The sequence below is a fragment of the Companilactobacillus furfuricola genome, assembly GCF_003946325.1.
Taxonomy (GTDB): Bacteria; Bacillota; Bacilli; order Lactobacillales; family Lactobacillaceae; genus Companilactobacillus; species Companilactobacillus furfuricola.
In genome coordinates this window covers 1-57,671 of sequence record NZ_RHNT01000008.1, presented here as the reverse complement: position 1 = coordinate 57,671, position 57,671 = coordinate 1, and the positions used below count along the sequence as shown (strand labels likewise).

The window sequence follows — 57,671 nt, the reverse complement described above, 5'->3', positions numbered from 1 at the left end:
TAAGAATATTATTATGGAGATCCGTGGTGCTGCTGGTGGTGATGAAGCCAGCTTGTTTGCCGGTGATCTATTGAGTATGTACTCCAAGTATGCTGAAAAACAAGGCTGGAGTTTTGAGATCATCGATGAAAATGATACTGAAGTCGGTGGTTACAAGGACGTTGCCGTGATGATCACAGGTAATCGGGTGTATTCAAAGCTTAAATACGAAAATGGAGCTCACCGAGTACAAAGAGTTCCCGCAACTGAGTCCGCAGGTCGGGTCCATACCTCAACAGCCACAGTTGCTATCATGCCTGAATATGATGAAGTTGACGTTGATATCGATCCCAAAGATATCAGAACTGATGTTTATCGTTCTTCTGGTGCTGGTGGACAACATATCAATAAGACGTCATCTGCTGTGCGGATGACCCATTTGCCAACAGGTATCGTTGTTGCTATGCAAGACCAAAGATCACAGCAACAAAACCGTGAAAAGGCGATGCAGATTTTGCGTTCACGTGTTTATGATTATTATGAATCACAAAATCAAAGTGAATATGATGAACAGCGTAAATCAGCCGTTGGTACTGGTGATCGTTCCGAACGGATCAGAACTTACAACTACCCACAAAATCGTGTGACTGATCATCGGATCGGACTTTCATTGAACAAATTAGATAGGATCATGAATGGAGATCTTGACGAAATTATCGATGCATTAGTCGTATTTGATCAAACTAAGAAGTTGGAGCAAATCGAAAGTGGAGAGACTAAGTTATTCTAATGCCCTTAATAGGGCTTTTTTAATGCTGAAAGAAGCCGGAAAGTTTTCTGATGATGCCCTGTATTTGATGGAAGAACTTTCGGGTTTTAACTATACCCAGCTACAATTACATCGCAATGATCTAGTTCCTTCTGATATCGATGAGAAATTTCAAGCAGGGTTACAACGTCTTTTGAATGATGAACCTGTTCAATATATTTTAGGTTCAGCATATTTTATGGGGCGAAAATTTCACGTTGATCAAAACGTATTGATCCCTCGTCAAGAAACTGAAGAAATGGTTGATCAAGTGATCAGTGATAATAATAGGAAGAACTTGCAAATCCTAGACATCGGAACTGGTTCCGGCGTGATCGCCATTTCCTTAGCCCTAGCTTTTTCTGATAGTCAGATCGTCGCTTCAGATATTTCAAATGAAGCATTACGTGTGGCATCAAAAAATGCTAGTATCTACGATTGTGCAAACATTTCTTTTGTACAAAGTGATCTATTTGATAATTTGGCAGATCAAAGTTTTGATATCATTGTGTCCAATCCACCTTACATTGCCGTTTCGGAAAAAGATGTCATGGATGAAAGTGTTAAAAAGTATGAACCAGAAGTGGCCCTGTACGGTCAAAATGAGGGTTTAGAAATTTATCAACGCATTTCCAAAGTCGTCGATAAACATTTATCTGACGGCGGTGATTTGTATATGGAATTTGGGTATCATCAAAAAAATCAAATTGAGCAAATATTTGGTAAAAACATGCCCCAATATGTTGTAAAATTCTATAAGGATATTAGTGGCAATTATCGATATTTAAACGCTCATAGAAAGAAGGTGTAAAACGTTGGAGACTCTTATTTTAAAAGATGACCAAATACAACGAGCAGCTGACTTTTTAGCTGACGGTCAACTTGTAGCATTTCCCACCGAGACTGTGTATGGTTTAGGTGCGGATGCCACGAGATCGGAAGTTGTGAAAAATGTTTATGCTGCTAAAGGACGACCGAGCGATAATCCATTGATCGTTCACGTTGATAGTCCAGAAATGGTGTGGCAATATGCTGACAACTGCTATAAAGAACAAGCTTCCAAATTGATGGATCAGTTTTGGCCAGGCCCATTAACGATCATCATGCCGATCCAAGCTGGGACTCTTTCCAAACAAGTTACTGGTGGACTTTCGACGGCTGCTTTTCGGATGCCTAACAATCAAGCAACGCTCGATTTGATCAAAACTTTTGGCAAACCGATCGTTGGACCATCCGCCAATACGAGTGGAAAACCTAGTCCCACAGAAGCTAAACATGTTTACCATGATTTAAAAGGTAAGATCGCTGCAATCTTAGATGACGGACCAACAGTTATCGGAGTTGAGTCAACAGTTATTGATTTATCGGCTGATACACCAACTATCTTGCGTCCGGGGATGATCACAGAAGAAGAGCTTACAGACGTTTTAGGCGACGTTGCAAGTGATCACCATAAAGTTAGTCAAGAAGAGATCCCAAAGGCCCCAGGGATGAAATATAAGCACTATGCGCCTAATGCACAGGTCATCATCGTTGATGATCCCAATGATTTTGCTGAGGCGATCAAAGAATATGCGCAAGCTTCTGAACCGATCGGGATATTAGCGACGGATCTGATTTTAAATGAATTGTCCGGAAACTATAAGACTTATTCGCTTGGTGAAGATGTTATCTCAGCTTCAAAGCATTTATTTGCCGGTTTAAGAGCATTGGATGATCAAAATGTTCCTTATATCCTCGCTCAAGGTTTTCCTGAATCAGGACATGGAGTTGCCTATGGCAACCGCCTAAATAAATCTGCAGGTCAACAACATTTTAAAAAACAAGGAGAAAAATAATGCCAAAATTTCAAGTACTAAATCACCCTCTAATTCAACATAAACTTACGATCATTCGTAGCAAACATACCGGAACAAAGGTATTTCGTGAAGTTGCTAACGAGATTGCTGAACTAATGGTCTATGAGATCACTCGAGACCTTCCATTGGCCGATGTTGAAGTCGAAACACCAATGGGAAAATCTACTCAAAAGATGATTGCAGGAAAGAAATTAGCAGTTATTCCAATTCTTCGTGCTGGTTTAGGAATGGTCGATGGCGTATTGCAATTGATCCCTGCAGCTAAAGTAGGTCATATTGGAATGTACCGTGATGAAAAGACTTTAAAACCACACGAATACTTTGTTAAATTGCCTAGTGACATTGATCAACGTGAATTGTTTATTGTTGATCCAATGCTGGCAACTGGTGGATCAGCCAACATGGCTATTGAAGCCTTGAAGAAACGTGGAGCTAAACATATGCGCCTGGTAGTTTTAGTAGCTGCACCAGAAGGTGTTGCTGAAGTTCAGAAAGAACATCCAGATGTAGATATTTATGCGGCATCACTTGATGAGAAGTTGACTGATAGTGGTTACATTTTCCCTGGTCTAGGTGACGCTGGAGACAGATTATTTGGTACTAAATAAAAAAATCACTATTTAAATAACCATTTTTAAGTGGTATCATTTTTGAAGTATCAATATGTTTTTCAATAAGCGAAGAAAGGGGGGTTATTATTGGATGATAAATATAAGTTTATTGACTTCTTAGGACTTCGGTTCAATGTTGCCAATTGCTTATCTGCATTGATAGCTGCTTTGTTAGTTTTCATTTTGGTTTATGCGCTTTCACGTAAGATCAAGATGCGACCTGGTAAGGCACAAAATGTCCTGGAATGGATGATTGATTTTACAAACGGTATTGTTAAATCAGCTTTTCAAAGTGATGCCGGAAAGAAATTTAACCTATACGCATTTGTATTATTCTTATTCATCTTTGTATCCAACCAGTTAGGTCTGATCCTAGAGATCAAAGTCGGTGGATTTTCATTTGTAAAATCTGCTACGTCTAACCCAATCGTAACAATGTCACTTGCTTTAATGTCATTGTTACTGGCACATTTCTTTGCCGTTCAAAAATGGGGCTTTGGCGGGTACCTTCGTAATTTTACGAGACCTTATGCATTTTTAACGCCAGTTAACCTTCTAGAGGAGTTTACAAACTTTTTAACGTTGTCACTACGTCTCTACGGTAATATATTTGCTGGTGAAGTACTTCTTGTACTTATTGGATCAGTTGCTAAGAGTTTTGGCTTAGTTTCATTCGTATTGGCAATTCCGATCGAAATGATCTGGCAAGGCTTTTCAGTGTTCATTGGAGCCATCCAAGCGTACGTATTTACAACCTTATCTATGGTTTATATCGCACGTAAAATGACAAAAGAATAATTTTCAATGGAGGAATTTTAATTATGAAAGAAATCGCCGCAGCTCTTGCAGCCGGTTTAGCCGCTCTTGGTGCATCAATCGGTAACGGACTAGTTATTTCTAAAACAATCGAAGGTATGGCCCGTCAACCAGAAGTTTCTGGTTCATTGAGAGGTACTATGTTCATTGGTGTTGGTTTGATTGAAGCTGTTCCTATCATTGCTATCGCCATTGCTTTCGTTATTCTTTTCATATAAAACAATCATTCGGCGATAATGCATCGCCTTTTTATGTTTCATATGAAGGGAAGGAGTTGAGAAAATGGCAGGTATTTTAGTACTTGGAGCAGGTAAATTAGCTTTAGGTGACATGCTTTTTATTCTTATTTCTTTTATCCTGTTAACTTTGGCTGTTAAGCATTATGCATGGGGTCCGATCACTAAAATGATGGACGAACGGTCTAACAAGATCACAAGTGATCTTGATTATGCTGATTCAGAACGTGCAAGTGCTGAGAAGCTTAAAAAGGAACGTGAAGAAGCACTTAAGAATTCACGTGCAGAAGCTATTGAGATCGTAAACAAAGCAAAAGACAACGGTGATGAACAAAAGAAATCAATCGTTGCTTCTGCGCATAGCGAAGCTGAATCAGTAAGACAAAAGGCTAAATCAGATGCTGAAAAAGCCAAGCAAGATGCAATGAATGATGCACAAAATGACATTGCAAACTTGTCATTAGAGATTGCTTCAAAAGTTATCTCTAAAGAGCTTAATGCTGACGATCAAAAGTCACTGATCGACTCTTATATTAAGGAGTTGACTGTAAATAATGGCAATAAGTAAATTCCAGGTTGGTAAACGATATAGTAAAGCCCTTTACGAAGTGGCTCAAGAACAAAATTCGCTAGATGAAATTCTTGAAGATTTAAAGTCTCTTAAAACGATTTATCGTGAAAATCCAAATCTTGTTGTTGCTTTTGCAGGTCGCTCGATCTCAAAAGAAGAAAAGAACAAGATCCTAGATATTTTGAAAAAACCATTTGGTGAACTAATGCAGAACTTTTTATCAATGTTATTTGAACGTGATCGTTTAGATTGCATGGATGAAATTGCAGATGCATATATAAATAAATATGATGCCGATCACGGCATTGTGGAAGTTACAGTAACTTCTACGATTGAGTTGAGTTCAGAACAAGAAGATAAATTAAAATCTGTTATTGAACAAAGATTCTCAGTCAAGCAAGTAAACTTAACAAAAATAGTAGATCCTTCAATCATCGGTGGAGTTATTATCCGTGTTGGTGATCAAGTTATCGATGGCAGTGTCCTCAAACGGTACACAGCTATCAAGAATTTGCTATTAGTTAAAAATAAGTAGAGGTGAAACGAATGAGCATCAAAACTGAAGAGATTAGTTCTCTAATCAAAGAACAATTAAAGAACTATAAGAATGAACTCTCAGTTGATGAAGTAGGTACAGTTACATACGTCGGTGATGGTATTGCTCGTGCTAATGGCCTTGAAAATGCTATGGCGAGTGAATTACTTGAATTCCAAGACGGAACTTATGGTGTGGCTCAAAACCTTGAAAGTGATGATGTTGGTATTATCATTTTAGGTAGCTACGATCAAATTCGTGAAGGCGATACAGTTAAAAGAACTGGTCGTATCATGGAAGTTCCTGTTGGGGAAGAAATGATCGGACGTGTAGTTAACTCTTTGGGTCAACCAGTTGATGGACTTGGTGAAATCAAAACTGATCAGACTCGACCTATTGAATCTCCTGCACCCGGTGTTATGCAACGTAAATCAGTTTTCCAACCATTACAAACAGGTTTGAAAGCTGTTGACTCCTTAGTTCCAATTGGACGTGGACAACGTGAATTGATCATCGGTGATCGTAAAACAGGTAAAACATCCATTGCTATCGATACAATTATCAACCAAAAAGATCAAGATATGATCTGTGTATATGTAGCTATTGGACAAAAGGAATCAACTATTAGAAGTCAAGTACAAACATTAAAAGAACATGGTGCCATGGACTATACTATCGTTGTTGAAGCTGGTCCTTCACAACCATCTCCAATGTTGTACTTTGCCCCATATGCTGGTTGTGCTATGGGTGAATATTTCATGTATAACGGCAAGCATGTCTTGATCATCTATGATGATTTAAGTAAACAAGCTAATGCCTATCGTGAAATTTCGCTATTGCTACGTAGACCACCTGGGCGTGAAGCATATCCTGGTGACGTTTTCTACTTGCACTCACGTTTACTCGAACGTGCTGCTAAGTTGAGTGACGATTTAGGCGGCGGTTCTATGACTGCTATGCCTATCGTTGAAACACAAGCCGGAGATATTTCAGCATATATTCCTACAAACGTTATTTCCATCACTGATGGACAGATCTTCTTGAGTAGTGACTTATTCTATTCAGGTACACGTCCAGCTATCAACGCTGGTGAATCTGTTTCTCGTGTTGGTGGTGACGCACAGATCAAAGCTATGAAGAAAGTTGCTGGTACATTACGTCTAGACTTATCTTCATATCGTGAGTTGGAATCATTTGCTCAGTTCGGTTCTGATCTAGATGAAGCTACTAAAGCTAAGTTGGATCGTGGTGCAAGAACGGTTGAAGTATTAAAACAACCAGTTCATTCACCAATGCCTGTTGAAAAACAAGTCTTGATCCTCTTTGCTCTAACTCGTGGTTTCTTGGATAAAATCAAAATTGACGATATTCTTGACTACGAAGCTTCACTTTCTGAATTCTTTGACGCAAATCACCCAGATCTCTTAAAGACAATCAAAGAAACTGGTGCTCTTCCTGATGAAGATGCTATGAAGTCCGGTGTAGATGAATTTACACAAAACTACTTAGCATCAAAGGGCACAGATGAGCAAGCTAAATAAAATACTGGAGGTTTAAATTATGGCTGAGTCCCTAATGGACATTAAAAGAAGAATTACTTCTACTCAAAAAACCGGTCAAATCACAAGAGCCATGCAAATGGTTTCTGGTGCTAAACTTTCTCGTATTGAAAAACAATCTGTTGCTTATCAACTTTATGCAAATAAAGTGAAAGATATTGTTCGTCACTTAACACTAGGCAATGTTTTTAAAGACGTTGCTTCAGGAAGTGGAGCAGATCCACTGAGTGTCAATAATATCCTTCAAGTTCGTGATGTTAAAAAGTCAGCCTACGTTGTGTTGACTAGTGATCGTGGATTAGTTGGTGGATATAACAGTAATATTTTGAAGGCCATGATGGACATCTTTAAGAAGAAGTACAACAATGACCAAAGTAAATTTACTATTATCTCACTAGGTAATACTGGTACAGAATTTTTTAAAGCTCGTGGCTATGACATTGCTTACGAATATCGTGGGTTGCCTGACGTGCCATCAGTTGAGGATATCACGCCGATCGTGAAGTCGATCTTGCAGTTATATCAAGCTGGTAGTTTTGATGAAATTTTCATCTGTCACAATCATCACGTTAATTCATTAGTATCTAGATTTACGGAAGAAAAACTTCTTCCTCTCACTGCACCAAAAGATGCCACTTTGGAAGAAGAACATATAGCTAGTGATTATATTAAGGATCCAGATCCTGAAACGGTCTTATCAGCTATTGTTCCTCAATACATCGAAAGTTTGATTTTTGGCGCTATGATGGATGCTAAGACTGCTGAGCACGCTGCTTCAGTTACAGCAATGAAGAGTGCTACTGATAATGCTGATGACTTGATTTCTTCATTATCCTTGCACTACAATCGTGCCCGTCAAGCACAAATTACTACTGAGATCACAGAGATTGTTGGCGGTGCTGCGGCACTAGAATAGTTTAGAAAGGAGCCAAATTAATGAGTAGCAAAGGAACAGTTATTCAAGTTATTGGTCCTGTCGTTGATGTGGAATTTCCACTAGATGGAGATTTACCTGAATTAAACGATGCTCTAAAGATTAAAAAGAGTGACGGATCAGTAATCACCGTTGAAGTTGCGTTGGAACTTGGTGATGGCGCCTTGCGTGCTATTTCTATGGGTTCAACTGATGGACTTCAAAGAGGTGCTGAAGTTATCAATACAGGAGGTTCAATTACCGTTCCTGTTGGTAAAGAAACCCTAGGACGTGTGTTCAACGTTTTAGGTGAATCAATTGATGGTGGGGAAGAATTCCCTGCTGATTTTAGAAGAGATAGTATTCACCGTGAAGCACCAAAATACGATGAATTAAATACTTCTACAGAAATCCTAGAAACAGGTATTAAGGTTATTGACTTGCTTGAGCCATACGTTCGTGGTGGTAAAGTTGGTTTGTTCGGTGGTGCCGGTGTTGGTAAGACCGTTCTAATTCAAGAGTTGATCCACAATATCGCCGAAGAGCATGGTGGTATTTCAGTATTTACTGGTGTTGGTGAAAGAACTCGTGAAGGTAATGACCTTTATTATGAAATGAAAGAATCAGGTGTTTTGAAGAAAACAGCCATGGTTTATGGCCAAATGAATGAGTCTCCTGGTGCTCGTATGCGTGTTGCCTTAACTGGACTAACAATTGCCGAGTACTTCCGTGATGTTGAAGGACAAGATGTGCTCTTGTTCATCGATAACATTTTTAGATTTACTCAAGCTGGTTCTGAAGTTTCAGCTTTGCTAGGTCGTATGCCTTCAGCCGTTGGTTACCAACCAACATTGGCTACAGAAATGGGACAATTGCAAGAAAGAATCACTTCAACTCAAAAGGGTTCTATCACTTCAATTCAAGCCGTTTATGTTCCAGCTGATGACTATACTGACCCTGCACCTGCTACAACTTTCGCTCACTTGGATGCTACAACTAACTTGGAGCGTAGTTTAACAGAAATGGGTATTTATCCAGCTGTTGACCCATTAGCATCATCATCATCTGCTCTTGATCCAGCTATTGTTGGTAAGGAACACTATGCTGTTGCTACAGAGGTTCAACAAGTTTTGCAAAGATACCGTGAATTGCAAGATATCATCTCTATCTTAGGTATGGATGAATTATCTGATGAAGAAAAGACCGTCGTTGCTCGTGCAAGACGTATTCAATTCTTCTTGTCACAAAACTTCTCAGTTGCTGAACAATTTACTGGTCTTCCTGGTTCATACGTTCCAGTTGAAGAAACAGTTAAAGACTTCAGAGAAATTCTTGATGGTAAATATGATGATATTCCTGAAGATGCCTTTAATGGTGTTGGTGGAATTCAAGATGTTATCAACAAGGCTAAGAAGATGGGCTGGAAGTCAGAAGATGAACAAGACGATAACTCAAACGAGGCAGTTGCCAACTAATAAGGAGGGAATAATATGGCTGATCAAGAACAACCAATGACGGTCAATATTGTTACTCCCGATGGTGTCGTTTATGACCATCATGCAAAAGTCATCGTTGCTAGTGCTATTGATGGGGATATTGGTATTATGAAGGGCCATGAGCCTATAATCGCCCCACTCAAAATTGCAGAAGTTCGTGTTAAACGGGTGGACAAACCCGATCATGAAGATGCAATCGCCGTCAACGGTGGTTTTCTGGAGTTCAGCAATGATCTAGTTTCTATTGTGGCTAACAGTGCTGAAAGAGCTCGCGATATAGATCTTCGACGTGCTAAGTATCAAAAACAACAGGCTGAAGCAACCATTCAGACTGCTAAAGAGAAAAACAATGTTGAGGATTTGGATCGCGCTCAAGTTTCACTTAAGAAAGCTATTAATAGAATCAACGTTAGTGAACATAAGTAAAAATAAAAATCCAAAACCGGTTTGCGGTTTTGGATTTTTTTGTATGGAATCGAGTTGCAGAAGATAGCGGCCTCCGGTTTAGCAACTGTCAGCGGCACTGCTTCGCAGCACCTTTGAGCTGCCAGTCCCTAAATCCTCAGCAGCTGAACATCTTCTTCCACTCTCTTTATTTTGATGCGTTTTTTGTAATTTTTAGGTTTTGTTTAAGTCTGTTGTGGAATGGATCAATGCTTTTCGCTTTCATGTTAGGGTGATTAAAGAGGTTTTTATTATGAATAGTTTAGGAATTAACGCGATTATTACAATTATTAGTCATTTATTTTTTATTTGGCTTAGTTACAATGCATTGCAAGCTATCGATTGGCGAAAGATTTATGACAAAAATAACACAAGAATGTTACAATTACTTGTAGCGCTAATTTCGATTGCGCTAGGTTATACAGTAAGCTCATTTTTATTGAGTATTCTTAATGTTTCACAAAACCTAACGTTACTTATTTAATCAAATTAACGTTTTGGAGGTAAATATTTTGCAACAGATTATTGTAGATGGACCTTCACGTCTTGAGGGTTCTGTTAAAATTGAAGGCGCTAAAAATGCCGTTTTACCAATTCTGGCGTCGACATTGTTAGCATCCAAAGGAAAAACATATTTAAGTAATATACCTCCTTTATCAGACGTAACCACTATGTGCAAGGTGTTGGGTGCGTTAGATGCTGATATTCAATTTAATGAAAATAATGAATCAATTATGATCGACTCTTCAAATGGAATTTCAACTACGGCTCCAGAGGAACTTGTCGATAAAATGCGTGCTTCCATTGTGGTTTTAGGACCAATTTTAGCTCGTTGTGGCGAAGCACATGTTGCGATGCCTGGTGGCTGTGCAATTGGCTCTCGGCCTATTGACTTACACCTCAAGGGATTAGAAGCTATGGGTGCTGAATTTACCCAAAATGGCGGATATATTGATGCTAAGGCGACTGATCTTCATGGTGCGAATATTTATTTAGATTTTCCTAGTGTTGGTGCTACTCAAAATATTATGATGGCTGCAACTTTGGCTGATGGTGAAACGGTTATCGATAACGTTGCCCGTGAGCCAGAAATTGTTGATCTGGCCAATGTATTGAGTAAGATGGGCGCTAATATTTCTGGTGCTGGTACTAATACGATCCGTATTAAGGGTGTTAAAGAAATGCATGGTTGCGAACATTCAATTATGCAAGATCGAATCGAAGCTGGTACTTTTATGGTTGCTGCTGCTGTAACTAATGGAGATATTTTCATTAAAGATGCTGTAGTCGCTCATAATAAGCCATTGATTTCTAAATTGAAGGAAATGGGCGTTAAGATCATTGAATCAGACGAAGGCATTCGTGTTATTGGTACAGATGATCTAAAAGCAGTTGACGTGAAAACTTTGCCTCATCCAGGTTTTCCAACTGATATGCAAGCCCAAATGACTTTAGCACAGTTACTTAGTAACGGTACTACTGTCATGACTGAAACTGTTTTTGAAAATAGATTTATGCATTTCCCTGAATTAGGTAAGATGCATGCTGATTATAAGATCGAAGGTAATTCTGCAATTATGTTTGGACCTGCAAATTTAACTGGTGCAAATGTTTCCGCTACTGATTTGCGTGCGGCTGCGGCCTTAGTCTTAGCTGGTTTAGTAGCTGAAGGTGAAACGAGAGTTTCAAATCTGCAGTATTTAGATCGCGGTTATTACAATTTTACAGAGAAGTTAAGAAGTCTCGGTGCAAATATTCGACGTGTCTCGATCGACAAAGATGGTCGTGAAAGCTTAGTCTTTAGAACTATTTCTGGCGTTGATAAGTTAGCATAATCTGACTTAACTTCGTCACTTGATGGCAAAATGGCAATATTCGCAAAAGAATATTGTCATTTTTTCGTTTAAAAATAACAGCAATTTATATTATCATATTAAATGTTGACTTTATCATAACCACTTTTTTTGTTTATCGATGTCATGCAATCGTTGGTTATGATATACTTTTTTTGTCTAGATTTTTGGAGGATATAGTATGGCGAAATATCTTGGAATTGATTTGGGAACAGCGAATGTGTTAATTGATGTTAAAGGAGAAGGAATCGTTTTAAACGAGCCTTCGATCGTAGCTATCAATGCAAGAACGAACGATGTTGTTGCAGTTGGTAAAGATGCTTACGAAATGGTTGGTAGAACGCCGGCTAATATTAAAGCAATCAGACCACTTAAAGATGGTGTGATCGCTGACTTTAACATCACAGAAAAGATGCTTCAATATTTTATTGATAAGTTAAACGTCAAGAGCTTTTTCTCAAAGCCGATAATTATGATTTGTGCGCCAACAAACGTTACTCCTGTTGAACAAAAGTCAATTATCGAAGCTGCCGAACAAGCCGGTGGTGGCAAAGTATATCTACAACTTGAACCAAAGGTCGCTGCCGTTGGTGCGGGCTTAGATATCTTTAAGCCACAAGGTAATATGGTCATCGATATTGGTGGTGGTACTAGTGATATCGCCGTTTTGTCCATGGGTGACGTGGTAACAAGTCGCTCGTTGAGATTTGCTGGGGATAAAATGACTACAGCGATCCAGGCTTACGTTAAACAAGCACATAGCTTGATCATTGGTGAAAGGACCTCTGAAGAGATCAAGAAGCAAATTGGTTCCGCTATAGGTGGAGATGAGAGCAATACATTCTCTGCCAGTGGTATCGATATTGTTTCTGGTTTGCCTAAAGAGATCACTCTCAACGAGAAAGAAATCGAAGAGGCACTTCATGATGGCGTAAAGCAAATTATCGAGTCTGCTAAGAGCGTCCTTGAAGAGACACCACCGGAATTATCAGCGGATATCATTGATCGTGGTATCATGTTGACAGGTGGTGGAGCTTTACTTAAAAACTTAGACAAACTACTATCACAAGAATTAGAAGTTCCTGTTTTAATGACAGATCGACCACTAGATTCAGTGGCTTTGGGAACAGGAATACTTCTGGAAAATATTGAAAAACATAAGAAATATTAAGGTGTAATATGAAACGAGACTTTGGAAAAGAATACCGTCACGGTGTATTCAAGAAGATTGGCTGGGTACTTTTATTCATGTTGATCTTTTTCGTTTTAGGAATGTTGATTGGATCAGGGTTAGGTGGCTCTAATCCATTAGCAGTACTTTGGCCGGGAACATGGATCCACATGTTCGACTTTCTGAGATAGCTATGTTTAAGAAGTTATTGATCGGAATAGTAAGAGTCTATCAAAAGTTTATCTCACCTATATTGCCACCAAGTTGTCGGTATTATCCAACTTGTTCAAGTTATTTTATCTCCGCTGTAAAAAAGCACGGAGCAATCTTGGGAATGATTATGGGGACTGCAAGAATTTTGCGCTGTAATCCCTTTGTTCGTGGTGGAGTAGATCCAGTACCTGATCATTTTACGATTTTTCGTAATCCTCATCCTGAGGAGTACGAAGATGAGATCATAGCAAAAAAATTTCATAGCAAAGAATAGGAAAATTTAATGGCAAGAAAGAACAAACCCATTGAAATTAATTTAAAGGACATCAGTGATGATCCTGAAACTTATGAATTATGGGATGGCAAGAAATATATTGGAACAATTCGTAAAGAGGGAAAACGTTACTTATCATTCGTTGAGAGTAACGATACACCCTTTAAATCCGTGAAGTTAGATGATGCAATTAACGAATTGTTAATGCAATATAATCTACATAATCATTAATAGGTGTTAAAATGCAAATGAGGAATAATAATAAAGAAAAGGATCTAGAATCACGCATTGATTATGGTATTATTTTTTCAGTTATGATGCTGGCGATCATTGGTCTGATGTCAATTTATGTGGCAACGATCTATGATTCCCAGAATCCGCTGAAGAATGTAATTACGCAAGTTCTCTGGTATGCCATCGGAGCTACGATTGTAGCGATCATTATGCAATTCGATGCAGAGCAACTTTGGCAGGTCGCCAACTATGCGTATTACGCTGGACTAGCGCTTTTATTATTAGTCCTGGTTTTCTATAGTCGTGAGTATTTAGCACAGACTGGTGCGAAGAGTTGGTTTGCTTTAGGTCCGTTAACGTTCCAACCTTCGGAGGTAATGAAACCTGCCTACATATTAATGATGGGTAAAGTCATTACCATGCATAATAGCGAGTATCATGTCCATACAATAAGAACAGATTTTGTATTATTGGGTAAACTACTACTATGGACATTACCAGTGATCGTCTTGTTGAAATTGCAAAACGACTTTGGTACCTTACTTGTATTTATCGCCATTCTGGGTGGAATGGTTTTAGTATCAGGAATTGATTGGCGTATTATTGGAACTGTCTTCCTGGTAGTTGCTGTAGTCGGTGGACTTGCACTGACATTAGCAACTACTGATTGGGGAAGACCGATTTTAATGAATTTAGGTTTTAAATCGTATCAATTCAACCGTATTGATAGCTGGCTGAATCCTTCGCAGGACACCACCGAAAATGGTTATCAAATATGGCAGAATATGAAAGCAATTGGTTCAGGTCAGTTGTTTGGAAAAGGTTTTAACGTTTCCAATGTTTATGTTCCAGTTCGAGAATCCGATATGATCTTCTCGGTTATTGCAGAGAATTTCGGATTCATCGGTTCATGTGTATTGATCTTGTTGTATTTCTTGTTGATTTACCAAATGATACAAGTAACATTTGATACAAAGAATGAATTTTATGCATATGTTTCAACTGGTGTAATCATGATGATCTTGTTCCATGTTTTCGAAAATATTGGTATGAGTGTTGGGCTCTTACCGCTAACGGGTATTCCGCTGCCGTTCATATCGCAAGGTGGTTCCGCATTGCTTGGTAATATGATCGGTATTGGGTTAGTCATGTCGATGAGATTCCATCACAAGAGTTACATGTTCGAAAATGGATCGTTTAAACAGAGGTAGAGAAAGTAGGTTATAGGATGGCAAAGAAAGAATATTTATGGGTAAAAGACACAGAAGATAAGAAACGTGTCGGTTTAACTAAAGATGGACAAGAAGCTTTAGGTAAAGTTAAATTTGTTGATTTACCAATTGTGGGCAATCAAATCAATAAAGGTGATTCAACTGGCTCAGTTGAAGCTCAAAAGGCTGTAGTTGAGTTGCAATCGCCTGTATCAGGTAAGATCGTTACAGTTAATGACAAATTAAACGACGATCCAGAATTATTGAATGGATCAGAAGAAGATGCTTGGCTATTCGAGGTTAACAAATAGTTTTAATTTATTCTTTTATTGTTGCTTATTTCTTGCAAGGTTTTTTCGAAACTGTTTAAATTATCTTGAAATTAATAAATGAATGGGGATAGTTTTTATGAAAATCTTGGGTGAAAAGATTCGTCACTACAGAAAATTAAGAGGCATTTCTCAGTCTGAATTGGCTGATGGCATTTGTACTCAAGCAACCGTAAGCTTGATTGAAAAGAAAGATAAGATTCCTAGCATGGAAATCTTGGTTCGTATTTGTGAAAGACTGGGTATCACAATGAACCTCGTAATTGTAAACGACGATAGTCAAATTTATTCAATTATTAGTGAGATCAAGAAGTTGTTTTATCAAGATGACTATGATGCGATCGTAGCTAAGTTGGATAAGTTGAAAGACATCAACATCAACAATAAACAAGAGATTAAATTGATCCACTTCTTCAGCGGTTTAGTTGAATATGAAGTAGAAAAGAATTATGATAAAGCAATTTTTGACTTCAACCGAGCAATGAACGTCAATATTGTCAGTGTCGACATGTATGATATTTTGATCAATATTTACACTGCTAAAGCTTATGTAAACAAGGGTTCAGATGATGAAGCTAAGGTTTACTATGATCAATCTAAAGATTTGATCAAGTCTAGCGTGGAAAAGATCAATGATGAGAATTACCGTGATAGTATTTTGATTTACGCTAACATGGCTCAACTAGCATTAGAACTAGGTGACAATGAGAGTGTGATCGATTATGCTAACGAAGGTATCTACATTGCAAGAAAAGAACAATCATTGTTCAAACTTGATTCAATGTATTGCTACATGGCTGAAGCTGGTACTAAAGATGGTCAAAAGAGCGATGAAGACTATATTAAGGCTTATGTCATTTCTAGCATTAGTGATAACAAGCATGTCTTTGAAAACTTGAAGTCAAAGATCAGTAAAATGAGTTTGAATATTTTTAACAATTAGAAAAACGGTGTTTCTATACTTAGTTGTTTTGTATAGGAACATCGTTTTTTTGTGTATAGATGTAAGAGAGCTATGGCAGACAGTGGCGTTTTTCTTTGTTGAAGTTCTGTTAGTTTGTTTGGTGTTGGGGTGTGGAGGTAGTATTTTGGTTGCTACGTTCAATGCCGACTCCGGGGCCCGGAGATACGTTAAAGGAACGTAAGTGCTAACGCACTTGCGCAACCGGTTATGGTGGTGGCTACGCCACCGAACAACTAAGGTCGGGAACGTGGTGGGCACATTTTGAACCAATCGAGCAAAGTACGCTCGCTTGTTTCAAAACTGCACCTTCATCTAAGCTCCTTCGTCGCCAAGATGAATTTCACAACTGAGGTCTGTATCCCCGGGCCCCTCCGTCTAGATAGAGACATAATCCCCCCTTTGGTTGAGTTTTACCGATTTATTTTCTGCAAATTGGCACTGTTTGCGCGTCCTATTTCTCACATGTCTATCTCAGGCTTTATCTAATCTGGTGGGGAGTAGGAGCTTCCTTTTCTTGTTTGGATATAAACTCTATTTAGATTACTGACTCTTTTCTCGGTTCGCGGGACGTTGCTCCGCTCAATTTGTTTCCTGGCTTACATTGCTATTGCTTTCGTCTTTTCTTGGTTGGTTAGATAAAGTTAAATACTTTTTTCTTCTCTTACGTTCGCTTCTTGCTCGCGTGCTCGTTCCTTGCATTCTTGTCTTGTTTAGCTGGTTTTTTGGATTAAACTTGATTCTTTTGTATTCTGACTTTTTTGTCTGGAAATTTTGTACACAAAAACACCGCTTAATCCATCAAATTAAGCGGTGTTTGTTTTGATTTTTTACTTTGGTTTTCTGATTGATTTGTTGTCAAGATCAGTTCTTACTACTAAGACATCACAGGCTGCTGTACGTGTTACGTATTCTGTTACAGAACCAATTAGTAATCTTTCCATGGCGTTTAGACCTGTGGCACCGATCATGATTAAATCTACGTTTAGTTTCTTTGGAAATTCTGTTGCGATGATGGCTTTTGGTGCACCATATTCGATGCTATAGTCGATGTTTTCTAGGCCGCCTTCTTTGGCAGTTTTGACGTAGCCTTTTACTGTTTCTTTAGCTTTTTCAGTAATTTGTTCAACCATTGTTGAATCAAAACTAGATACGTTTTGAAAGGCTCTTGTATCGATTACGTGTACCAAGTGTACACTGGCATCATTTCTCTTTGCAACTTCGACAGCCTTTTTGAAGGCTAGTTCTGATTCAAATGAACCATCGATAGGAACAAGAATGTTTTTATATTGTTGTAACATAATAATCACCCCATGTTTTTAATATTGAATAGATAATACTTTCCTATATCTTTATTTTAGTTTATTTTTGAAAATAAATACAGTTATCCACGAATATTACCTAAATAAATTGAAAAAGTTGCTGCTGTGATGCTTCCTAATAGTAGTGTGATGAAGTTGGCTTCTTTACTTCCAAAGATCAAGATCAAGACACCGACGACTGAGATGATCACTAAGAGGATCGATGTTAGTTTCATAGCTCCTTGTAAGCGGGAATTTTCAGCTGGAGAATAGATCAAGAATTTTTTGTTTAAATGTGACCAGAGGTTGTAAGCTAATGCTAGTAGAAACAGGATGAATACTACCATCAACAATTGGATAATCATAAAATATTAACTCCGTTTCTTCTTTTTTTTCATTGAATTAATTTGTTTAAGTCTAATCTTGAGAGCTTGTTCGTATTTACCAGTTTCTTTGGGTTGATAATATGATCTATTGACCAAATTGTCTGGCAAGTATTGTTGTTCGATCCAATCATTTGGGTAATCGTGAGGATATTTGTAGCCAACTCCGTGTCCTAACTTGCTGGCTCCTTTGTAATGGGCGTCTTTTAGATCGTCTGGGATCGAGTGGGCTTTGCCGTTTCTGACATCTTCTAAGGCGGCGTCAATTGCCACTATGCCCGTGTCAGATTTTGGACAGAGACAGAGGTCTATCACAGCATCCACCAATGGGATCCTTGCTTCTGGCAACCCGACCATTTGTGCAACTTGGGCTGCTTGGACGGCTCTTGCACAAGCTTGCGGATTTGCTAAGCCGATATCTTCATAGGCACAAACGATCAGCCTTCTGATAGCAGTAGTCAACTCGCCGGCTTCGAGTAATCTGGCTAAATAGAGTAGGGCAGCATCAGGATCACTTCCCCGGATCGATTTTTGAAAAGCTGAGATTACGTCGTAGTGGCTATCGCCATCTTTATCAGACGAGATTGCTTTTTTCTGAACTGATTCTTCAATCGTTTGTAACGAAATATGTATAATGTTTGCATCGTCTGGCTGGGTAGAAAGCACGGATAACTCTAGTCCGTTTAAAATACTGCGTAAATCACCGTTTGTGGAGCTGACTAATAGGTCAAGGGCATTTTCATCTAATTCAACATTATACTTGCCTAAGCCTTTTTCTGAGTCATTTAGAGCACGATTGACCGCTTGCTTGAGGTCATCAGCCTCTAATGGCTTTAATTCAAAGATTTGGACTCGCGAACGGATCGCCGGGCTAATGTTTATGTAGGGATTTTCGGTCGTTGCACCGATCAAAATGATGGAGCCACTTTCCAGTAGTGGTAGTAAAAAGTCTTGCTTTGTTTTATCTAATCGATGTATCTCATCTAACATTAAGACTACTGTTCCGCTCATTTTGGCTTCTTCAGCAACTATTTGTAGATCTTTTTTGCTGTCAGTGGCAGCGTTGAGCATTCGAAAGGCGTATTTGGTACTGCCCGCGATAGCACTGGCGATACTAGTTTTACCAATACCAGGCGGCCCATACAGGATCATGGAGCTGAGCATTTTCGCTTGGACCATTCGCCGAATGATTTTGTTTTTGCCGACTAGGTGTTGTTGTCCCACGATTTCGTCGAGATTAGTCGGTCGCATTCGATATGCTAGTGGTTTTTGCATATTTTCTCCTTTATAATCAATATATAATTACTATTTTACAACAAAGGTCGTATTTATATGTTTAGTCAAAAAGATTTCTTAGTATTTAATGACGATACTTTGACTGGGCGGCTGGATTTGATCAAAGAAAAGATCGATCCTTCATTTGAAAAAATGGGATCGAAACTTTTGGCTGCTTTGGAGGATAAGTATCAAGATAAGTTTTATATGAAAATTGCTAAGCATCAACGTCGGACTAAGAATCCACCGCCTGATACTTGGTTGGCTATTTCTCAGGATAAACGCGGTTATAAGAAAAATCCGCATGTTGAATTGGGATTGTGGCCAGACCGGTATTTTGTTACTTTTAGCTTGCTTGCTGATGCTTATGATCGCTCGGAATATTATCCTTTGTTGGAGGCTATTTCTGACCGAGTCGTTGGTGGTGATTTTGGGGTTTCTAACGATCATACTGCTCCTGAATTGCTTGCTGCTGATCGGTATCCGGATGTTTTGAAGAGATATCGCAATGTTAAGTCTAGCGATTTGGTTATTGGTTTTGATTTGCTGGCTGATAGCGAGTTGGTTGCTGGTGGCGATTTTGATGATGTTTTGTTTGAGCGGTTTATGATGCTTAGTGAGTTTATGGTTGAGTTTAATTTGAGATAGACGTTTGCTGGATTTTTGGCGACGTCTATTTTTTTATAGGTGTGAGAGAGCTATGGCAGACAGAAGCGTTTTATTTTGATGGATTAGTGTTTGTTTGTTTGGTTAGTGGGGGGAGGTAGTATTTTGGTTGCTACGTTCAATGCCGACTCCGGGGCCCGGGGATACAGACGCTGGAACGTGGTGGGCACATTTTGAACCAATCGAGCAAAGGGCGCTCGCTTGTTTCAAAACTGCACCTTCATCTAAGCTCCTTCGTCGCCAAGATGAATTTCACCACTGAGGTCTGTATCCCCGGGCCCCTCCGTCTAGATAGAGACAATATCCGCCCTTTGTGTTGAGTTTTACCGATTTATTTTGTGCAAATTAGCACTGTTTGCTCGGCCTATTTCTCACATGTCTATCTCAGGCTTTATCTATTTTGGTGGGGAATAGGAGCTTCTTTTCCTTGTTAGGATATATTCTCTATTTCGATTTCCGACTTTTTTCTCGGTTCGCGGGACTTTGCTCCGCTCATTTTTCTTCCTGACTTACATTGCTGTTGTGAGCTTTCTTTTCTTTTTTGGTTAGATAAGATCAAATACTTTTTTCTTCTCTTGCTTTCGCTTCTTGCCCACGTACTTGTTCCTCACACTTTTGCATTTGCGGTTAGTTTTTTTTGGACAAAAAAAATCCACCGAAGTGGATTTTTGCAAATATTAAAGAATTTGGTTGTAGTATTCAACGATTAGTGATTCATCAATATTTGGTTCTAATTCGTCACGTTCTGGTAGACGAACTAATGAGCCTGACATTTGGTTTTCGTCGTAGTTAACGAAACCAGGACGGCCAACTACGTTTTCAAGAGCATCTTTAACGATTTGTAAGTCTTTTGACTTTTCTCTTAAGCTGATTACTTGGCCAATTTTTACTTCGTATGAAGGAATGTCAACACGTTTGCCATCAACTGTGATGTGACCGTGGTTAACTAATTGACGTGCTTGTGGACGTGATGATGCAAAGCCTAATCTGTAAACTAGGTTGTCAAGACGTTCTTCAAGAAGAACCATCAAGTTAACACCGTGGATACCGTCAAGTTTACCGGCACGCAAGAACAAGTTACGGAATTGACGTTCGTTTACGTCATACATGAAACGTAGTTTTTGCTTTTCACGTAATTGTGAACCGTATTCTGAGATCTTACGGCGTTGGTTTTGACCATGTTGGCCTGGTGCGTAGTTTCTACGAGCTAATTCTTTACCTGTACCTGAAAGTGATAGGCCTAAACGACGTGATAACTTCCAGCGAGGTCCTGTATATCTAGACATTAATTTGTCCTCCAAAAATTTTGATTGGAGTAAAATAATTTAACAAGAGTTTAGCATTCGTTCAGTTATCGTTACAATTTTCACCTCGTGCAGCCGCAGGTTACTGATTGCACTATATCCAGCCGATAACTGTTGACGAGCTTGCCGCTCTTTGCTGCATATTTTACACAAAGGCTAGTGTACCGTGATTAGGCATTCTTGTCAAAACTTTTTTGGCATATATATGTATATATTTATGACTTTGGTATTATTGACCCTCAATTATTATGCGTTTTTATTATAATTGATTGTTAATTGTTTTTAAATCCCAGATCATAGGGCAATTTCTACTACCATTTCATGCAATTAGTAATATTTTAAATCTTTATTATGAAACCTGCTTAAATCATTTTCACTATAGCTATTTTGGTATAATAACGGAGATAAATGACTCGGTAAAGTAGCTAGGGGTGTAATTTTGTTTGTATTTATTATAGTAGTAATTTTATTAATCCTGGTATTTTTGTGGTATATGTGGTTCCTACAAAAGAGAAATAACAGCGAACTTCAATTATTTGCGGATCAAACTGGAAAGTTAAAAGAAAATATTTTTGAAGATAAAATTAAATCTCTGGAAGAGATGAAACTGACAGGGGCTAGTTTGGAGAGCTTTGGTAAGGGGAAACAAGATTATTCCAAGCTCCAAAATGAGACGGTTCCTAAATTGTTGGCGCAAATCAGCAATGCGATCAATCGTAATTCAAATTTCAATGTTTTTGGGGCGGCTTCTGATTTAAAGAAGATCAAGGTTCAGTCACAAGACGTTGAGAATGAATTTAATGATATCGATGCCGCTTTTTCCAAAATTGTTGAAAGTAATAAGCAAAACGCTTCTACTAGTGAAGTCCTTCATGGTGATTACGAGAAATTACGTAAAGAGATTTTGACGAAATCGTTCAATTATGGTCCAGCAACGGACAAATTAGAATCAGAACTTAATGAGATCGCTGGATTCTTAGATGAAGAGAAGAAATTGACTACACAAGGTGATCATTTGGAAGCCCGTCAATATTTGGATGATGCTAAGGTCAAACTTTCGATGGTCAAAGATCAAGTGCAATTGATCGTGCCACTGTTTAAGAATTTAGATAAAGTTTTCCCCGGACAGATCGAGGAGATCCAATCTGTTTACCAAAAATTAGTTCAGCAGCAATATCGCTTCAGTATTAATGTTGATGAAGAAATCGAATCTGTTAATAAGAATATTGCTAAATCAAATGAAGCCTTAGGAGAATTGAATTTTGATGTGGTTGATCAACTGAACGAAAAGATCAATACTGATATTAATAATTTGTACGATGTTCTAAGCCTAGAGATCAATGCTAAACGACAAGTTTTGAAACAGCAAAAGCCAGTTTTAGATTATTTAAATCATGCAAAATTCCAGCACAATCGCCTGGATGAATATATTCAGACGTTGGAAGAGAATTATATTTTAAATGAACAAGACATGGCTGATTTTAAGGAACATGGTCAGACGCTTAGTCGGATCGTAACTGAATACGATCAAGATGTTCAAAGTATTGCTGACAAGAGCATGGTTTTTTCTAAAGCTGAGTCTGATTTCAAAGAAATCGTGGCTGATCTTGACAAAATTGAGTCACGCGAGAAGACCATCAATGATAACTTGAATCAAATGCTTTCGAGTGAAGAGATTTCGAAGAAGAGCGTTGACAAATATGCTCATCGTATTCAATTACAGAAGAAATCATTAGAACAATTGAATCTACGTGGATTGCCAGAAGATTATTTAGAATATTTCTTCATGGTATCGGATGAGATCAAGAAATTGTACGATGCACTTAATAGCGAACGGATCAATATGGAAGAGATCAGCAAACAAGTGATCGTAACTCAAGAAGATCTCGATAACTTGGTTGAAAAGACCCGTGGTCTGCGAGAAAACGTTGTTTTAGATGAAAAATTGCTTCAATATGCTAATCGTTACGCTGAGCAAGCTGATTTCAAAGAACAACTTGATACTGCTCGCAAGCTATTCGATGAAGAGTTTGAATATGAACAAGCACTCGATGTGATCTCAAAAGCATTAGAATCAAAAGAACCGGGTGCAGTTGACAGAATAAGAGATACAATTAGTGCATGATTTGGTATTTTGTTGTAAATTATAATAGGTAAAAAAATTAAGGCCGCTAAGGCCTTTTTATTTTGGTGGGAAAATTATGATATATTTTGATAATAGTGCAACTACAAAGATTGAGGATTCAGTTTTAAATACTTATAATGTCGCAAGTCAACAATACTTCGGCAATCCATCTAGTTTACATAAACTAGGATTAAAAGCCTATGAGCTCTTGGAAACTTCACGTAAGAATATCGCGAAATTGATGAATTTCAAGCCTCATGAGGTTTTCTTTACTAGTGGTGGTACAGAAGGAAATAATTGGATCATCAAGGGAACAGCTTTTAAGAAGCGGGAATTTGGTAAACACATCATTACTTCAGCTGTTGAACATCCATCGGTGATCAATACGATGACGCAACTAGAACAATTAGGATTTGATGTAACTTATTTACCTGTCGACAAAACGGGTCATGTTCGTGTTGAGGATTTGAAAAATGCCATTAGACCTGATACTATTTTAGTTTCGATCATGGCAGTTAATAATGAAGTAGGTTCCATCCAACCGATCACCCAAATTGGTCGGGTTTTAGATGATTATCCAAGCATTAGTTTTCACGTTGACGGCACTCAAGCCATAGGTAAAGATCTAGACGACCGCTTTATCGATCCAAGAGTCGATTACTTTACTTTTTCTGGCCATAAATTCCACGCACCACGAGGGATCGGCTTTATTTACATGAAATCCGGTAAACAATTGGAACCTTTGATGGCTGGTGGTGGCCAAGAAAAAGGTCAAAGAAGTGGGACCGAAAACACACCGGCAATCGCTGCTATGGCTAGAGCATTACGTTTACTAAAAGATAATGAGAAAGTAAAAGCCCAAGAAATGCTCAAATTAAAGACGATGCTAATTCAGCATTTAGAGAAATTAGATAATGTTCATATTTTTTCAAAATTAGACGATGATTTTGCACCACACATCATTTGTTTTACTCTTGATGGCGTTCGTGGCGAAACGATCGTACACACCTTTGAGGATCGCGATATTTATATCTCGACGACTAGTGCATGTTCTTCCAAGAAAGGGCTCGAATCGAGTACTTTAAAAGCAATGAACACGCAAGAAAATATTGCAACTAGTGCTGTACGAGTTAGCTTAGACGAAAACAATACCGAATCAGAAATGAAAGAATTCATCAAGAATTTGGATGAGATCCACGATCACTTTCAAATTTTAAATTAGGAGAAATTAATGCAATATACAGAAATAATGGTCCGCTACGGCGAACTGTCGACTAAAGGTAAGAATAGAAAGAGTTTTATTGGTCGTTTGCATGGGAACGTGACTAAAGTCTTGAAAGATTTCCCAGACTTAAAGTTGCAACCACATCGCGACCGATTACACATCAAATTAAATGGAACCGATGCTAAGCCAGTTATGGAGAAGTTGAAACGGGTCTTTGGTATTCAAACTTTTTCACTCAGTGTCAAGGTTTCCAAAGATTTTGATGAAGTTAAGGAAAAAGCCATCGAGATGATGCATGAGGCTTATGAACCAGGTGATAGCTTTAAAGTGGCAACTAAGCGTTCTGACCATTCATATCCACTTGATACTAATCAGATCAATTTACAACTTGGGGATGCCATTTGTGAGGAGTTTCCAGATATCAGTGTTGAAATGAAGCGTCCTGATATCAAATTATCAGTTGAAGTACGTCAAGATGGGATTTATTTATCATATTTGACCGTTAAGGGTGCCGGTGGTCTTCCTGTAGGAACAGCTGGTAAAGCTATGTTGATGCTTTCAGGTGGGATCGACTCGCCAGTTGCTGGATATCTAGCTATGAAGCGAGGCGTGGACATTGAGATGGTTCATTTCTTCAGTCCACCTTATACTTCTGAACAAGCTTTGAATAAGGCCAAGGAACTAACTAGCAAGTTGACGGTTTACGGCGGTAACATCAAGTTTATCGAGGTGCCTTTTGCTGAGATCCAAGAAACTATCAAAGCATCAGTTCCAGAAGGCTACTTGATGACGATCCAACGTCGCTTTATGCTTCGTTTGACTGATATGCTGCGAGAAAAAGAGGGCGGTCTAGCTATTTTTAATGGTGAGGCTGTTGGCCAAGTGGCTTCTCAAACTTTGGAAAGTATGGCTGCAATCAATGATGTCACAACAACGCCGATCTTGCGTCCGGTGGCGACGATGGATAAGACGGAGATCATTAAATTGGCTGAGGATATTGATACGTTCAATTTGTCGATTCAACCTTTCGAAGATTGTTGTACAGTCTTTGCACCGCCAGCACCGAAAACGAGACCTTCGATCGAAAAGACGCGTGAGTTTGAAAAAGTCCTCGATATCGATGGTTTGATCAAGCGTGCATTAGATGGTGTCAAGATCGTGACTATCGAGCATGGTGATCATTTTATGGAAAAAGATCAAGACGAAATTAACGATTTACTATAAAAGTGTTTGACGATTTACAATATTTGTTTTAATATCAATTCAACAGCAAAGAGCAGGAGTGTTAATGGACTTCGATTTCAGAGAGAGTAGGGTATCTGTGAACTACTCAATCGAATACATTAACTGTTACCTGTGAGCTATCTATATGGTCGGGCCATCCGTTATCTGTGAGTGAAGGGTATTGATACCCTTAATTTAGGTGGCACCGCGAGCATTCGTCCTATCCAGGGACGGATGCTTTTTTATTTTATTTTTTTGATAGCTGGCAATGAGATGTCAGATGTTTGTTACTGGATTTTTAAATAGTATGGAGGAAATTATGAGACAAATCGATATGGATACTAAATATAATCCAACCGAAGTTGAAAAAGGTCGTTATCAAACTTGGTTGGATGAAGGAGTTTTCACTCCTTCTGGCGATAAGAAGGCTAAACCTTATTCTATTGTTATCCCACCTCCAAATGTTACTGGTAAGTTGCATTTGGGACACGCATGGGATACTACTATCCAAGATACTTTGATCAGATATAAGCGTATGCAAGGCTTTGATACTTTGTATTTACCAGGAATGGATCACGCTGGTATCGCTACACAAGCAAAAGTTGAAGCAAAGCTTCGTGAACAAGGTATTTCTCGTTACGATCTAGGTCGTGAAAAGTTCGTTCAAGAAGTTTGGAAGTGGAAAGATGAATTTGCTGGTATTATTAAATCTCAATGGGGCAAACTAGGGCTTTCTCTTGATTATTCTCGTGAAAGATTTACCCTTGATGAAGGTCTTTCTAAAGCCGTCCGCAAAGTCTTCGTTAACCTATATAATGAAGGCCTGATCTACCGTGGTGAATACATCATCAACTGGGATCCAAAATTGCAAACTGCCTTGTCTGATATCGAAGTAAATCACCAAGATGATAAGGGTGCTTTTTATCACGTTAAGTATCCATATGCTGATGGTTCTGGTTATATCGAAATCGCAACAACTCGTCCAGAAACGATGTTTGGTGATATTGCTATCGCCGTTAATCCTGATGACGATCGCTACAAAGACCTGGTTGGTAAAGAAGTCATCGTTCCATTGGTTGATCGTAAAGTTCCAATCATCACCGATCACTACGTTGATAAAGAATTTGGTACTGGTATGGTTAAGATCACACCAGCCCACGATCCTAATGACTTCTTAGTTGGTAATCGTCATGATCTTAAACGGATCAATACGATGAATCCTGATGGTACGATGAATGAAAATGCTGGCAAATATAATGGCATGGATCGTTTTGAAGCTAGAAAAGCTATCGTTAAGGATCTGGAAGATCAAGACTATATGTTAAACGTTGAGCCGATCACTCACAGCGTTGGTCATTCAGAACGTTCTGGTGCTCAAGTAGAACCTCGTCTTTCAACACAATGGTTCGTTAAGATGAAACCATTAGCTGAGTTAGCCTTGAAGAATCAAAAAGGCGACGACAAAGTTAATTTCGTCCCTGAAAGATTTGAACATACATTCATTCAATGGATGGATAACGTCCACGACTGGGTAATTTCACGTCAATTATGGTGGGGCCACCAAATCCCAGCTTGGTACAACAAGCAAACTGGTGAAATGTACGTTGGTGAACAAGCACCTAAGGACATTGAGAACTGGGATCAAGAGCAAGATGTTTTGGATACTTGGTTCTCAAGTGCCTTATGGCCATTTTCAACTATGGGTTGGCCCGATGAAAACAGTGCCGATTATAAGCGTTATTTCCCAACTGATACTTTGGTAACAGGTTATGACATCATTTTCTTCTGGGTCTCAAGAATGATTTTCCAAAGTTTGAAGTTTACCGATAGACGCCCATTCGAACACGTTGTTATTCATGGCCTTATTCGTGATGAACAAGGTCGCAAGATGAGTAAGTCACTCGGTAATGGTATCGACCCGATGGATGTTATTGATAAATATGGTGCTGATGCATTGCGTTGGTTCTTGATGGTCGGTTCAACTCCTGGACAAGATACAAGATTCAGTTACGACAAAATGGATTCGGCTTGGAACTTTATCAATAAGATCTGGAATGCAAGTCGTTTCGTTATTATGAACTTAGATGACGATACTCCAGCTATGGATGATCTATCTAAGGTCGAACAATACGACTTGACCGATAAGTGGATCTTAGCTAAATTAAATTCAACCGTAAATGAAGTAACTCGCTTACTAGATAAATTTGAATTTGGTGAAGCCGGCAGAAATCTCTACAACTTTATTTGGAATGATTTTTGTGACTGGTATATTGAAATGAGTAAGGCTACCTTGACTGGCGAAGATGAACAAGCTAAAGCTCAAAAGAGAATGATCTTGACTTATGTTCTTGACCAAACTTTGAGATTGATGCATCCGATCATGCCATTCGTTACTGAAAAAATCTGGTTGTCGATGCCACACAATGGCAAGTCGATCTCATTGGCAAAATATCCTGAAAATCATGATGAGTTCAAGAATGATGATGCCGTTGAGCAAATGGAAGTTATGATCGATTTGATCAAGTCAGTTAGAAAGATCCGCTTGGAAGCTAATGCTCCATTATCAAATGCTATTGATATTTTCATTAAGCCTCAAAATGAAACTGTCAAACAAACTCTCTTGAACAATCAAGAATACATCGATCGTTTTGCTCATCCAAAGGAATTGAAAATCGCTACAGACATGAAGGCCCCTGAATTAGCTATGACAGGTGTTACTAATGCCACTGAAGTATACATTCCATTAGCAGAATTGATCGACCTTGATGAAGAGATCAAACGTCAAGAAGAAGAAATGGCAAAAATGGATTCCGAGATCGACCGGATCAATAAGAAGCTTTCCAACGAGAACTTTGTCAAGAAAGCCCCAGAAAAGGTCGTTGCTGAACAAAAGACTAAATTGGCTGATTATCAATCACGTCAAGATAAAATTAGTCAACGTATTGAACAGCTTAAGAAAAATAAGTAATTAAAAATCAAAACATCTAGCCGAGCTGACTAGATGTTTTTTTTAAGGACATATTATGATCAAAACTTATCAAGAAGCTTTAAACTATATTCACGGATTGCCTCGGATGCACAAGCGCAATGATTTAACGGATATCAAAAATGCTCTTAAACGGTTAGGTGATCCTCAAAATTCATATAAGACTGTTCATGTTACTGGGACAAACGGTAAGGGCTCGACAGTCAATTATTTGGCTAACTTGTTAGAACAAACTGATCAACGCGTGGGGATGTTCACTTCTCCTTATGTATTGAGGTTCAACGAACGGATCCAAATAAATCATCAGATGATCAGTGACGAACAAATCGTGGAACTAGTCAATTTGATACTTGAAAAAACTTCAGGGATCGAATTGATCGAGTTTGAGTTCGTCACTATTATGGGGTTCCTATACTTCCGTGATCGCGTTGACATCGCGATTATTGAAGTCGGTATCGGGGCGGAGCACGATAAGACAAACGTCATCACCCCAGAACTTTCCATTATCACCTCGATCGGGCTGGATCATGAGAAAATTATTGGACCAACGATCCAAGATATCGCTCGTGAAAAAGCTGGCATCATTAAGCCAAAAGTCCCCATCGTTTGCGGAAAATTATCAGATGATGTGAGAAGCATTGTTTATGAACGCGCTAACAATCAAGCTAGTCCTTTATATGAATTAGATAAAGATTTTTTTGTAGAAAAATTTAAAATAAAAGAATTCAAAAATCGATTTACTTATTCAGAAAAATTAGTTACAATTCAAGCTATTCAAGTCTTTGGATTTGAACAAACAAATTCACAAAATGCTGCGATTGCAATTAAGGCATTTCTTATTTTGCAAGGGCAGGCCAAAAGTCAGTCATATATCCGGTTGATCCAAGAATCAATTGACAATAATCGACTGTTAGGAAGAGAACAGATTGTTCAAAACGACCCATTAGTACTCATGGATGGGGCGCATAATTTGGCTGCTATTGACAATTTAATAAATTCTTTAAATGCAAATTGGCCCAAAAAAGATATAATTATCTTATATACAGGGATGAAAGACAAGGATAGAGCCGATATCTTGACTTTATTAGCTTCAAAAGTTTCAACAGTATACGTGTCGAATCTCTCATTATCCCGAGCTGCTAAAGAGAACGATTATGATTTAGAAGGCTTTGATAATATTGAATTTGTTAGTGACTATCATCAGAAAATCAACCAAGTGATCAAGACAATGACGTCAGATCAGATATTTTTGATCACGGGATCATTTTATTTGGTTTCCGAGTTAGAAAACAAATTTAAATCGTAATTTATTACATGATGATAAATATACGAGAAAAACTTCAAAAGCATGGTACAACAGCATTAACAACTCAAGAACTGATCGCGGTCATATTAGGCAAAGGTACTAAGGGCTGTGATGTAACGAAGCTATCAGCCAACGTTTTGATCGGTTCTGATAATCTGAGAAAATTAAGTTTGGATACATTATTACAACAAAAGGGTGTAGGCACCGCTCAAGCCTGCAAACTAATGGCAGCTATTGAATTAGGTGCTAGAAAAATCGAGCGCGATACGATCCCCAAAGAACAAATTTCAATGTTGAAATTGGGGAAATATCTCATTAAAAAAATCGGAAATTCACCACAGGAAAAATTAATAGCAGTTTATTTGGATAATGGATTCCATGTCATTGAGGAACGAACGATCTTCATGGGTACGATCGATTCTGCAACGGTTCATCCACGCGATATTTTGCGGGTTGGCTTGCAGCTATCTGCGCCTCAGTTGATCATTTCTCATAACCATCCTGGAGGCAGCTTAGTAGCCTCTCCGGAAGATCGGAGATTCTCAGCTCGTCTCAAAGAATGTTGCGAATTGGTTGGAATAAATTTTGTTGATCATATTATTGTTACTTCGCATGAATTCTTGAGTTTTAAAGCTCAAGATTTAATTTGATGTTCAATAGCTCAGTTGCTTTAAATTGGCCCGTTATATGATATAATTTTGTTTAGTGTAAATGTGGTGTGCAATTAAAGGAGAATAAAAAATTGTTTGGTATAGGATCAAAAAAAGTTGGTATTGACTTAGGTACAGCAAATACACTTGTTTTCGTTGAAAGCAAGGGTATCGTTTTAAATGAACCATCAGTAGTTGCAAAGAATAACAATACTGGTGAGATCGTAGCAGTTGGCTCTGATGCGAGAGAAATGATTGGACGTACACCCGGCAGTATATCTGCGATTCGTCCAATGCGTGATGGTGTGATCGCTGATTACGACACAACAGCCGCAATGATGAAATACTTCATTGAGAAGACTACTGGAAATTCTAAACCTAGCGTCATGGTTTGTGTGCCAAGTGGTGTTACTGAAGTTGAAAAGCGTGCTGTTATTGAAGCTACTCAACATGCCGGAGCAAAAGAAGCATACGTAATTGAAGAACCATTCGCTGCTGCAATTGGTGCGGGACTTCCAGTTATGGATCCAACAGGTAATATGGTTGTTGATATTGGTGGTGGTACTACTGATGTTGCAACTATCTCACTTGGTGGTATTGTTTCTTCACGCTCTATTAGAGTCGCTGGAGATAAGTTTGATGAGTCAATTTCAGCATATATCAAAACAAACTTTAATTTGCAAATTGGTGAAAGAACTTCAGAAGAAGTTAAAATGCAAGTTGGTTCCGCTTCTATCGAGAAGTCAAAAGAACTTGAATCAATGCAAATTCGTGGTCGTGATCTAGTTACAGGCTTGCCTAAGACTATTACTTTAGAGGGCGAAGATGTAGCAACTGCCATTCATGAAGATGTTCAAGAGATCATTGAAACTATCAAAGAAACTCTTGAAGAGACATCACCAGAAATTGCTGCTGATGTGATCGATCATGGTATCGTCCTTACTGGTGGTGGTGCACTATTGCATCATTTACCAGAGGTTATCTCTGAAGCAACTGGGGTGCCTGTATTTATTGCGCAAGACCCACTAGATTGTGTAGCCATCGGTACTGGAGAATCACTTAAGAATATCGATGTAATGCGTCGTCAAAAATAAGCGGGGATGCCCCGCTTTTTTATTTGTTTTTTGTTTACAGGTAGGAGGAAGAAATGCAAAAGTTTTTTTCAAATAAAAAGTTAATTATTTTAATGATAATCATTATCGTGACTTTTGGACTTTTGGCGGTATCTGTTAACGTCAGAAATAAAAAAGAAACTCCTCCTTTTGTTCAACAAGTCGGCAATGACGTGGTGAGTGTTGTAGGTGGTGTCTTCGCATATCCAGTGAATGCTGTCAAAAACACTTCGTCAGAATTTTCTGATTTGTATAACACTTATCAAGAAAATCGTCGCTTGAAGTCAAAAATAGGTGATTTAGCTCAAAATCAAGCTAAATTAAAAGTAGTTCAAGACGAGAATAAAAAGCTCAAACAAGAATTGAAATTAAATAGTACTTTAACTGATTATGATACGACCAATGCTTCTGTTTTATCTCGTTCACCAAGTAGTTGGCAAAACTACTTAACGATCAATCGTGGTTCAACTAGCGGATTGAAGAAAAACATGCCAGTTATGTCTGGTAAAGGCTTGATCGGACGTATCATTGAAGTTGACAAGGTGAGTTCAAAGGTCGAATTAGTATCTACTGATAATGAGATCAACGATAAGTTTGCCGCCGAGATCCTTGGTGATAAAGATACGAATGTTACTGGTGTTGTTAGTCGTTACGATGACAGTACTGGAGATATCGTCATGGAAAACGTCAACTCTGTTAAGGGTATAAAAAAAGGTCAAAAAGTCATTACCTCTGGATTGGGTGGTAGAACACCTCGAGGATTGTATATTGGTAAAGTTCACGGACTTAAGAAAGACAACTATGGTATGACTAATTCAGTTTACATTACACCAGCAGCTGAGTTACGTAACTTTACCGTGGTCACAGTTATTAAATCTACGGTAAGTGGTGAAAAATAATGCCTTTTAAAACACGTAAGATAATCGGACAAGTAATTTTTATCTTATTAGCTTTTTACTTGGACGGATTGATTAAGTGGTCATTTTTGAATAATATGAATATTGAGAATTTAACAGTCGAACCCCAATTAATGTTGATGGTACTAGTATTGTTGACTTTTCGGATCGACAGTCGGCGGGCAATCTTGACTTATGGGATCGTCTTCGGTTTGATCTATGATTCTTATTATTTTGGCATCATCGGTTTATATACGATTTTGCTGCCTTTGATTTTAGTAGGGATCGACCACTATAAATATTTGTTTGCAAAATCATCAGTTGGTTATGAGATGTCAGTATACTTCTTAGCCTTGACGACTTTGCAAGCTGGTGTTTTTCTACTAGAAAAATTATTTAGATTAGCTTCTGCTGATGTAGATGATTTCATTACCTTCATCCTTGGCCCAACTTTACTTTGGAACATCGTAGTATTTTTCATCCTATATGTTCCTTTTGCTGATCTGAGTGATTGGCTGGTTAAATATAGGAGGGGAACTAAATGAGTGATGTCACTCTTAAAGGAAGCAAAGATGGTTTTGTCGTTGTGATCGACGATAAGAGTTCATTTGACGATGCACTTGCTCAATTGAAGAACATGATCGTCGAGCAGACCATTGGTACGCAGGAAGACAACACGATTCAATTTACCGTGAAAACAGGTAATCGGCTTTTTGATAATGAACAAGTTCAACAGATCCAAACAGTCTTTGAAAAATATCCGCAGATCCAGTTAAAAAGAATCGAATCAGATGTGATCCTCAAGTCTGAATCAGACCAAATCATTGAGAACAATAAAATCAATCTTGAGACTGGTATCATTAGAAGCGGTCAAAAAAAAGAGTACAAGGGTGATGTGATTTTTCTTGGGACCTTGCATGAAGGAGCACAAATCACAACGGATGGTACTATTTATTTATTAGGGCCGGTTCAAGGGATAGTGCAAGCTGGTTTTCCTGATAATACCAATGCAGCAATCGTTGGTAATTTGAATGGTGCTGCTCAGTATCGGATAGCTGACGTTGTAGAAATCGTTACTGAAGATGATGCTGACAAATTTCAGAATTTTAAATTTGCTCACATTGATGATATGCATACAATTAGTGTTGAAGACTTAAAGGATTACAAAGAAGTAATTAATGAAGTAAGAAAGAGGACCGAGTAGTTATGGGAATTTCTATCGTTGTGACATCTGGTAAGGGTGGAGTTGGTAAAACTACTACCACTGCTAATGTCAGTACCGAACTTGCATCGATGGGTAAGAAAGTTTGTATGGTCGATTTAGATATCGGTCTGCGCAATCTGGATGCTTTTTTAGGATTAACTAAGAGAATTGTTTACGATATTGTTGATGTTGCTCAACAAAGAGTTGTCTTATCTCAGGCTTTGGTCCGTGATCCGCGCTTCGGAGATAATCTTTATTTGTTGGCGGCATCGCAATTTTCTGACAAATACGTTCTTGATAGCAATTCAGTTAATACTATTATCGAGTATTTGAAGCAACGATTTGATTTTGTCATGATCGATTGTCCAGCTGGAATTGAATATGGTTTTAAAAATGCAGTCAATTCTGCAGAAGCTGCTTTGGTAGTTACTAATCCTGAGATTGCTTCGGTGAGTGATTCAGATCGAGTGGTTGGAATTTTGGAAAGCTTGGAAATGCCGATCACACCGCATTTGGTCATCAACCGGATCCGAAAGAATATGATCAACGAAGGAACATCAATGAAGATCGAAGACATCGTTAATCACCTCGGTATTCCTTTGATCGGGATCATCGTTGATGAGGATGAAGTTATTTCTTCATCAAATTCGGGGCAAACGATCGTATCTAATCCTGAAAGTGAAGCAGGTCGTGGCTATCGCAATATTGCTCGAAGGATGCTTGGCGAAAATGTGCCATTAACATTGTTCGAACAACCTAAGAAACGTGGCTTCATGAGTCGAATGTTCGGCAGAAATAATTAAATAGTCAACACTAGGGGAGCCAATCGGCTGAGAGTGATTTTATTCAGACCCTTAAAACCTGTTATGTTAATGCATGCGTAGGGACAGTGTTTTATAAATAAGCGTAAACTCTCTTGTGGTGACCAGCAAAGGGAGTTTTTTTATGGCAAAAAATCAAAAGTTGATCATACTGACTGAAGGTGCACTAGTCACTGCTGCAGCTCAAGTACTGAGTTTCATACCACATTCGTTTGGCGTATCGTCGATCGAACTAGTTTATGGACTGATACCTATGGCAATCTTCGCTTTAAGACGTGGATTGAAAGCCGGGCTGATAGCAGGTCTAGTTTGGGGTTTGTTAGATTTATTATTACGTGGACTTTCTAGCGGAGGCGTACTTAATCCGTTACAAGGATTTTTAGAATATCCCGTAGCATTTTCAGCCATCGGTTTGATTGGATTAGGAAGTGCCAAAGTTAAGCAGGTGATCCGTGAAGGAAAAAGTTCCATCGGTTGGATCTTATTTTTCAGCAGTTTTGGCGTTTTGGTTAAATACAGTTTTCATTTCTTAGCAGGCGGTGTTTTTTGGGCATCATTTGCACCAAAGACGATGAATCCCTGGATCTATTCGTTTGTGGTCAATGGGGGAAGCTTAATTGTTAATGTACTAATGGTTTTTGTTTTAAGCTGGGCATTAAATAAATTATTTGATCGTCTGATCTTGGTATAAAGTCTTAAATTAAAATATCTTCATGATATGTTCAAAAATCTTAATATTTTTTTAACAATTTATTTTGTTATAAATTTTGATAAAATTTACAATTCACATGCAAATATCCTTTGCTTGTGAAAATATTCATATTTAATACGAACCGAGATCATGGAGAAATGATTATCTTCTGCAATTCATTTTAAATATACATAAAAAGGCGCTGTTCTGAGAAATTCAGAACAGCGCCTTTTTGTGTGTGATACTTTCAAGATTAAAGGAAGCTAGGCAAGATACCTAGTACTACACCTAGGATCGTTACGATGATCATTAACCAGACAAATCCTTGAATGATTTTAGCTAGAGTGCTTTTTGGTTTTTTATCGTTCAAATGTGACACCACCTACGTATTGATAATGAAATGTTACTTCACCTGCTACTATTATGCAACATTCCTCCAAAAATGGAAAATATCCCCCACCGGTCCCCACAATCTAGAATCATTGTTTTATCAGTGTTTTTAGCAATTAATTTAAACTATTTGTTATTATTTTAACTTAATGTGGTTAATTGTGGTTAATTGTGGTAAATTAGAAAGTGTTAAAGATTTGAGGTGAGCTTTAGATGTTCATGGGGGAATTTCATCATACGATCGATAGCAAGGGCAGATTGATCATTCCATCTAAATTTCGTCAAGAAATCGGCGAATCTTTTGTTATTACTCGTGGGATGGACGGTTGCCTTTTTGGCTATCCTATGGACCAGTGGAACAAACTGGAAGCTCAACTCGACAAATTACCCTTAACTAAGAAAGACGCTCGTGCTTTTACTAGATTTTTTTATTCAGCTGCTACGGAAGTTGAATTTGACAAGCAAGGCCGGATTAATCTATCGGCTCCTTTGATCAAGTTTTCTAAGTTGCAAAAGAATTGTGTTGTTGTTGGCGTTTCTGATCGAATCGAGATCTGGGACGAAGATAACTGGACTAAGTTTAGTGAGGAAGCCGAGGAAAACTTTGAGGAAATTTCGGAGAAGATGACAGACTTTGACTTCTAATGAATACACACACAAGACAGTTCTGCTAAAGGAAACTATCGATATGTTGAATCCCACTGATGATGGCATCTACGTGGATGCCACGTTTGGTCGCGGTGGACACACTAAAGAATTGCTTAGTCGAGTACACAACAGCACGGTATATGCATTTGACCGGGACGAAAGTGCGATTGAAGTTGGTGATCAGATCAAACAAGACCAGTCAGTTATCGGAGATAATCAACTGGTCTTGATTCGTGACAACTTTGAGAATATGCAGGAACGATTAAATGAAATCGGCGTAACGGAAGTTAATGGGGTAGTTTATGATTTAGGCGTTTCGTCACCACAATTTGATGATGCTGTCCGGGGTTTCAGTTACAAGAAAGAAGCCCGTTTAGACATGAGAATGGATCAACGTCAAGATCTTGATGCTGAAAAGATCGTTAATGACTGGTCGTACAATGATCTTGTCAAGATCTTCTTTAAATACAGCAACGAAAAGTTTTCTAAGCAAATCGCTCGTTCTATTGAACGAACACGCCAAGATCATCGAATCACTTCAACCTTAGAATTAGCAGACATCATCAAGAACTCGATCCCAGCTGCCCGTCGCAGAACTGGTGGTCATCCAGCAAAACGGATCTTTCAAGCTATCAGAATAGCTGTAAACGACGAATTAGGATCATTAGAACGTTCGCTTGATCAAGCGATAAATTTAATTAAACCTAGTGGTAGAATTAGTGTTATCACATTTCAATCATTAGAGGATCGTATCGTTAAACATACATTTAAAGAAATGTCGGAAGTTGATGTTCCAAGAGGACTTCCCGTTATACCTAAAGATATTCAACCGACTCTCAAGTTAGTTACTCGAAAGCCAATATTACCTAATCAAGACGAATTAAACGAAAATAATCGTGCACATAGTGCAAAGTTACGCGTTGTCGAAAAGATTTAATATGGAGTGTAGGATATGTTAGAAAGTACAGCCAGAAACTTACAAAGTTATGAAACAGCAGAATCAAACCCACAGACACAAGCCCAAACGCAAACTAATGCTGCATCTCATCGAGTTGCCGTTTCCAAAACGGAATCATTTTTATTAGTAGCTCTGGGTGTATTAACTGTGATATTGATGACTGCACTCGTAGCGACAAAAGTTTCGCAAACTGTTGCCCAAAACAATCTAAACGACGTAACAACAAAGATTAGCAAAACGAATACAAATAACGTAAACTTACAACAAGAGGTTTCTGAATTAACTAGTTATGATCGACTCTCTAGTTTCGCTAAGAAACACAATCTCAAAATGAGCAATAAAAATGTAAGGAACGTTACAAAATGAAAAAATTTTTACAAAAAATCTTCAAAAATAAGGCGCGACGCAATCACTATATAGTAGGCTTTTTCATAGTGATTGTGACGGCCTTTTCTTTTATCATTTTTACGCAACGTTTTACGTCAATTGCTACAAGTAAGAGCTATCATGGGGTCAATCTGGCTGAAAGGACCCGTCAAAAATACCAAAGTGTCGATCAAGTTAATGCTCGACGGGGCGATATCTTGGACAGTAATGGCGATATGATCGCGGGAAATTCTAGCATTTATAATATTGCGGTAATTTTGTCGAAAAAGTCAAAAACAGCCGATGGCAAGCCGGATTATGTTCAAAATAAACAGGAAACAGCTAAGAAATTATCAAAATATTTACCATTGTCTAAGAAACAGATCTTAGACTATTTGACGCCAAAAAATAAAAAACAATATCAAGTCGAGTTAGGTCCTGAAGGACGAAATTTGTCGATCGAGATCAAAAATAAAATCGCTGCTTTAAAGCTTCCTGGGATCAAGTTTGAAGAATATCCTTCTCGGGCCTACCCTAATGGTACTTTTGCTACGAACCAAGTTGGTATCACTAAGCAAGACGACAGTAGCGATCCCCATACGAATATTAGTGGTTTAATGGGGATCGAAAAATATTTCAATTCTATTTTGGCTGGTAAAGATGGTAAGAAAATCACTAAGATCGATTCACAGGGCAATGAATTGCCAGGTTCACAAGTCGTTGAAAAGCAAGCGGTTAATGGATCGAATGTTTATTTAACGCTTGATAGTAAAATCCAACAATACGTTGAGATCTTGAGTCAGCGGGTCCAAGATAAATATCAACCTAAGAATCTCCAAGTGTTAGTTATGGATTCAAAGACTGGTCAGATAAAGGCAGCTTCGCAACGGCCGACCTTTAATCCGTCAACTGGTAAGGGTATGTCTGATAGTTGGCGTGATACTTTAGTCGAAGATCAATTTGAACCCGGTTCAGTCATGAAAATTTTAACGTTATCGGCTGCCATTGATTCCGGAAACTATGATGGTAACGAATTATACAAGTCTGGTGCGGTGGAAGTCGGCGGACGAACGATTCGTGATTGGAACAACGTTGGTTGGGGCTATATTCCCGAATCTGAAGCTTTTCCAAGATCTTCCAATACCGGAATGGTTCATCTGGAACAACAAATGGGTGCTGACACTTGGATGAAATATATGAAGAAATTCAAGATCGGTGATAAGACTGGTATCGAATTGCCAGACGAAGTTTCTGGCGGGATTTCTTATAAACATGACAGTGACCAAGCAATGACATCCTTTGGTCAAAGTGTCAATGTCAACACTATCCAAATGCTCCAAGCTTTTTCAGCAGTGGCTAATGATGGGAAAATGATCAAACCACAAATCGTGGATAAGATCGTTGACCCGTCTACCGGAAAGACGACAAAAAATTACAAGACTAAGGTAGTTGGAAATCCCATTTCCGCAAATACTGCTCAGCAAGTACGCAAACAAATGCGCCAAGTTGTCACTAAAGATTACGGGACTGGAATGGTTTATAAAGTTCCAGGCGTTAAAGTAGGTGTCAAAACTGGTACTGCTCAAATCGCTAGTTCTGGCGGTTATTTAACTGGGGCAGGTAACTATATTTTCTCAGTTGCCGGAATGATCCCATATAATAACCCAAGATATATCGTCTACATTACGATGAGACAGCCACAGATCATGTCTACTGCAGCTGAAAAAATGATCTCAGAAATATTCAATCCATTAGTTAAACGATTAATGACTCAAGATGATGACAGTGGTCAAACGATCGAAGCTGGCAGTCAATATGTTGACATGCCTAATTTCTTGAATTCTTCAGTCGCTTCTGCACAAAAGAAAATCAAGAAACTTAATCTGCAATCAGGTATCGTAGGTACTGGAGACAAGATCGTTCAACAGTCGCCGGCAAGTGGTGAAAAGGTCATGCCTGGTCAACGGATCGTAATGTTGACTAATGGAGCAATGACCATGCCAGATTTAACTGGTTGGTCCAAGAATGACGTTTTGAAGTTCGCTGAAATCACTGGCAGGACCGTAGTTACTTCTGGTGATGGTTATGTTACAGAACAATCGATTAAACCAGGAAAAATCATCAATGACAGTGGTAAAATTAAAGTAACACTGGAGAATAATAATTAAGTGGGGACTATCCATGGAACTTAGTAAGATATTTATAGATTTAATCAGCAGTTTTGCGATCGTTGCGATCTTTATGCCTTTTTTGATCGGGTACTTGATCGCGCACAAAGAAGGTCAGTCGATCCGTGAAGAAGGACCAAAATGGCACGAGAAGAAATCAGGAACGCCAACGATGGGTGGTCTTCTGATTTTAGTTGCAATGGCCATTACTAATATTTGGGTCGGTTCTTGGCTTCATCAAATGACTCACGCCTTGATAATTACGACCCTTGTGATCGTTTTATTTGGTTGCATTGGTTTTATTGACGACTTCATCAAAGTCTTTAAGAAGCGCAATTTGGGACTAAAGGCACTACAAAAGCTAATACTACAAATTATCGTTGCTGCTATTTTCTTAGTAGTTTATTTCAATGATAAATTGCCAGTTAGATTTGCGATCCCGGGCTGGTTTTCAATTGACTCAGCTGTGATCTTTGTCTTGTTCACCATTTTCTGGTTAGTTGGTTTTTCTAATGCCACTAACTTAACTGATGGTCTAGACGGCCTATTAGGCGGTCTAGGAGCGATTTCCTACTTAACCTATGCAATTATAGCTTTAAATCAGAATCGCATGGATATCGCCATTGTATGCTTCTCAGTGGTAGGTGGATTATTAGCCTTTCTGATCTTTAATCACAAACCTGCCAAGATTTTTATGGGAGACGTTGGTTCATTAGCGCTAGGTGCGGGATTAGCTGCTATTTCGATTTTATTAGGTCGTTATTGGTCACTACTTTTGATCGGCCTAGTTTATGTCATCGAAACAGCTAGTGTGATGCTTCAAGTATTTTCATTCAAAGTTTTCCATCGCCGTATCTTTAAAATGACACCGATCCATCATCATTTTGAAATGATGGGCTGGAGCGAGTGGAAAATCGACATTATTTTTTGGTTGTTCGGTGCAGCATTCTCTGCAATTTATTTAATAATTTTTATATAGAAGGTAAGACGTGATCATGAATAGTAGTTATGCAAATAAGAAAATTTTAGTATTAGGATTAGCCAAAAGTGGTTATGCAGTTGCTAAACTGCTGAAGAAGATCAATTGTGAGGTCAAAGTCGTCGATTCTAATCCCCTAGAAGGCAACACAGAAGCTCAAGCTTTGATCGATGAGGGATTCGAAGTAATTACAGGTAGTAACGATGCTAGTTTGATCGATGACTCGTATGACTTCCTTGTGAAAAATCCGGGGATCCCATATTCCAATGACTTGATCCAACAGGCGGAAAAATTAAATATTCCGATCGTTACTGAACCAGAAATTGCCTACAGTTGTTCTGATGCGACGATGGTCGCTGTTACTGGTACGAATGGTAAAACAACAGTCACAACTTTGATCCAATTAATGCTTGATCATGCGCCACAATTTAAGAAATCTTATTATGCAGGTAATATTGGGATCCCGATCTCTGATGTTATTCAAAAAGCTACTAAAGACGACGTCGTAGTAACAGAACTTTCGAGTTTTCAACTAGAAGGTACTATCGAGTTGCATCCACACGTTGCTGTCTTGAACAATATTTATTCAGCACATCTAGACTTTCATAAGACTCGTCAAAATTACATCAATGCCAAGATGCATATTACTAAGAATCAAACTCCTGATGATTACTTTATTGTTAATTGGAATGAAAAAGAATGGCAAGATCTAGCAAAACGTTCTAAGGCTGCCATTATTCCTTTTTCTGATCAACAAGAACTAGGTTTTGGCGCTTACGAATCTGAGGGAAACATTTATTATAATCGTCATTTGATCATGAATATTGACGATATCAAAGTACCTGGTGAACACAATGTTCAAAATGCTCTCGCAGCGATCAACGTTGCTAAGATATTTGGGGTATCTGATGGAGACATCGTCGAAGTATTGAGCAAATTCAGTGGAGTTAAACATCGGATCCAGTTTGTCGATCGTTTCGATGAACGTAAATTCTATAACGATTCCAAAGCTACCAATATTGAGGCCACTATCGTTGCTTTGCAGGCCTTTAAAGAACCTATCACATTGATTGCTGGGGGATTGGACCGTGGCAATGGCTTTGATGAATTAGTTCCATACTTGAAAGGCAAAGTTCACAACATAATCGTTTATGGACAAACGGCTACTAAGTTGATCGATGCAGCTGAAAAAGCCGAGATCGGCAATATCATCGAGGTCCAAGATTTATCAGAAGCTGTTCCTGAAGCTTACAAACAAAGTTCAAAAGGAGATGTCGTCTTGCTTTCTCCAGCTTGTGCTAGTTGGGATCAATTCGATACTTTTGAACAACGTGGTGATTTGTTTATCGATGAAGTTGAAAAATTAAAGGGGTAAAAAAATGACTAAACTGAGAATAATAGTCTCCGGTGGTGGAACTGGAGGTCATATCTATCCAGCAATGGCCTTGATCAAACGCCTTCAAGAACGCGATATGATCGAGTCAGTTTTGTACGTTGGTACAGAAAAGGGACTTGAAAGTAAAATCGTTACTCGTGAAGGAATCGATTTTAAAACGATCAAGATCAGCGGTTTTAAAAGAAAGCTGACCTTGGAAAATATCAAAGTCTTACAAATGTTTTTAGCCTCCATCAGCCGCTCAAAGAAAATAATCCGTGATTTCAAACCGGATATTGTCGTTGGAACTGGTGGCTATGTTTCGAGTGCAGTTGTCTATGCTGCTCACCAAATGCATATCCCGACCGTGATCCATGAGCAAAATACGATTGCTGGGATCACTAACAAGTTTTTAGGTCACTTTGTCGATAAAATCGCTATTGCCTTTACTCAAGCTGAAAATCAATTTTCTGAAAAGAAGAAAATCGTCTTTACGGGTAATCCGCGGGCACAAGAAGCTGCTAATATTGAGCGAAATGATCGTTTAAAAGACGTTGATTTAGATCCAAGTAAATCGACTGTGTTAATTTTTGGTGGGTCCAGAGGCGCTGAACCGATCAATAAGGCAGTGATTGGTGCATTAGAGCAATTTTCTCAAGCAGATTTCCAGGTGCTGTTCGTAACTGGTCGTGTTCACTATGACAGTGTCATCAAACGCATTGATCCAAAGTATTTAAAACTGGATAAGATTTCTGTAAAGCCTTATATCGACAACATGCCAGAGATTTTGCCTGATTTGACGATGATCGTTGGTCGCTCAGGTGCTACAAGTATCGCTGAGATCACAGCGTTAGGAATTCCGGCAATTTTTATCCCTAGCCCTTATGTCACACATGATCATCAAACAGTCAATGCCAATTCAGTGGCTGAAAATGGCGCCGCAAAAGTTTTGGTAGAAAAAGAATTAACTGCTGATAAATTATTTACGACTATTTCTGATATTATGACTGATCCTCAAGAGTTATCGAAAATGTCAAAAGCATCGAAAGAAAACGGAGTGCCAGATGCTTCTGATAAGTTGATCCAAGTATTGTTAGATTTAGTTAAGAAATAGTAATCGAGGTCAACCGTATGTCAAAAAAGGCCAAAAGTTATCAAAAAAGTTTTATTATTTTATTCATTGCAATTGTCATAATTATTTTGGCCTACTTGGGTTCTTCCTTCAGTAAGGTACGCAATATTACCGTTAAAGGGGTCAATGATTTAGGCGCTCAGCAAGTTATCGATGCGACGAAAATAACAGATAATTCCTTATTGGTCGGGGTTTTCTTGCATCATCGATCCATTTCTGAGCAAACTCACAAACAGTTGCCATCTGTTAAGTCAGTTTCTTTCAAAACGAATAATTTACGTGATCTGACGATCGTTGTAGATGAGTATCCGACCTTGGGGCTTATTTACAAAAATGGATATTACTATAGAATAATTGATAATGGGAAGATTTTATCGAATAAATTGAAATCTTACACTGGGAATTATCCCATCTACACAGATTTTGATAAAAAGTCTGATTTAGAGAAAATAACTAAAATTTATAAAAAAATGCCAGAAAATGTAAAAAATAATATTTCTGAGATACATAATGCCTCTAATAAAATCAATCCATATCGGATAAAAATCGATATGAATGATGGTAATAAAGTTATTGCGGATATTAGAACTGTTGACAAAAAAATGAAATATTATCCTAGTATTGCTGCTCAAATGAAAAAGAAGGGCGTCATCGATATGGAGATCGGTGCCTATTCCTATCCATTTGATAAGAAGAAATAGGTTCAATATAATCTTTTTTGTGTTAAAATTTTTTAATGAATGGTTTTTTAATTAGTTAAGGAGGCAACCACTGTCTATGGACAATTCAGAGTTCTTTGTAGGCCTCGATATTGGGACAAACTCTATTAAAGTGGTAGTCGCTGAAGCATCAGACGATAAATTAAGTGTCGTTGGTGTCGGAAGTGAGCGATCTGAAGGGGTAAGTCGTGGCGTTATCGTTGATATTGATAAGGCTGCAGGTGCAATAAAGCGAGCCGTTAAAAAAGCAGAAACCCAGGCTAATATTACGATTAAAGAAGTTGTGGTCGGTATTTCGGCTAATATGCTGCAGATCGAAAAATGCCAGGGAATGATTGCAGTTGGTACACAATCAAAAGAAATCACAGAAAATGATGTCAGACAAGTAATGGCGGCAGCTATGATCCAAAACTTGCCAAGTGAACGAGAAGTTGTTTCGCTTTTACCAAAGCAATTTTCTGTTGATGGATTTAATAACATCCGCGATCCAAGAGGAATGATCGGTGTTCGTTTAGAGATGAAGGGGATCATTTACACGGCACCCAAAACGATCGTCCATAACACTAAAAAGGCGATCCAAAAGGCTGGATTGCACATTGTCCATAAAGTGATCACGCCGATGGCACTGAGTCAAGTTGCTCTTAACGAAGGAGAAAGTGATTTTGGCGCTATTATCATTGATATGGGTGCTGGTCAAACAACGGCTTCAGTCGTTCATGATCACAATCTCAAACTTTCAACTGTCGATTTTGAAGGTGGCGATTATGTCACACATGATATTTCGGTAGTGTTAAATACCACAGTCGAAAATGCCACACAATTGAAACTTTATTATGGTACTGCTGATTCGGCAAATGCTGATACTGATGATACAATCAGTGTTGATGTAGTTGGTAAGTCTGAACCAGAAACAATTTCAGAGGAATATTTATCAGAGATCATTGAAGCTCGGCTTCAACAGATTTTTACTCGACTAAAAGGACCACTACAAGATGCTGGAGCATTGTCATTGCCAGGTGGAATCGTTCTAACTGGTGGTGTTGCTGCTACATCAGGGATCGGGGAGCTCGCCAAAGATGTTTTTGGCGTAAAAGTTAGAAGCTATGTCCCTGCTCAAATGGGGATGAGATATCCTTCATATGCGTTAGGCTTAGGCTTAGTAACATATGCATCCAATCTGAACGATATCGGAATTATTGCCGACAATGTAGTCAACGGTGCTGCGATTAATCAAACTGATTCAGCTCCAAGACCAAACGTTCAACCGGTTCCAGAGGAACAACCGAAAGCTACTCAAAAACCAGCTGAGCAACCTAAGAAAGCTTCTCCAAAGAAGAAACAAAAGGGTTCACGGATGGAAGGCATGAAGAACTTCTGGAGTAAGTTTTTTGATTAATTATAAAAGTTAACTATATTCAGGAATGGTAATAGGAGGAACTCCTTAATGGAATATTCATTAGATTCAAACGAAAATATGGGGGCAGTTATTAAAGTTATCGGTGTTGGTGGAGCCGGTGGTAATGCTGTTAATCGCATGGTCGACACAGGTATCAAAGGTGTACAATTCATCGCTGCAAATACTGACGTCCAAGCACTAGAAAGTTCTCAAGCTGAAACAAAGATCCAATTAGGACCTAAATTGACTAGAGGATTGGGCGCTGGCTCAAATCCTGAGATCGGTCAAAAGGCGGCACAAGAAAGTGAAGAAGCCATTAAAGAAGCCTTAGAAGGCGCTGATATGATCTTTATCACTGCCGGAATGGGTGGCGGAACTGGTACTGGTGCCGCTCCGATCGTGGCAAACATTGCTAAAGAAAGTGGCGCACTAACTGTTGGTGTAGTTACTCGTCCTTTTGCATTTGAAGGTTCAAAACGTTCTCGCTTCGCTGCTGATGGAATTAGCGAACTTAAAAAAGACGTCGATACTTTGGTCTTGATCTCTAACAGCAAGTTGCTCGAAATCGTTGACAAGAAGACACCGATGAACGAAGCATTTAGTATTGCTGATGACGTGTTAAGACAAGGTGTACAAAGTATTTCTGATTTGATCACTTCACCTGGATTCGTTAACTTGGACTTTGCTGATGTTAAAACGGTTATGTCTGATCAAGGTTCAGCTCTTATGGGTATTGGTACAGCTAACGGTGAAAATAGAATTACTGATGCAACAAATAAGGCTATTTCTTCACCACTACTTGAAGTTTCAATTGATGGAGCTAAACAAGTCTTACTTAATATTACTGGTGGACCTGACTTGTCATTGTTCGAAGCCCAAGATGCTGCCCAAATCGTTACTGATCAAGCAACTAAAGACGTTAATATCATCTTTGGTACATCGATCGACGAAACACTTGGCGATCAAGTTAAAGTTACTGTTATCGCTACTGGTGTTGAAACTGAAGGTGGCAAGAAAGATACTCGTAACCGTCGTTTGAATTTGAACAATCCAAATGCTGTTTTTGATGGTCAAGACAAACAAGTCAATGAACAACCTAAGCAACCACAACAACCAAATACAGATCCATTTTCTAACTGGGATATCAATCAAGCAGGTGGCGATAAGAGCCAAAACAATGTTTCAGGTGAAAAGAGTGATTTTGACATTTTCCAAAAACCCGAAACAATTGACTTGAGTGATGATGATGACGATTCAACACCACCAATATTCAAGCGTAGAAATAAATAATAGGGGGTCGTAATATGGCACTTTCTTCAAAATTAGGAGCATTCTTTGGTCTCGGTGACGATGACGAAAATTACGATGCTTCTCAACAAAATAACCAAGCAACACAATCAGAATCAGTCGATTATACTGATAACCAAAAAGTCGTATCGATCGATTCTGGGAGCAATAAATCCGGAAGCAATAAAATTGCAATTTTTCAACCTAGGATTTATGCTGACGCCAAAGATGTTTCAAAACAATTATTAAATAACAAAGCAGTCATCGTTAATTTCAACAGTATTAGCGATGATCAAGCAAAGCGGATCGTTGATTTTCTAACAGGGACAGTCTATGCCTTAAATGGCGAGATCAAACGTGTTGGAGACAAGATCTTCCTTTGCACGCCACCTAAATTTCAAATAGATGGTAGTATACCTGACATAGGTGAATAAAACGGAGGATAATAAATGACTCGAGTTATGGCCGGTTTGCCATTAATGATCGCGTATTTGTTTCGGATGTATGAAATACTTATCTTTGTATATTGTGTGTTAACTTTCATACCTGCGTTATACAATTCGGTCATTGGAAGATTTGTAAGAAGTTTAGTGGAGCCATTTCTAAATTTGATCTCGAGAATCATACCAACGCGGATCGGGATGATCGATTTTTCGCCGATCATTGCTCTAGTGTTGGTCCAGGTCCTAGCAAGGGTGATTTTTTATATAGTGTAGATGAGCAATAAAGAAAAGGTAGATACGAGCGGTGGATTTTTTCGCCCTGAGGAAAAACCATTTATCGACAAGATCGGTGATTTATTACTTCGAACACAATCAATGTATATACCCCAACTGACAGATTTTTTGAATTTGCGTGAACGCGCGATCCTAGATAATCTAGTGAACAAGTACGATGATCTCTTTGTTCACTATTTTGGTGGATATGAAGGGGCAGAAAGAGTCAGGGGCATTATTGCTCCTGATTATTTTGTACCTAAACAATCTGATTTTAAGATCGTCCTTTATGAGATCCGTTATCCTGAGAAGTTTGCCAACTTGCATCACGGTCAAATATTAGGATCTTTAACGGGGTCAGGGATCGATCGTGATCATTTTGGGGACATTATAACGGATGGTAAAAGATGGCAGTTTTTTGTGTTTGATAACATTGGTAAGTATATTGAGGAACAAGTCGATAAAATTGGTTCATTCAAAATCCACATGATCAAGAAGAATTTACAAACTGATCTATTGATGCCGATCGATGAATCAGAGGATGAAACGATCAACGTCCAGTCATTAAGGCTAGATACAATTATTGCCGAGGTTTATGATGTTTCTCGGACTGTTGCGAAGTCATTAGTGGAACACGGTCGGGTGCAGCTAAATTGGGTAGTTAATCGTAATGCAAGTTCTTTCGTAACAATTTATGATACGGTCAGCGTTAGAGGATATGGCCGGATCAAAGTGAATAATCTCATGGGTAAGTCCCACAACAATAAGTATATTTTATTTGTAAATATTATTAGAAAGTGATCAGGGGTGTGGTTAGATGGTATTGTCGCCTATCGAAATACATAATAAGGAATTTGATCGAAAGTTTCGTGGCTATGACCGTGAGCAAGTCGACAATTTTTTAGATCAGGTAGTTAACGATTACGATATTGCACTGCAACAAAATGCACAGCTTCAAAAAGAATTAAAGCAAACTCAGTCGCAGTTGAAATATTTTACCGATATGAAGGATGCTTTGAATCAGTCTATCTTGGTTGCCCAAGATGCTGCTGACAAGGTCAAAGCTAATGCCGAAAAAGAAGCTCAGGTGATCTCTGAGGAAGCTCAAAATAAAGCACGTGATCTTTTAGATCAATCGACAAATAAATCTAACCAGATCTTGGAAGACGCCTCTGATAAAGCACGTCAAGTGACGATTCAGACGGATGATTTGAAGAGCCGAACTAGTGCATTTCGTGCGACTTTACAACGGATGTTGCAACAACAGTTGGACTATGTTGAAAGTCCGGAGTGGAATAAGATGCTTGAGCAAACACCAACTGATGATCTTAAATCACGGATCGGGGTTACAGATGATGATCAGCCAGCGGTCGATCAAATGCAAGCTGATTCAACTGACCAAAATTCTGGCGAAGGTGTTTCAAATTCTAATCAAGTGGATTATAATAAAAACATTCCTGATAATAGGACATCAGATTCATACACGATCAACAATGACCAAAATGGTCCAACGTTTAATTTTGATTCTGATAACGGCAATAATAATCAATAGAAAAGACAAGTGCGGGTCGAATAATATTTTCAGCGAGCTAGTGTTGGTGTGAGACTAGTAAATTAAGTAGACTATCGTATATCAACTTTTCGACAATTAGATATGTTTTATACCAATAATAGGTGGTACAGCGAAGAATTCGTCCTAATTTGGATGGGTTCTTTTTTATTTTGAAGAGTTCCAGGAGATAGTGGTTAATGGCTAACAAATTATCAGCGAGCACTGCGTTTTAGTACTCTTGTGCGATAGTTCGTTAATCATCAACAACTGATCATCTCCTTGCACTCTCTAATTTCATTGCAATAACATAAGGAGTGGACAACATGCGAGTAAAAGATACCTTAAACTTAGGTAAAACTAAATTCCCAATGCGTGGTAATCTTCCTAACAAAGAAGCCGAGTGGGAAAAAGCTTGGGAAGAAAACAAGATTTATGAAAAGAGACAAAAGTTAAACGAGGGCAAACCAAAATTTGAATTATTGGATGGACCTCCATTTGCCAACGGTGATATTCACATGGGACACGCCTTGAACAAAATCTCAAAAGATATCATCGTTCGCTATAAGTCAATGGACGGTTATCGTTCACCATACGTTCCTGGATGGGATACTCATGGATTGCCGATCGAACAACAATTAGCTAAAAAGGGCGTTAAGCGTAAAGAGATCGGTATGGAAGAATACCGGAAAATGTGCCAAGAATTTGCTGAAAATGAAATCAAGAAGCAAATGGCCGGCTTTAAGCGCCTAGGGGTTTCAGCTGACTGGGATCACCCATATATTACTTATCAACCAGAGTTTGAAAAAGAAGAAGTTAAAGTCTTTGGTGAAATGGTTGATAAAGGATACATTTATCGTGGTAAGAAACCAGTTTACTGGTCACCATCTTCTGAATCTACTCTAGCTGAAGCAGAAATCGAATATCATGATATCAAGTCGCCATCGATCTTTGTTGCCTTTAAAGTCCGCGATGGAAAAGACCTTTTGGATAATGATACGTCGTTCATTATTTGGACTACTACTCCTTGGACAATTCCATCAAATGAGGCCATTTGTGTAAATCCTAAATTTGATTACGTGCAAATTGATGCTGATGGCAAGAAGTATGTTGTGGCGGAAGATCGAATCAGCTTTTTGAAAGAAGAGCTCGGTTGGAATGATGTTAAGATCCTCAAGGAATTCAAAGGAACAGATCTTGAAGGATTAACAGCTACACACCCACTCTATGATCAAGAATCACTTTTGATCTTAGGTAACCACGTTACATTAGACGATGGTACTGGATTAGTTCATACTGCTCCTGGATTTGGTGCTGATGACTTTGTTGCAGGTATGAAATACAAATTACCTGTATTTTCACCAATTGATGCTCACGGTTGTTTTACTGATGAAATCCCTGAATATAAGGGTGTCTTTTATGATGATGCTAATAAGATGATCACTAAGCGAATGGAAGAAAATGGTTCATTGCTGAAACTTGAATTCTTTACGCATAGTTATCCACATGATTGGCGGACTAAGAAACCAGTTATTTTCCGTGCTACACCACAATGGTTTGCTTCGATCGACAAATTCAGACAACAATTACTTGATGAATTAGAAAAAGTTAGTTTCATTCCTGATTGGGGTAAAAAACGTCTCTACAATATGATCCGTGATCGTGGGGATTGGGTCATCTCAAGACAGCGTGCTTGGGGTGTTCCATTACCAATTTTCTATGCTGAAAATGGTGAGCCTATTATGACTAAAGAGATCATTGACCACGTCGCTGATCTATTCGGTCAATACGGTTCAGATATTTGGTTCAAACGTGAAGCAAAGGACTTACTACCAGAAGGATATACAAATCCTAATAGTCCAAATGGAGAATTTACTAAAGAAACCGATATTATGGATGTTTGGTTTGACTCTGGTACAGCCCACGCTGGTGTAGCTAAATTAAGAGATAATTTAACTTTCCCAGCTGACTTAGTTCTTGAAGGTTCTGACCAATATCGTGGCTGGTTCAATTCACTATTGATCACTTCCGTAGCTGCCTTTGGCGTAGCTCCATACAAGGCTGTTCTATCACAAGGATTTACGCTTGATAAAAATGGTGTCAAAATGAGTAAGTCACTTGGTAACGTTATTGCACCTAGTGATATCGAAAGACAATTTGGTGCTGAGATCATTCGTCTATGGGTCGCATCAGTGGATGCCAGTTCTGATGTTTCAGTATCAGTTGACTCATTCAAGCAAACTTCAGAATCTTATCGTAAGATCCGTAACACGATTAGATTTATGTTGGCTAATACGACTGATTTTGATCCAAAAGAAAATCGTGTTGCCTATAATGACTTACGTCCAGAAGACAAATACATCGTCATGAGGTTGAACAGCTTGATCGAAAATGTTCTTAGTGATTATGATCATTATGATTTTGCTTCAGTTAACAAACAAGTTTTGAAGTTCTTGACGAATGACCTTTCAACATTCTATCTTGATTTTGCTAAAGATGTTGTTTATATCGATGCTGAAGATTCTCATTCAAGACGAGCAATGCAAACAGTAATTTATGACAGTGCAGTGGCACTTACTAAATTATTGACTCCTATCTTGCCACATACAATGGAACAAGTATGGGAATACTTGAAGGAACCGGAAGAATTCGTGCAATTAGCAGACATGCCAAAACCTGCTGACCAAGCAGACTTTGCTGATATTAAGGAAACATGGACTAAGTTCATGGACTTTAGAGATAATGTCTTGAAGTCACTTGAAGTTGCTCGTGATAACAAGCTTATTGGTAAGTCACTGGAAGCTAAGGTCACAATTTGTCCTTCTGCTGAGTTGAAGGAAACCTTGAGTAAGTTGGGTGACAATGTTGGTCAATTGTTGATCGTTTCGCAATTTGAAGTTGTTGATTCTGCTCCTGAGGGTGCTGATGAATACGAAGATAGTGCTGTGCTAGTTGAAAAAGCAGACGGAAAGGTTTGTTCTAGATGTCGGATGACTAAGACGGATGTCGGTTCAGATCCAAACTTCCCTGAATTTTGTGCTAGATGTGCTAAGATAGTTGCTGAAGAATATCCACAAACTATAAGCGAAGGCTTTGAAAACTAGGTTGATCAGATGTTTGAAGGTAAAGTTGTAAGATTTAATAAGCAGCGAGGTTTTGGGTTTATCAACGATGGTGAAAATGATATTTTCTTTTTTGCTGATTCGGTGTTGAACCGGGAAGATTTTTATATCGAGGCTGGGTTGACGGTTCAATTTGAGATCGCGCCTGGATATAAGGGACCTCAGGCTGTTAATATTAGTATTGTTGATGAAGAAAGCGCTGATTAGTGCTTTCTTTTTTTTGCTATTGAAGATGTGAGAGTAAAGATGTAAGAGAGCTATGGCAGCATTGGAGCGTTTTTCTTTGATGGAGTTCTGTTGGTTTGTTTGGTGGTTGGGGTGGGGAGGTCGTTGTTTGGTTGGTGCGTTCAAGCCGACTCCGGGGCCCGGGGATACGTTAAAGGAACGTAAGTGCTAACGCACTTGCGCAACCGGTTATGGTGGTGGCTACGCCACCGAACAATTAAGGTCGGGAACGTGGTGGGCACATTTTGAACCAATCGAGCAAAGGGCGCTCGCTTGTTTCAAAACTGCACCTTTCACTAAGCTCCTTTGTCGCCAAGTGAAATTTCACCACTGAGGTCTGTATCCCCGGGCCCCTCCGTCTAGATAGAGACAATATCCCCCCTGTGTTGAGATTTACCGATTTTTTTTCTACGAATTGGTTCTGTTTGCGCGTCCTATTTATCACATGTCTATCTCAGGATTTATCTATTCTGGTGGGAGTAGGAGCTTCCTTTTCTTGTTTGGATATAAACTCTGCATAGATTACTGACTCTTTTCTCGGTTCGCGGGACTTTGCTCCGCTCATTTTGTTTCCTGACTTACATTGCTGTTATTGCTTTTCTTTATTTTTTGGATAGATAAGTGTAAATATATATTTTTTATCTCTTACTTTCGCTTCTTGCTCGCGTGCTCGTTCCTCATACTCTTGCGTTGTATTTATGAAGATTTTTCTATTTTTCTCTTTTTTTGACTTTGTGTTTCTGATTTTTTTGTAAATGGAAATGTTATCTTTGATTGAGTTTGGTGTGACTATTCGTGCGCCTACTGGTACTACATGTTACAATAGTTTGTGCAATTTAATTAATTTATGGTGAGGTATGGGTTATGCGTAAAGAAGATTCTAAGTATTATGAGGAAGTTGTTGCTTCTCGTAGGATGTTCGGTGGTAAGATTTTTAATGTTGATGTTGAACAAGTGGTTTTACCTAACGGTATACCTGCCATTCGAGAGATTGTTCAGCACCATGGTGCTGTGGGAATTATTCCCTTTGTTGATGATAAGATGATTTTTGTGCGTCAATGGCGAGCTCCTTTGGGGCAGGAGACTTTGGAAATTCCTGCTGGGAAGATCGATCCTGATGAGGGTAGTGATTTGAAAGAGGTTGCTTTGCGAGAGATGAATGAGGAACTTGGGCTTTCTACGGATGCTGATAATCTGAAGGAAGTTACGGCCTTTTTCTCTAGTCCTGGCTACTCTAATGAAAAGATTACTATTTTTGCTGCTAATGATCTTAAGCCGGTGGAATTTAAGCGTCCTTTGGACAATGATGAGTTTTTGAATGTTGAGAAATTGACTTTAGAAGAAGCTGAGAAATTTGTTGAAGATGGATCTATTTGCGATGGGAAATCAATTTTTGCGGTAACTTACTGGAAGTTGTTGCAAGCTAAAGGTGAATAATATGTTTGCGAAGTTAAAGCATTTGATCAATAAGTCTAATGGACAAGCTTCTGATCCAAACCCAGAAGCTGGTAGTTCGGTTATTACTGAGGAAGAATTGCAACGTCGTCAAGCTGAACAGAAGCGACTAGAGGTTGAACGTCAGTATCAAGAGGAACATCCTGATCAAATTAAAGAAGAAAAAGAATTATCTTTTGAAAATAAGACAAATAAATTGAAAAAAAGGTTAAATATTGCGATTATTACTGTATTCGGCTTAATTATAATTGTATTTTTAATTTTATTTTTTATATAGAAGGAGCTATCACACATGAGAATTGGCGTAATCGTACCAATGGAAGAGGAAATCAAATTATTCAAAGAAAGTATGGATGCTTTTAAAGCAACGACGGTTGCTAATGTTGAGTTTACTGAGGGGACTTATGGTGATCATCAAGTTATTTTAGCCCAAAGTGGTATTGGTAAGGTACAAGCAGGTATGACTGCGACTATTTTGAATGAAAAATTTCAACCAGATTTTATCGTTAATACTGGTTCTGCCGGTGGTATTGGTGAAGGCTTAAAGATTGGCGATATCGTGATTTCTGAGAAGCTAGCTTATCACGATGTTGATGTGACTGAATCAGGATACAAAATGGGCCAATTGCCAGGTAGTCCACTTTATTTTGAAGCTGATCCTTTCTATATTAATCAAATTGAAATTGCAGCTGATAAGACTCATTTGAATTATCACAAAGGTTTGATCGTTTCTGGAGATCAATTTATTGACGACAAGCAGAAAATTGCTACAATTAAAAAGGCTTTTCCTGATGCCCTGGCTTCTGAAATGGAAGGTGCGGCTGTAGCTCAAGTTTGTGCTCAATTTAAAACACCATTTGTTGTTATCCGTTCGATGAGTGATGTCGGTGATGAAAATGCAAGCGTTAATTTTGACGAATTTGTTGTGCAGGCTGGTCAAAAGTCTGTACAAATGCTATTGAATTTTTTAGATCAGGAATAGATCGAGAAGGGGATTTTGAAAGTGGGATACATCTACTTAGATAATGCTGCCACGACGCCTATGGCTGACTCGGTTATAGAAGTGATGCACGACCAGATGATCAATAATTTTGGTAATGCATCGTCAACCAATTATTACGGCCGTAAAGCTCGACAAGTTTTGGATGATAGTAGGCACATTATCGCACAAAGTATTAATGCAAAAGATTCTGAGATCGTCTTTACTAGTGGCGGTACAGAAAGTGACAACACAGCTATTATGTCGACAGCTTTGTCACGTCAAAACTTAGGTAAACACATTATTACCGATCAAACTGAACACGAAGCTGTTTTGCGTCCAATGGAATACTTGGAAACGCTTGGCTTTGAGGTCACATATTTAAAACCGGATGAAAAAGGTGTTATTTCAGTTGAACAGGTCAAAGATGCTTTAAGAGACGATACGATCTTAGTTTCGATCATGTATGGAAACAATGAAGTTGGTGCTTTAAATCCAATTAAAGAGATCGGTGAATTATTACAAGATCATCAAGCATATTTTCATACTGATGCTGTCCAAGCATTTGGAACCGAAGACATTGATGTTCAAGCTGAACATATCGACTTTTTATCGACTTCAGCCCATAAATTGAATGGACCAAAATTCATCGGCTTTTTGTATGAAAATGCTGATAAACACATTCCTTCATATATTAGGGGTGGCGATCAAGAAACTAAACGCCGTGCTGGTACAGAAAATATTCCTGCCATTGCTGGTTTCGCACAAGCTGTCAAATTGGCAGATAATAGCGAGAAAAAACGTCGCCGAGAAACCTACTATTCTTTCAAACAAAAAATTCAAGCTATTTTAAGAGATCAAGGCATCAAATTTGAGGTAAATGGTCCAACAGATGATCACGGATTAAATCATGTGTTAAATTTATATTTGCCAGGGATCGAAAAGAGCGTTTTATTGACTCGTTTAGATTTGGAAGGCTTTGCCATTTCTGGTGGTTCTGCATGTACTGCTGGTAGTCTGGAACCTTCGCATGTTTTAACAGCAATGTTTGGCAAAGACAGTCCCAAGTTGAATGATTCGATTCGGATCAGTTTTGGGAAAGATAACACAATGGAAGAAATTGAAAAATTCACTTATAAGATGGCAGAAATCGTCAAAGACTTGACTAATTAATAAAAGATGAGCAAACTAATTATTGAGAAATTAATAATTAAGGGGATTCTATTATGCAAAAAAATCAAGCACAAGTATTAGGTGACAAAGATATTTACGAAATCGCTCCAGACATCAAGAAATACTCATTATTAGATGCTGGATTCGTTGAAGGACGTAACGATCATTTTAAACTACAACGTCCAATTTCGGGTACTTCTCCATATGATGCAAGATTTTTGTTAAAGATTTCTGTTTCAGAAGGATTTTCTCACTTGAGAATGTCTATTACAGATAAAAGTGGATTACACAATATTAATATTTATAAAGCAAAAGATACAAAGTCGGAAATCGACGATTATAAATTCATGATGAACTTTTTAGAGGAAAAGAACATTTTGATAAAGAAATAAGAGGTTATTTTTAATGAACAATACAAAAAAGCGCGTGGTTGTTGGAATGAGTGGAGGAGTTGATTCCTCAGTAAGTGCTCTTTTGTTGAAACAACAAGGCTATGAGGTAATTGGCGTCTTCATGAAGAACTGGGACGATTCAGATGATTCTGGTGTATGTACGGCTACAGAAGATTATGAAGATGTAGCAAAGGTCGCTAATAAGATCGGAATTCCATATTATTCCGTTAATTTTGAGAAAGAATACTGGGATCGTGTTTTCCAATACTTCCTTTCAGAATATCGTAAGGGTAGAACGCCTAATCCGGATGTTATGTGTAATAAGGAAGTTAAGTTCAAAGCATTTTTAGATTATGCTAATCAACTTAATGCAGACTATATTGCGATGGGGCATTATGCCCAAACTATCCGCGACGATAACGGCGTAGTTCACTTATTGCGCGGTGGCGATGCTAACAAGGATCAAACTTATTTCTTGAGCACTGTTCAACAAGATCAGCTTCAAAAGGCTTTGTTCCCGATCGGTGGAATGCAAAAGTCAGAGGTTAGAAGAATTGCTGAAGAGGCTGGCTTAGCTACTGCAAAGAAGAAGGACTCGACTGGTGTTTGCTTTATTGGTGAGAGAAACTTCAGAAAGTTCTTAGGTGAGTTTTTGCCTGCTCAGGCTGGTACTATGATGACTCCTGACGGTGAGGTTAAGGGTCAACATATGGGCTTGATGTATTATACTATCGGTCAGAGATCTGGACTTGGCCTTGGCGGTAACGCTAAGTCGAATGCCCCATGGTTTGTGGTTGGTAAGGATATGAGTAAGAATATTCTTTATGTGGACCAAGGATATGAGAATCCTGCTCTTTATGCTGATCATTTGGACGCTTCTGATCTTTCGTTTATTACTGGATTGGATTATGGTAGTGATTTCCATGCTACTGCTAAGTTTAGATATCGTCAGCAGGATGTTGGGGTTACTGTGCATGTTAAGGATGATGGTAAGGTTACTGTTGATTTTGATAATCCGGTTCGTGCTATTACTCCTGGTCAAGAGGTTGTGTTCTATGATGGCGAAGAGTGCCTTGGTGGAGCTACAATTGATTGTGCTTATATGAATGCTAAGAAATTGCAGTATGTATAGATTTTATGGACGACTTCGTTTGAGGTCGTCTTTTTTTGTATAGATGTAAGAGAGCTACGGCAGACAGAAGCGTTTTCCTTTGTTGTGTTTTGTTAGTTTGTTTGGTAGTTGGGGATGGAGGTAGTATTTTGGTTGCTACGTTCAATGCCGACTCCGGGGCCCGGGGATACAGCCACTGGAACGCTGCCGGCTGCTACAATTTTTTTAACCGGACAGATGAAAAACAATAATCAGTCCGGGAGACGATAACAATGAGTAGGAAAAATAA

63 protein-coding genes and 1 riboswitch (1 of these 64 running past the window's edge) are annotated in these 57,671 nt (G+C 38.6%); of the genes, 58 read left to right on the top strand and 5 right to left on the bottom strand.

The window, feature by feature from the left end; genetic code table 11:
• The 21 genes from prfA to EKM78_RS04205 all read left to right on the top strand — a co-directional run.
• Positions 1-769: the 3' portion of a peptide chain release factor 1 gene (gene prfA / locus EKM78_RS04305; RefSeq protein ID WP_125769730.1), read on the top strand. Its footprint begins 329 nt before the window's first position; only the last 769 of its 1,098 coding nucleotides appear in the window; its start codon lies off the left edge, out of view; the stop codon is at positions 767-769.
• Positions 747-1,598: a peptide chain release factor N(5)-glutamine methyltransferase gene (gene prmC / locus EKM78_RS04300; RefSeq protein ID WP_125769728.1), complete on the top strand. Its 852-nt coding sequence runs from the start codon at positions 747-749 to the stop codon at positions 1,596-1,598. Before prfA ends, prmC begins: the two co-directional genes overlap by 23 nt.
• 4 nt (positions 1,599-1,602) lie before the next feature.
• On the top strand, positions 1,603-2,625 hold the full coding sequence (locus tag EKM78_RS04295) for an L-threonylcarbamoyladenylate synthase (RefSeq protein ID WP_125769726.1): 1,023 nt from the start codon (positions 1,603-1,605) through the stop codon (positions 2,623-2,625).
• On the top strand, positions 2,625-3,254 hold the full coding sequence (upp, locus tag EKM78_RS04290; protein WP_125708035.1) for a uracil phosphoribosyltransferase: 630 nt from the start codon (positions 2,625-2,627) through the stop codon (positions 3,252-3,254). Before EKM78_RS04295 ends, upp begins: the two co-directional genes overlap by 1 nt.
• A 90-nt stretch (positions 3,255-3,344) precedes the next feature.
• Entirely contained in the window at positions 3,345-4,055 is a 711-nt protein-coding gene (gene atpB / locus EKM78_RS04285; RefSeq protein WP_125769724.1) for a F0F1 ATP synthase subunit A, read from the top strand.
• A 23-nt stretch (positions 4,056-4,078) separates the two neighbouring features.
• Positions 4,079-4,291, top strand: a complete 213-nt coding sequence (gene atpE, locus EKM78_RS04280; protein ID WP_125769723.1) for a F0F1 ATP synthase subunit C — start codon at positions 4,079-4,081, stop codon at positions 4,289-4,291.
• A gap of 64 nt (positions 4,292-4,355) precedes the next feature.
• Positions 4,356-4,877 (top strand): F0F1 ATP synthase subunit B, encoded by a 522-nt coding sequence (gene atpF, locus EKM78_RS04275; protein WP_125769721.1) that lies wholly within the window; start codon positions 4,356-4,358, stop codon positions 4,875-4,877.
• The gene (gene atpH, locus EKM78_RS04270; RefSeq protein ID WP_125769719.1) at positions 4,864-5,415 is read left to right on the top strand and encodes an ATP synthase F1 subunit delta; all 552 of its coding nucleotides are present in this window, start codon (positions 4,864-4,866) and stop codon (positions 5,413-5,415) included. The genes atpF and atpH overlap by 14 nt, the downstream gene beginning before the upstream one ends.
• Positions 5,416-5,426: 11 nt before the next feature.
• Entirely contained in the window at positions 5,427-6,956 is a 1,530-nt protein-coding gene (gene atpA / locus EKM78_RS04265) for a F0F1 ATP synthase subunit alpha (protein ID WP_125769717.1), read from the top strand.
• 19 nt (positions 6,957-6,975) lie between these two features.
• A complete protein-coding gene (locus tag EKM78_RS04260; RefSeq protein WP_125769715.1) occupies positions 6,976-7,890 on the top strand; it encodes a F0F1 ATP synthase subunit gamma in 915 nt (304 codons plus the stop codon).
• A 20-nt stretch (positions 7,891-7,910) separates the two neighbouring features.
• A complete protein-coding gene (gene atpD / locus EKM78_RS04255) occupies positions 7,911-9,362 on the top strand; it encodes a F0F1 ATP synthase subunit beta (protein ID WP_125769713.1) in 1,452 nt (483 codons plus the stop codon).
• Between the two features lie 15 nt (positions 9,363-9,377).
• Entirely contained in the window at positions 9,378-9,809 is a 432-nt protein-coding gene (locus EKM78_RS04250) for a F0F1 ATP synthase subunit epsilon (protein ID WP_125769711.1), read from the top strand.
• Positions 9,810-10,080: 271 nt separating this feature from the next.
• Positions 10,081-10,311, top strand: coding sequence for a DUF1146 family protein (locus EKM78_RS04245; protein WP_125769709.1), 231 nt, complete (start codon positions 10,081-10,083; stop codon positions 10,309-10,311).
• Positions 10,312-10,339: 28 nt separating this feature from the next.
• Positions 10,340-11,662, top strand: a complete 1,323-nt coding sequence (gene murA, locus EKM78_RS04240; RefSeq protein WP_125769708.1) for a UDP-N-acetylglucosamine 1-carboxyvinyltransferase — start codon at positions 10,340-10,342, stop codon at positions 11,660-11,662.
• A gap of 199 nt (positions 11,663-11,861) precedes the next feature.
• A complete protein-coding gene (gene mreB, locus EKM78_RS04235; RefSeq protein ID WP_125769706.1) occupies positions 11,862-12,851 on the top strand; it encodes a rod shape-determining protein in 990 nt (329 codons plus the stop codon).
• Between the two features lie 8 nt (positions 12,852-12,859).
• Positions 12,860-13,042, top strand: coding sequence for a DNA-directed RNA polymerase subunit beta (locus tag EKM78_RS04230; RefSeq protein ID WP_125708013.1), 183 nt, complete (start codon positions 12,860-12,862; stop codon positions 13,040-13,042).
• Positions 13,043-13,044: 2 nt separating this feature from the next.
• Positions 13,045-13,338 carry a membrane protein insertion efficiency factor YidD gene (gene yidD / locus EKM78_RS04225; protein WP_125769704.1) on the top strand — a complete coding sequence of 98 codons (294 nt, stop codon included), beginning with the start codon at positions 13,045-13,047 and terminating at the stop codon, positions 13,336-13,338.
• Between the two features lie 9 nt (positions 13,339-13,347).
• Positions 13,348-13,569 carry a DUF2969 family protein gene (locus EKM78_RS04220; protein WP_125769702.1) on the top strand — a complete coding sequence of 74 codons (222 nt, stop codon included), beginning with the start codon at positions 13,348-13,350 and terminating at the stop codon, positions 13,567-13,569.
• Between the two features lie 11 nt (positions 13,570-13,580).
• Positions 13,581-14,783, top strand: coding sequence for an FtsW/RodA/SpoVE family cell cycle protein (locus EKM78_RS04215; RefSeq protein WP_164507196.1), 1,203 nt, complete (start codon positions 13,581-13,583; stop codon positions 14,781-14,783).
• A 17-nt stretch (positions 14,784-14,800) separates the two neighbouring features.
• On the top strand, positions 14,801-15,094 hold the full coding sequence (locus EKM78_RS04210) for a glycine cleavage system H family protein (RefSeq protein WP_125769698.1): 294 nt from the start codon (positions 14,801-14,803) through the stop codon (positions 15,092-15,094).
• 97 nt (positions 15,095-15,191) lie between these two features.
• Positions 15,192-16,055 (top strand): helix-turn-helix transcriptional regulator, encoded by an 864-nt coding sequence (locus EKM78_RS04205; protein ID WP_125769696.1) that lies wholly within the window; start codon positions 15,192-15,194, stop codon positions 16,053-16,055.
• An 848-nt stretch (positions 16,056-16,903) separates the two neighbouring features.
• Here the strand turns inward: EKM78_RS04205 and EKM78_RS04200 are convergent.
• From EKM78_RS04200 to EKM78_RS04190, 3 genes are all read right to left on the bottom strand, one after another.
• On the bottom strand, positions 16,904-17,374 hold the full coding sequence (locus EKM78_RS04200) for a universal stress protein (RefSeq protein ID WP_125769694.1): 471 nt from the start codon (positions 17,372-17,374) through the stop codon (positions 16,904-16,906).
• Between the two features lie 83 nt (positions 17,375-17,457).
• A complete protein-coding gene (locus EKM78_RS04195; protein ID WP_125769692.1) occupies positions 17,458-17,739 on the bottom strand; it encodes a hypothetical protein in 282 nt (93 codons plus the stop codon).
• A 6-nt stretch (positions 17,740-17,745) separates the two neighbouring features.
• Positions 17,746-19,032, bottom strand: a complete 1,287-nt coding sequence (locus EKM78_RS04190; protein ID WP_125769690.1) for a replication-associated recombination protein A — start codon at positions 19,030-19,032, stop codon at positions 17,746-17,748.
• Between the two features lie 57 nt (positions 19,033-19,089).
• Between EKM78_RS04190 and EKM78_RS04185 the strand changes: the two genes are divergently transcribed.
• Together EKM78_RS04185 and EKM78_RS12535 are read left to right on the top strand one after the other, a co-directional pair.
• The gene (locus EKM78_RS04185; RefSeq protein WP_125769688.1) at positions 19,090-19,680 is read left to right on the top strand and encodes a DUF1054 family protein; all 591 of its coding nucleotides are present in this window, start codon (positions 19,090-19,092) and stop codon (positions 19,678-19,680) included.
• 127 nt (positions 19,681-19,807) lie between these two features.
• Positions 19,808-19,960 carry a hypothetical protein gene (locus EKM78_RS12535; RefSeq protein ID WP_164507195.1) on the top strand — a complete coding sequence of 51 codons (153 nt, stop codon included), beginning with the start codon at positions 19,808-19,810 and terminating at the stop codon, positions 19,958-19,960.
• 415 nt (positions 19,961-20,375) lie between these two features.
• Here EKM78_RS12535 and rpsD read toward each other — a convergent pair whose 3' ends face one another.
• Complete coding sequence (gene rpsD, locus EKM78_RS04180; RefSeq protein WP_125769686.1) at positions 20,376-20,984, bottom strand: 30S ribosomal protein S4; 609 nt, start codon at positions 20,982-20,984, stop codon at positions 20,376-20,378.
• A 457-nt stretch (positions 20,985-21,441) separates the two neighbouring features.
• Here rpsD and EKM78_RS04175 point away from each other — a divergent pair, with 457 nt between their 5' ends.
• The 12 genes from EKM78_RS04175 (at position 21,442) to thiT (ending at position 35,242) form a co-directional block, all read left to right on the top strand.
• Entirely contained in the window at positions 21,442-23,127 is a 1,686-nt protein-coding gene (locus EKM78_RS04175) for a septation ring formation regulator EzrA (protein ID WP_125769684.1), read from the top strand.
• Between the two features lie 76 nt (positions 23,128-23,203).
• Positions 23,204-24,349, top strand: a complete 1,146-nt coding sequence (locus EKM78_RS04170) for a cysteine desulfurase family protein (protein WP_125769682.1) — start codon at positions 23,204-23,206, stop codon at positions 24,347-24,349.
• Between the two features lie 9 nt (positions 24,350-24,358).
• Entirely contained in the window at positions 24,359-25,576 is a 1,218-nt protein-coding gene (thiI, locus tag EKM78_RS04165; protein WP_125769679.1) for a tRNA uracil 4-sulfurtransferase ThiI, read from the top strand.
• A gap of 319 nt (positions 25,577-25,895) precedes the next feature.
• A complete protein-coding gene (locus EKM78_RS04160; protein ID WP_125769677.1) occupies positions 25,896-28,544 on the top strand; it encodes a valine--tRNA ligase in 2,649 nt (882 codons plus the stop codon).
• Between the two features lie 55 nt (positions 28,545-28,599).
• Positions 28,600-29,868 carry a bifunctional folylpolyglutamate synthase/dihydrofolate synthase gene (locus EKM78_RS04155; RefSeq protein WP_125769675.1) on the top strand — a complete coding sequence of 423 codons (1,269 nt, stop codon included), beginning with the start codon at positions 28,600-28,602 and terminating at the stop codon, positions 29,866-29,868.
• 8 nt (positions 29,869-29,876) lie between these two features.
• On the top strand, positions 29,877-30,518 hold the full coding sequence (gene radC / locus EKM78_RS04150) for a RadC family protein (RefSeq protein WP_125769673.1): 642 nt from the start codon (positions 29,877-29,879) through the stop codon (positions 30,516-30,518).
• A gap of 92 nt (positions 30,519-30,610) precedes the next feature.
• Positions 30,611-31,612 (top strand): rod shape-determining protein, encoded by a 1,002-nt coding sequence (locus tag EKM78_RS04145; protein WP_125769670.1) that lies wholly within the window; start codon positions 30,611-30,613, stop codon positions 31,610-31,612.
• 53 nt (positions 31,613-31,665) lie between these two features.
• Positions 31,666-32,529, top strand: coding sequence for a rod shape-determining protein MreC (gene mreC / locus EKM78_RS04140; RefSeq protein WP_125769668.1), 864 nt, complete (start codon positions 31,666-31,668; stop codon positions 32,527-32,529).
• Complete coding sequence (mreD, locus tag EKM78_RS04135; RefSeq protein WP_125769666.1) at positions 32,529-33,071, top strand: rod shape-determining protein MreD; 543 nt, start codon at positions 32,529-32,531, stop codon at positions 33,069-33,071. Before mreC ends, mreD begins: the two co-directional genes overlap by 1 nt.
• Entirely contained in the window at positions 33,068-33,730 is a 663-nt protein-coding gene (locus EKM78_RS04130) for a septum site-determining protein MinC (protein WP_125769664.1), read from the top strand. Before mreD ends, EKM78_RS04130 begins: the two co-directional genes overlap by 4 nt.
• Positions 33,731-33,732: 2 nt before the next feature.
• Positions 33,733-34,533 carry a septum site-determining protein MinD gene (minD, locus tag EKM78_RS04125; RefSeq protein WP_125769662.1) on the top strand — a complete coding sequence of 267 codons (801 nt, stop codon included), beginning with the start codon at positions 33,733-33,735 and terminating at the stop codon, positions 34,531-34,533.
• 2 nt (positions 34,534-34,535) lie between these two features.
• Positions 34,536-34,635, top strand: a riboswitch (TPP riboswitch).
• A gap of 40 nt (positions 34,636-34,675) precedes the next feature.
• Positions 34,676-35,242 (top strand): energy-coupled thiamine transporter ThiT, encoded by a 567-nt coding sequence (gene thiT, locus EKM78_RS04120; protein WP_125769660.1) that lies wholly within the window; start codon positions 34,676-34,678, stop codon positions 35,240-35,242.
• Between the two features lie 253 nt (positions 35,243-35,495).
• On the opposite strand, the gene EKM78_RS04115 is transcribed toward thiT, so the two are convergent.
• Positions 35,496-35,621, bottom strand: coding sequence for a DUF4044 domain-containing protein (locus tag EKM78_RS04115; RefSeq protein ID WP_245994774.1), 126 nt, complete (start codon positions 35,619-35,621; stop codon positions 35,496-35,498).
• Between the two features lie 224 nt (positions 35,622-35,845).
• Between EKM78_RS04115 and mraZ the strand changes: the two genes are divergently transcribed.
• From mraZ to EKM78_RS13235, 23 genes are all read left to right on the top strand, one after another.
• Positions 35,846-36,277, top strand: coding sequence for a division/cell wall cluster transcriptional repressor MraZ (gene mraZ / locus EKM78_RS04110; RefSeq protein WP_125769656.1), 432 nt, complete (start codon positions 35,846-35,848; stop codon positions 36,275-36,277).
• Positions 36,267-37,217: a 16S rRNA (cytosine(1402)-N(4))-methyltransferase RsmH gene (gene rsmH, locus EKM78_RS04105; RefSeq protein WP_125769654.1), complete on the top strand. Its 951-nt coding sequence runs from the start codon at positions 36,267-36,269 to the stop codon at positions 37,215-37,217. The genes mraZ and rsmH overlap by 11 nt, the downstream gene beginning before the upstream one ends.
• Positions 37,218-37,232: 15 nt before the next feature.
• Positions 37,233-37,604, top strand: coding sequence for a cell division protein FtsL (gene ftsL, locus EKM78_RS04100; RefSeq protein ID WP_125769652.1), 372 nt, complete (start codon positions 37,233-37,235; stop codon positions 37,602-37,604).
• Complete coding sequence (locus EKM78_RS04095) at positions 37,601-39,772, top strand: penicillin-binding transpeptidase domain-containing protein (RefSeq protein ID WP_125769650.1); 2,172 nt, start codon at positions 37,601-37,603, stop codon at positions 39,770-39,772. Before ftsL ends, EKM78_RS04095 begins: the two co-directional genes overlap by 4 nt.
• 13 nt (positions 39,773-39,785) lie before the next feature.
• Positions 39,786-40,751 carry a phospho-N-acetylmuramoyl-pentapeptide-transferase gene (gene mraY / locus EKM78_RS04090; RefSeq protein WP_125769648.1) on the top strand — a complete coding sequence of 322 codons (966 nt, stop codon included), beginning with the start codon at positions 39,786-39,788 and terminating at the stop codon, positions 40,749-40,751.
• 10 nt (positions 40,752-40,761) lie between these two features.
• Positions 40,762-42,126: a UDP-N-acetylmuramoyl-L-alanine--D-glutamate ligase gene (murD, locus tag EKM78_RS04085; RefSeq protein ID WP_125769646.1), complete on the top strand. Its 1,365-nt coding sequence runs from the start codon at positions 40,762-40,764 to the stop codon at positions 42,124-42,126.
• Between the two features lie 13 nt (positions 42,127-42,139).
• On the top strand, positions 42,140-43,240 hold the full coding sequence (murG, locus tag EKM78_RS04080) for an undecaprenyldiphospho-muramoylpentapeptide beta-N-acetylglucosaminyltransferase (protein ID WP_164507198.1): 1,101 nt from the start codon (positions 42,140-42,142) through the stop codon (positions 43,238-43,240).
• 17 nt (positions 43,241-43,257) lie between these two features.
• Positions 43,258-43,959 (top strand): cell division protein FtsQ/DivIB, encoded by a 702-nt coding sequence (locus EKM78_RS04075; protein ID WP_125769642.1) that lies wholly within the window; start codon positions 43,258-43,260, stop codon positions 43,957-43,959.
• Positions 43,960-44,035: 76 nt separating this feature from the next.
• On the top strand, positions 44,036-45,373 hold the full coding sequence (gene ftsA, locus EKM78_RS04070) for a cell division protein FtsA (protein WP_125769640.1): 1,338 nt from the start codon (positions 44,036-44,038) through the stop codon (positions 45,371-45,373).
• 48 nt (positions 45,374-45,421) lie between these two features.
• Positions 45,422-46,663, top strand: a complete 1,242-nt coding sequence (ftsZ, locus tag EKM78_RS04065; RefSeq protein ID WP_125769638.1) for a cell division protein FtsZ — start codon at positions 45,422-45,424, stop codon at positions 46,661-46,663.
• Between the two features lie 14 nt (positions 46,664-46,677).
• Positions 46,678-47,094 (top strand): cell division protein SepF, encoded by a 417-nt coding sequence (locus tag EKM78_RS04060; RefSeq protein ID WP_125769635.1) that lies wholly within the window; start codon positions 46,678-46,680, stop codon positions 47,092-47,094.
• Between the two features lie 15 nt (positions 47,095-47,109).
• Positions 47,110-47,376 (top strand): YggT family protein, encoded by a 267-nt coding sequence (locus EKM78_RS04055; RefSeq protein WP_125769633.1) that lies wholly within the window; start codon positions 47,110-47,112, stop codon positions 47,374-47,376.
• Positions 47,377-48,177 carry a YlmH family RNA-binding protein gene (locus EKM78_RS04050; RefSeq protein ID WP_125769631.1) on the top strand — a complete coding sequence of 267 codons (801 nt, stop codon included), beginning with the start codon at positions 47,377-47,379 and terminating at the stop codon, positions 48,175-48,177.
• 16 nt (positions 48,178-48,193) lie between these two features.
• Complete coding sequence (locus tag EKM78_RS04045) at positions 48,194-48,928, top strand: DivIVA domain-containing protein (protein WP_125769629.1); 735 nt, start codon at positions 48,194-48,196, stop codon at positions 48,926-48,928.
• A 323-nt stretch (positions 48,929-49,251) separates the two neighbouring features.
• Positions 49,252-52,029, top strand: a complete 2,778-nt coding sequence (gene ileS, locus EKM78_RS04040) for an isoleucine--tRNA ligase (RefSeq protein ID WP_125769627.1) — start codon at positions 49,252-49,254, stop codon at positions 52,027-52,029.
• 9 nt (positions 52,030-52,038) lie between these two features.
• Entirely contained in the window at positions 52,039-52,254 is a 216-nt protein-coding gene (locus EKM78_RS04035) for a cold-shock protein (RefSeq protein ID WP_125769625.1), read from the top strand.
• An 882-nt stretch (positions 52,255-53,136) separates the two neighbouring features.
• On the top strand, positions 53,137-53,709 hold the full coding sequence (locus tag EKM78_RS04030) for an NUDIX hydrolase (protein ID WP_125769623.1): 573 nt from the start codon (positions 53,137-53,139) through the stop codon (positions 53,707-53,709).
• A 1-nt stretch (position 53,710) separates the two neighbouring features.
• Positions 53,711-54,004, top strand: coding sequence for a hypothetical protein (locus EKM78_RS04025; protein ID WP_125769621.1), 294 nt, complete (start codon positions 53,711-53,713; stop codon positions 54,002-54,004).
• A gap of 15 nt (positions 54,005-54,019) precedes the next feature.
• The gene (locus EKM78_RS04020; protein WP_125769619.1) at positions 54,020-54,709 is read left to right on the top strand and encodes a 5'-methylthioadenosine/adenosylhomocysteine nucleosidase; all 690 of its coding nucleotides are present in this window, start codon (positions 54,020-54,022) and stop codon (positions 54,707-54,709) included.
• 21 nt (positions 54,710-54,730) lie between these two features.
• Complete coding sequence (locus tag EKM78_RS04015) at positions 54,731-55,879, top strand: cysteine desulfurase family protein (protein WP_125769755.1); 1,149 nt, start codon at positions 54,731-54,733, stop codon at positions 55,877-55,879.
• Positions 55,880-55,932: 53 nt separating this feature from the next.
• Positions 55,933-56,271: a hypothetical protein gene (locus EKM78_RS04010; protein WP_125769617.1), complete on the top strand. Its 339-nt coding sequence runs from the start codon at positions 55,933-55,935 to the stop codon at positions 56,269-56,271.
• A 13-nt stretch (positions 56,272-56,284) separates the two neighbouring features.
• The gene (gene mnmA, locus EKM78_RS04005; protein WP_125769615.1) at positions 56,285-57,403 is read left to right on the top strand and encodes a tRNA 2-thiouridine(34) synthase MnmA; all 1,119 of its coding nucleotides are present in this window, start codon (positions 56,285-56,287) and stop codon (positions 57,401-57,403) included.
• A gap of 114 nt (positions 57,404-57,517) precedes the next feature.
• Positions 57,518-57,652: a hypothetical protein gene (locus EKM78_RS13235; protein WP_281273587.1), complete on the top strand. Its 135-nt coding sequence runs from the start codon at positions 57,518-57,520 to the stop codon at positions 57,650-57,652.
• The last annotated feature ends 19 nt before the right edge of the window (positions 57,653-57,671 follow it).

Bases quoted from the DNA above. Each gene is read 5' to 3' on its own strand.
- upp (WP_125708035.1), top strand. From the start codon at position 2,625: ATGCCAAAATTTCAAGTACTAAATCACCCTCTAATTCAACATAAACTT.
- atpE (WP_125769723.1), top strand. From the start codon at position 4,079: ATGAAAGAAATCGCCGCAGCTCTTGCAGCCGGTTTAGCCGCTCTTGGT.
- atpF (WP_125769721.1), top strand. From the start codon at position 4,356: ATGGCAGGTATTTTAGTACTTGGAGCAGGTAAATTAGCTTTAGGTGAC.
- atpH (WP_125769719.1), top strand. From the start codon at position 4,864: ATGGCAATAAGTAAATTCCAGGTTGGTAAACGATATAGTAAAGCCCTT.
- atpA (WP_125769717.1), top strand. From the start codon at position 5,427: ATGAGCATCAAAACTGAAGAGATTAGTTCTCTAATCAAAGAACAATTA.
- EKM78_RS04260 (WP_125769715.1), top strand. From the start codon at position 6,976: ATGGCTGAGTCCCTAATGGACATTAAAAGAAGAATTACTTCTACTCAA.
- atpD (WP_125769713.1), top strand. From the start codon at position 7,911: ATGAGTAGCAAAGGAACAGTTATTCAAGTTATTGGTCCTGTCGTTGAT.
- EKM78_RS04250 (WP_125769711.1), top strand. From the start codon at position 9,378: ATGGCTGATCAAGAACAACCAATGACGGTCAATATTGTTACTCCCGAT.
- EKM78_RS04245 (WP_125769709.1), top strand. From the start codon at position 10,081: ATGAATAGTTTAGGAATTAACGCGATTATTACAATTATTAGTCATTTA.
- mreB (WP_125769706.1), top strand. From the start codon at position 11,862: ATGGCGAAATATCTTGGAATTGATTTGGGAACAGCGAATGTGTTAATT.
- EKM78_RS04230 (WP_125708013.1), top strand. From the start codon at position 12,860: ATGAAACGAGACTTTGGAAAAGAATACCGTCACGGTGTATTCAAGAAG.
- yidD (WP_125769704.1), top strand. From the start codon at position 13,045: ATGTTTAAGAAGTTATTGATCGGAATAGTAAGAGTCTATCAAAAGTTT.
- EKM78_RS04220 (WP_125769702.1), top strand. From the start codon at position 13,348: ATGGCAAGAAAGAACAAACCCATTGAAATTAATTTAAAGGACATCAGT.
- EKM78_RS04215 (WP_164507196.1), top strand. From the start codon at position 13,581: ATGCAAATGAGGAATAATAATAAAGAAAAGGATCTAGAATCACGCATT.
- EKM78_RS04210 (WP_125769698.1), top strand. From the start codon at position 14,801: ATGGCAAAGAAAGAATATTTATGGGTAAAAGACACAGAAGATAAGAAA.
- EKM78_RS04205 (WP_125769696.1), top strand. From the start codon at position 15,192: ATGAAAATCTTGGGTGAAAAGATTCGTCACTACAGAAAATTAAGAGGC.
- EKM78_RS04200 (WP_125769694.1), bottom strand. From the start codon at position 17,374: ATGTTACAACAATATAAAAACATTCTTGTTCCTATCGATGGTTCATTT.
- EKM78_RS04195 (WP_125769692.1), bottom strand. From the start codon at position 17,739: ATGATTATCCAATTGTTGATGGTAGTATTCATCCTGTTTCTACTAGCA.
- EKM78_RS04190 (WP_125769690.1), bottom strand. From the start codon at position 19,032: ATGCAAAAACCACTAGCATATCGAATGCGACCGACTAATCTCGACGAA.
- EKM78_RS04185 (WP_125769688.1), top strand. From the start codon at position 19,090: ATGTTTAGTCAAAAAGATTTCTTAGTATTTAATGACGATACTTTGACT.
- rpsD (WP_125769686.1), bottom strand. From the start codon at position 20,984: ATGTCTAGATATACAGGACCTCGCTGGAAGTTATCACGTCGTTTAGGC.
- EKM78_RS04170 (WP_125769682.1), top strand. From the start codon at position 23,204: ATGATATATTTTGATAATAGTGCAACTACAAAGATTGAGGATTCAGTT.
- thiI (WP_125769679.1), top strand. From the start codon at position 24,359: ATGCAATATACAGAAATAATGGTCCGCTACGGCGAACTGTCGACTAAA.
- EKM78_RS04160 (WP_125769677.1), top strand. From the start codon at position 25,896: ATGAGACAAATCGATATGGATACTAAATATAATCCAACCGAAGTTGAA.
- EKM78_RS04155 (WP_125769675.1), top strand. From the start codon at position 28,600: ATGATCAAAACTTATCAAGAAGCTTTAAACTATATTCACGGATTGCCT.
- radC (WP_125769673.1), top strand. From the start codon at position 29,877: ATGATGATAAATATACGAGAAAAACTTCAAAAGCATGGTACAACAGCA.
- mreC (WP_125769668.1), top strand. From the start codon at position 31,666: ATGCAAAAGTTTTTTTCAAATAAAAAGTTAATTATTTTAATGATAATC.
- mreD (WP_125769666.1), top strand. From the start codon at position 32,529: ATGCCTTTTAAAACACGTAAGATAATCGGACAAGTAATTTTTATCTTA.
- EKM78_RS04130 (WP_125769664.1), top strand. From the start codon at position 33,068: ATGAGTGATGTCACTCTTAAAGGAAGCAAAGATGGTTTTGTCGTTGTG.
- minD (WP_125769662.1), top strand. From the start codon at position 33,733: ATGGGAATTTCTATCGTTGTGACATCTGGTAAGGGTGGAGTTGGTAAA.
- thiT (WP_125769660.1), top strand. From the start codon at position 34,676: ATGGCAAAAAATCAAAAGTTGATCATACTGACTGAAGGTGCACTAGTC.
- mraZ (WP_125769656.1), top strand. From the start codon at position 35,846: ATGTTCATGGGGGAATTTCATCATACGATCGATAGCAAGGGCAGATTG.
- ftsL (WP_125769652.1), top strand. From the start codon at position 37,233: ATGTTAGAAAGTACAGCCAGAAACTTACAAAGTTATGAAACAGCAGAA.
- EKM78_RS04095 (WP_125769650.1), top strand. From the start codon at position 37,601: ATGAAAAAATTTTTACAAAAAATCTTCAAAAATAAGGCGCGACGCAAT.
- mraY (WP_125769648.1), top strand. From the start codon at position 39,786: ATGGAACTTAGTAAGATATTTATAGATTTAATCAGCAGTTTTGCGATC.
- EKM78_RS04075 (WP_125769642.1), top strand. From the start codon at position 43,258: ATGTCAAAAAAGGCCAAAAGTTATCAAAAAAGTTTTATTATTTTATTC.
- ftsA (WP_125769640.1), top strand. From the start codon at position 44,036: ATGGACAATTCAGAGTTCTTTGTAGGCCTCGATATTGGGACAAACTCT.
- ftsZ (WP_125769638.1), top strand. From the start codon at position 45,422: ATGGAATATTCATTAGATTCAAACGAAAATATGGGGGCAGTTATTAAA.
- EKM78_RS04060 (WP_125769635.1), top strand. From the start codon at position 46,678: ATGGCACTTTCTTCAAAATTAGGAGCATTCTTTGGTCTCGGTGACGAT.
- EKM78_RS04055 (WP_125769633.1), top strand. From the start codon at position 47,110: ATGACTCGAGTTATGGCCGGTTTGCCATTAATGATCGCGTATTTGTTT.
- EKM78_RS04050 (WP_125769631.1), top strand. From the start codon at position 47,377: ATGAGCAATAAAGAAAAGGTAGATACGAGCGGTGGATTTTTTCGCCCT.
- EKM78_RS04045 (WP_125769629.1), top strand. From the start codon at position 48,194: ATGGTATTGTCGCCTATCGAAATACATAATAAGGAATTTGATCGAAAG.
- ileS (WP_125769627.1), top strand. From the start codon at position 49,252: ATGCGAGTAAAAGATACCTTAAACTTAGGTAAAACTAAATTCCCAATG.
- EKM78_RS04035 (WP_125769625.1), top strand. From the start codon at position 52,039: ATGTTTGAAGGTAAAGTTGTAAGATTTAATAAGCAGCGAGGTTTTGGG.
- EKM78_RS04030 (WP_125769623.1), top strand. From the start codon at position 53,137: ATGCGTAAAGAAGATTCTAAGTATTATGAGGAAGTTGTTGCTTCTCGT.
- EKM78_RS04025 (WP_125769621.1), top strand. From the start codon at position 53,711: ATGTTTGCGAAGTTAAAGCATTTGATCAATAAGTCTAATGGACAAGCT.
- EKM78_RS04020 (WP_125769619.1), top strand. From the start codon at position 54,020: ATGAGAATTGGCGTAATCGTACCAATGGAAGAGGAAATCAAATTATTC.
- EKM78_RS04010 (WP_125769617.1), top strand. From the start codon at position 55,933: ATGCAAAAAAATCAAGCACAAGTATTAGGTGACAAAGATATTTACGAA.
- mnmA (WP_125769615.1), top strand. From the start codon at position 56,285: ATGAACAATACAAAAAAGCGCGTGGTTGTTGGAATGAGTGGAGGAGTT.
- EKM78_RS13235 (WP_281273587.1), top strand. From the start codon at position 57,518: ATGGAGGTAGTATTTTGGTTGCTACGTTCAATGCCGACTCCGGGGCCC.